The 57,071-nt window shown below is 68.8% G+C and carries 47 protein-coding genes, 4 pseudogenes and 1 riboswitch (1 of these 52 running past the window's edge); of the genes and pseudogenes, 16 read left to right on the top strand and 35 right to left on the bottom strand.

Translation table 11 applies throughout. The features are described 5' to 3' along the window. A protein-coding gene (locus tag ASF60_RS03845) for an MFS transporter (protein WP_056180671.1) crosses the window boundary here: on the top strand, positions 1–1,182 show its 3' portion. 141 nt of this gene lie to the left of the window's left edge; only the last 1,182 of its 1,323 coding nucleotides appear in the window; its start codon lies beyond the left edge, outside the window; its stop codon occupies positions 1,180–1,182. A 99-nt stretch (positions 1,183–1,281) separates the two neighbouring features. Further along, positions 1,282–3,234, top strand: a complete 1,953-nt coding sequence (locus tag ASF60_RS03840; RefSeq protein WP_056180667.1) for an aconitate hydratase — start codon at positions 1,282–1,284, stop codon at positions 3,232–3,234. Positions 3,235–3,580: 346 nt separating this feature from the next. Here the strand turns inward: ASF60_RS03840 and ASF60_RS03835 are convergent, their stop codons facing one another. The 11 genes from ASF60_RS03835 to ASF60_RS03785 all read right to left on the bottom strand — a co-directional run bounded on the left by ASF60_RS03835 (position 3,581) and on the right by ASF60_RS03785 (position 15,294). Continuing rightward, a complete protein-coding gene (locus tag ASF60_RS03835; protein WP_056180927.1) occupies positions 3,581–4,126 on the bottom strand; it encodes a superoxide dismutase in 546 nt (181 codons plus the stop codon). A 244-nt stretch (positions 4,127–4,370) separates the two neighbouring features. Then, positions 4,371–5,018 (bottom strand): hypothetical protein, encoded by a 648-nt coding sequence (locus ASF60_RS03830; RefSeq protein ID WP_056180664.1) that lies wholly within the window; start codon positions 5,016–5,018, stop codon positions 4,371–4,373. Continuing rightward, positions 5,015–6,424, bottom strand: a complete 1,410-nt coding sequence (gene chrA, locus ASF60_RS03825; RefSeq protein WP_056180661.1) for a chromate efflux transporter — start codon at positions 6,422–6,424, stop codon at positions 5,015–5,017. The genes ASF60_RS03830 and chrA overlap by 4 nt, the downstream gene beginning before the upstream one ends. A gap of 1 nt (position 6,425) precedes the next feature. Then, positions 6,426–7,256 (bottom strand): chromate resistance protein ChrB domain-containing protein, encoded by an 831-nt coding sequence (locus ASF60_RS03820; protein WP_056180659.1) that lies wholly within the window; start codon positions 7,254–7,256, stop codon positions 6,426–6,428. A 242-nt stretch (positions 7,257–7,498) separates the two neighbouring features. Next, on the bottom strand, positions 7,499–7,882 hold the full coding sequence (locus ASF60_RS03815; RefSeq protein ID WP_056180657.1) for a hypothetical protein: 384 nt from the start codon (positions 7,880–7,882) through the stop codon (positions 7,499–7,501). A gap of 23 nt (positions 7,883–7,905) precedes the next feature. Next, entirely contained in the window at positions 7,906–11,019 is a 3,114-nt protein-coding gene (locus tag ASF60_RS03810) for an efflux RND transporter permease subunit (RefSeq protein WP_056180654.1), read from the bottom strand. Positions 11,020–11,026: 7 nt separating this feature from the next. Then, on the bottom strand, positions 11,027–12,289 hold the full coding sequence (locus ASF60_RS03805) for an efflux RND transporter periplasmic adaptor subunit (RefSeq protein WP_244478315.1): 1,263 nt from the start codon (positions 12,287–12,289) through the stop codon (positions 11,027–11,029). A 530-nt stretch (positions 12,290–12,819) separates the two neighbouring features. Beyond that, positions 12,820–13,335, bottom strand: a complete 516-nt coding sequence (locus ASF60_RS03800; protein WP_244478314.1) for a DNA polymerase III subunit gamma/tau — start codon at positions 13,333–13,335, stop codon at positions 12,820–12,822. 2 nt (positions 13,336–13,337) lie between these two features. Next, positions 13,338–14,663: an MFS transporter gene (locus ASF60_RS03795; protein WP_056180651.1), complete on the bottom strand. Its 1,326-nt coding sequence runs from the start codon at positions 14,661–14,663 to the stop codon at positions 13,338–13,340. Positions 14,664–14,673: 10 nt separating this feature from the next. Beyond that, positions 14,674–14,940 (bottom strand): metal-sensing transcriptional repressor, encoded by a 267-nt coding sequence (locus tag ASF60_RS03790; protein WP_056180650.1) that lies wholly within the window; start codon positions 14,938–14,940, stop codon positions 14,674–14,676. Positions 14,941–15,030: 90 nt separating this feature from the next. Further along, complete coding sequence (locus ASF60_RS03785) at positions 15,031–15,294, bottom strand: hypothetical protein (RefSeq protein ID WP_056180647.1); 264 nt, start codon at positions 15,292–15,294, stop codon at positions 15,031–15,033. A 446-nt stretch (positions 15,295–15,740) separates the two neighbouring features. On the opposite strand from ASF60_RS03785, the gene ASF60_RS03780 reads away from it, so the two are divergent. Then, positions 15,741–16,124 (top strand): metallophosphoesterase, encoded by a 384-nt coding sequence (locus ASF60_RS03780; RefSeq protein WP_338011491.1) that lies wholly within the window; start codon positions 15,741–15,743, stop codon positions 16,122–16,124. 187 nt (positions 16,125–16,311) lie between these two features. On the opposite strand, the gene ASF60_RS24245 is transcribed toward ASF60_RS03780, so the two are convergent. From ASF60_RS24245 to ASF60_RS03770, 3 genes and pseudogenes are all read right to left on the bottom strand, one after another. Continuing rightward, complete coding sequence (locus ASF60_RS24245) at positions 16,312–16,422, bottom strand: DUF2474 domain-containing protein (protein WP_156633833.1); 111 nt, start codon at positions 16,420–16,422, stop codon at positions 16,312–16,314. A gap of 11 nt (positions 16,423–16,433) precedes the next feature. After that, on the bottom strand, positions 16,434–17,447 hold the full coding sequence (gene cydB, locus ASF60_RS03775) for a cytochrome d ubiquinol oxidase subunit II (RefSeq protein WP_056180644.1): 1,014 nt from the start codon (positions 17,445–17,447) through the stop codon (positions 16,434–16,436). A gap of 5 nt (positions 17,448–17,452) precedes the next feature. Then, positions 17,453–18,754, bottom strand: a pseudogene (locus ASF60_RS03770) (cytochrome ubiquinol oxidase subunit I); the annotation flags it as partial. Between ASF60_RS03770 and ASF60_RS25480 the strand changes: the two are divergent. Then, positions 18,749–18,979: pseudogene (locus ASF60_RS25480) on the top strand (TetR/AcrR family transcriptional regulator); the annotation flags it as partial. The pseudogenes ASF60_RS03770 and ASF60_RS25480 overlap by 6 nt on opposite strands. A gap of 171 nt (positions 18,980–19,150) precedes the next feature. Here the strand turns inward: ASF60_RS25480 and ASF60_RS03765 are convergent. From ASF60_RS03765 to soxC, 6 genes are all read right to left on the bottom strand, one after another. After that, entirely contained in the window at positions 19,151–21,241 is a 2,091-nt protein-coding gene (locus ASF60_RS03765; RefSeq protein ID WP_056180637.1) for a family 2A encapsulin nanocompartment cargo protein cysteine desulfurase, read from the bottom strand. Further along, positions 21,228–22,619: a family 2B encapsulin nanocompartment shell protein gene (locus ASF60_RS25960; RefSeq protein ID WP_056180635.1), complete on the bottom strand. Its 1,392-nt coding sequence runs from the start codon at positions 22,617–22,619 to the stop codon at positions 21,228–21,230. The genes ASF60_RS03765 and ASF60_RS25960 overlap by 14 nt, the downstream gene beginning before the upstream one ends. Positions 22,620–23,078: 459 nt before the next feature. Continuing rightward, positions 23,079–23,942, bottom strand: coding sequence for a serine O-acetyltransferase (gene cysE, locus ASF60_RS03755; RefSeq protein ID WP_056180632.1), 864 nt, complete (start codon positions 23,940–23,942; stop codon positions 23,079–23,081). A 54-nt stretch (positions 23,943–23,996) separates the two neighbouring features. Then, positions 23,997–24,188 carry a hypothetical protein gene (locus ASF60_RS03750; protein WP_056180629.1) on the bottom strand — a complete coding sequence of 64 codons (192 nt, stop codon included), beginning with the start codon at positions 24,186–24,188 and terminating at the stop codon, positions 23,997–23,999. A gap of 245 nt (positions 24,189–24,433) precedes the next feature. Continuing rightward, entirely contained in the window at positions 24,434–25,009 is a 576-nt protein-coding gene (locus ASF60_RS03745) for a c-type cytochrome (protein ID WP_056180626.1), read from the bottom strand. Then, positions 24,999–26,249 (bottom strand): sulfite dehydrogenase, encoded by a 1,251-nt coding sequence (gene soxC, locus ASF60_RS03740; protein ID WP_056180624.1) that lies wholly within the window; start codon positions 26,247–26,249, stop codon positions 24,999–25,001. The genes ASF60_RS03745 and soxC overlap by 11 nt, the downstream gene beginning before the upstream one ends. Before the next feature lie 614 nt (positions 26,250–26,863). Between soxC and ASF60_RS03735 the strand changes: the two genes are divergently transcribed. The 5 genes and pseudogenes from ASF60_RS03735 to ASF60_RS25465 all read left to right on the top strand — a co-directional run. Further along, positions 26,864–27,898: an ABC transporter substrate-binding protein gene (locus ASF60_RS03735; RefSeq protein WP_056180622.1), complete on the top strand. Its 1,035-nt coding sequence runs from the start codon at positions 26,864–26,866 to the stop codon at positions 27,896–27,898. 10 nt (positions 27,899–27,908) lie between these two features. Further along, the gene (locus ASF60_RS03730) at positions 27,909–28,820 is read left to right on the top strand and encodes an ABC transporter ATP-binding protein (protein WP_082507734.1); all 912 of its coding nucleotides are present in this window, start codon (positions 27,909–27,911) and stop codon (positions 28,818–28,820) included. Further along, a complete protein-coding gene (locus ASF60_RS03725) occupies positions 28,817–29,734 on the top strand; it encodes an ABC transporter permease (RefSeq protein WP_056180620.1) in 918 nt (305 codons plus the stop codon). Before ASF60_RS03730 ends, ASF60_RS03725 begins: the two co-directional genes overlap by 4 nt. Positions 29,735–29,790: 56 nt before the next feature. Further along, positions 29,791–30,204 carry a YeeE/YedE family protein gene (locus ASF60_RS03720; RefSeq protein WP_056180616.1) on the top strand — a complete coding sequence of 138 codons (414 nt, stop codon included), beginning with the start codon at positions 29,791–29,793 and terminating at the stop codon, positions 30,202–30,204. Next, positions 30,201–30,632: pseudogene (locus ASF60_RS25465) on the top strand (DUF6691 family protein); the annotation flags it as partial. The gene ASF60_RS03720 and the pseudogene ASF60_RS25465, both read left to right, overlap by 4 nt. A gap of 15 nt (positions 30,633–30,647) precedes the next feature. On the opposite strand, the gene ASF60_RS03710 reads toward ASF60_RS25465, so the two are convergent. Next, positions 30,648–31,691, bottom strand: a complete 1,044-nt coding sequence (locus ASF60_RS03710) for an LLM class flavin-dependent oxidoreductase (protein ID WP_056180611.1) — start codon at positions 31,689–31,691, stop codon at positions 30,648–30,650. A 4-nt stretch (positions 31,692–31,695) separates the two neighbouring features. Beyond that, a complete protein-coding gene (locus tag ASF60_RS03705; protein ID WP_082507733.1) occupies positions 31,696–32,685 on the bottom strand; it encodes an ABC transporter substrate-binding protein in 990 nt (329 codons plus the stop codon). Positions 32,686–33,185: 500 nt separating this feature from the next. Between ASF60_RS03705 and ASF60_RS03700 the strand changes: the two genes are divergently transcribed. Genes ASF60_RS03700 through ASF60_RS03690 form a run of 3 tightly spaced genes read left to right on the top strand, consistent with a single transcriptional unit; the run spans position 33,186 to position 35,783 of the window. Further along, positions 33,186–34,283 carry a methionine ABC transporter ATP-binding protein gene (locus ASF60_RS03700; protein ID WP_056180608.1) on the top strand — a complete coding sequence of 366 codons (1,098 nt, stop codon included), beginning with the start codon at positions 33,186–33,188 and terminating at the stop codon, positions 34,281–34,283. Beyond that, positions 34,273–34,938, top strand: a complete 666-nt coding sequence (locus ASF60_RS03695) for a methionine ABC transporter permease (RefSeq protein WP_056180606.1) — start codon at positions 34,273–34,275, stop codon at positions 34,936–34,938. Before ASF60_RS03700 ends, ASF60_RS03695 begins: the two co-directional genes overlap by 11 nt. A gap of 50 nt (positions 34,939–34,988) precedes the next feature. Further along, a complete protein-coding gene (locus ASF60_RS03690) occupies positions 34,989–35,783 on the top strand; it encodes a MetQ/NlpA family ABC transporter substrate-binding protein (protein WP_056180604.1) in 795 nt (264 codons plus the stop codon). A gap of 44 nt (positions 35,784–35,827) precedes the next feature. Here ASF60_RS03690 and ASF60_RS03685 read toward each other — a convergent pair whose 3' ends face one another. The 5 genes from ASF60_RS03685 to ASF60_RS03665 form a co-directional block, all read right to left on the bottom strand. After that, positions 35,828–36,583: an ABC transporter ATP-binding protein gene (locus tag ASF60_RS03685; protein WP_056180603.1), complete on the bottom strand. Its 756-nt coding sequence runs from the start codon at positions 36,581–36,583 to the stop codon at positions 35,828–35,830. A 38-nt stretch (positions 36,584–36,621) separates the two neighbouring features. Then, on the bottom strand, positions 36,622–37,419 hold the full coding sequence (locus ASF60_RS03680) for an ABC transporter permease (RefSeq protein ID WP_056180910.1): 798 nt from the start codon (positions 37,417–37,419) through the stop codon (positions 36,622–36,624). 65 nt (positions 37,420–37,484) lie between these two features. Continuing rightward, entirely contained in the window at positions 37,485–38,489 is a 1,005-nt protein-coding gene (locus ASF60_RS03675; RefSeq protein WP_056180601.1) for an aliphatic sulfonate ABC transporter substrate-binding protein, read from the bottom strand. A gap of 35 nt (positions 38,490–38,524) precedes the next feature. Continuing rightward, entirely contained in the window at positions 38,525–39,889 is a 1,365-nt protein-coding gene (locus tag ASF60_RS03670; RefSeq protein WP_056180598.1) for an LLM class flavin-dependent oxidoreductase, read from the bottom strand. Between the two features lie 12 nt (positions 39,890–39,901). Further along, positions 39,902–41,119 (bottom strand): acyl-CoA dehydrogenase family protein, encoded by a 1,218-nt coding sequence (locus ASF60_RS03665; RefSeq protein WP_056180595.1) that lies wholly within the window; start codon positions 41,117–41,119, stop codon positions 39,902–39,904. A 353-nt stretch (positions 41,120–41,472) separates the two neighbouring features. On the opposite strand from ASF60_RS03665, the gene ASF60_RS03660 reads away from it, so the two are divergent. The 3 genes from ASF60_RS03660 (at position 41,473) to ASF60_RS03650 (ending at position 46,610) form a co-directional block, all read left to right on the top strand. Then, a complete protein-coding gene (locus ASF60_RS03660) occupies positions 41,473–42,870 on the top strand; it encodes an LLM class flavin-dependent oxidoreductase (RefSeq protein ID WP_056180592.1) in 1,398 nt (465 codons plus the stop codon). A gap of 529 nt (positions 42,871–43,399) precedes the next feature. Beyond that, positions 43,400–45,592, top strand: coding sequence for a TonB-dependent siderophore receptor (locus ASF60_RS03655; protein WP_056180589.1), 2,193 nt, complete (start codon positions 43,400–43,402; stop codon positions 45,590–45,592). A 70-nt stretch (positions 45,593–45,662) separates the two neighbouring features. Continuing rightward, on the top strand, positions 45,663–46,610 hold the full coding sequence (locus tag ASF60_RS03650) for an alpha/beta hydrolase (protein ID WP_056180587.1): 948 nt from the start codon (positions 45,663–45,665) through the stop codon (positions 46,608–46,610). A 366-nt stretch (positions 46,611–46,976) separates the two neighbouring features. On the opposite strand, the gene ASF60_RS03645 is transcribed toward ASF60_RS03650, so the two are convergent. Genes ASF60_RS03645 through ASF60_RS03620 form a run of 6 tightly spaced genes read right to left on the bottom strand, consistent with a single transcriptional unit; the run spans position 46,977 to position 54,252 of the window. Then, complete coding sequence (locus ASF60_RS03645) at positions 46,977–48,140, bottom strand: DUF1624 domain-containing protein (RefSeq protein WP_056180585.1); 1,164 nt, start codon at positions 48,138–48,140, stop codon at positions 46,977–46,979. Beyond that, positions 48,137–48,448 carry a hypothetical protein gene (locus ASF60_RS03640; RefSeq protein WP_244477100.1) on the bottom strand — a complete coding sequence of 104 codons (312 nt, stop codon included), beginning with the start codon at positions 48,446–48,448 and terminating at the stop codon, positions 48,137–48,139. The genes ASF60_RS03645 and ASF60_RS03640 overlap by 4 nt, the downstream gene beginning before the upstream one ends. Continuing rightward, positions 48,445–49,932 carry a DUF3526 domain-containing protein gene (locus tag ASF60_RS03635; protein ID WP_056180582.1) on the bottom strand — a complete coding sequence of 496 codons (1,488 nt, stop codon included), beginning with the start codon at positions 49,930–49,932 and terminating at the stop codon, positions 48,445–48,447. The genes ASF60_RS03640 and ASF60_RS03635 overlap by 4 nt, the downstream gene beginning before the upstream one ends. After that, positions 49,929–51,323 (bottom strand): DUF3526 domain-containing protein, encoded by a 1,395-nt coding sequence (locus ASF60_RS03630; RefSeq protein WP_056180579.1) that lies wholly within the window; start codon positions 51,321–51,323, stop codon positions 49,929–49,931. The genes ASF60_RS03635 and ASF60_RS03630 overlap by 4 nt, the downstream gene beginning before the upstream one ends. Beyond that, on the bottom strand, positions 51,320–52,063 hold the full coding sequence (locus tag ASF60_RS03625) for an ABC transporter ATP-binding protein (RefSeq protein ID WP_056180576.1): 744 nt from the start codon (positions 52,061–52,063) through the stop codon (positions 51,320–51,322). Before ASF60_RS03625 ends, ASF60_RS03630 begins: the two co-directional genes overlap by 4 nt. Beyond that, on the bottom strand, positions 52,063–54,252 hold the full coding sequence (locus ASF60_RS03620) for a TonB-dependent siderophore receptor (RefSeq protein WP_156633850.1): 2,190 nt from the start codon (positions 54,250–54,252) through the stop codon (positions 52,063–52,065). The genes ASF60_RS03625 and ASF60_RS03620 overlap by 1 nt, the downstream gene beginning before the upstream one ends. Before the next feature lie 156 nt (positions 54,253–54,408). Then, positions 54,409–54,618, bottom strand: a riboswitch (cobalamin riboswitch). 559 nt (positions 54,619–55,177) lie between these two features. Between ASF60_RS03620 and ASF60_RS03615 the strand changes: the two genes are divergently transcribed. Beyond that, entirely contained in the window at positions 55,178–56,614 is a 1,437-nt protein-coding gene (locus ASF60_RS03615) for an 8'-apo-carotenoid 13,14-cleaving dioxygenase (RefSeq protein WP_056180572.1), read from the top strand. A gap of 13 nt (positions 56,615–56,627) precedes the next feature. On the opposite strand, the pseudogene ASF60_RS25460 reads toward ASF60_RS03615, so the two are convergent. Beyond that, positions 56,628–56,786, bottom strand: a pseudogene (locus tag ASF60_RS25460) (transposase); the annotation flags it as partial. A gap of 11 nt (positions 56,787–56,797) precedes the next feature. After that, positions 56,798–57,071 (bottom strand): transposase (locus ASF60_RS03605; protein ID WP_156633830.1); only part of this gene is annotated, 274 nt, incomplete at its 5' end.

Below are 57,071 nucleotides of genomic sequence, written 5' to 3'. Positions count from 1 at the left end.
TTCGCCAAGTTCCAGCTCCAGAGCGACCTCGGCTTCAGCAACGTCGCCTACGGGCTCGGCGCGAGCATGTTCGTCATCGGCTACGTGATCTTCGAGGTGCCCTCGAACCTGTTGCTGTACCGGGTCGGCGCGCGGCGCTGGATCGCCCGGATCATGGTCTCGTGGGGCATCGCCACGGCGCTGATGGTCTTCATCACCACCGAGTGGCACTTCTACGTGCTGCGCTTCATCATCGGCGCGATGGAGGCGGGCTTCGCGCCGGGCATCCTGTACTATCTCACCTTGTGGTTCCCGGCATCGTTCCGCGGCCGCGTGACCTCGTTCATGTTCGTGGCCTCCGCCTTCTCCGGCATCTTCGGGGCGCCGGTGGCGGGCCTCATCCTCGGTGGCCTCAACGGCTTCGCGGGCCTGGCCGGCTGGCAGTGGCTGTTCCTCGCCGGCGGCCTGCCCTGCCTCGTCCTCGGAGCGCTGGTGTTCTTCCGTCTGGACGACCGGGTCACCGACGCGCGGTGGCTGACCCCGGCCGAGAAAGAGCTGCTGGCCTCGAAGATCGCGCACCACAACCGGGACATCGGCGATCATTCCCTGTGGGGGGCGATCAAGCAGCCGGGGTTCCTGCTGATCGGGCTCATCTACTTCCTGCTCCAGGTCGGCTCGTACGGGCTGAACTTCTGGGGGCCGGACTTGATCAAGACCGCGACCGGGGGGACGGCGGCCTCCATCGGCTTCCTCACGGCGATCCCCTACATCTGCGGTGCAATCAGCATGATTGTGATCGGGCGCCTGTCCGACGCCTCGGGCGAACGGCCGAAGTTCGTGGCAGGGCTCGCCATCGCCGCGGCCATCGGCTTCTTCGCTGCAGGATTGTTCGACAAGCAGATCGTGCCCCTTATGTTCGCCCTGGCACTCGTCGGCGCCGGCATCGTCGCCTCGATTCCGACCTTCTGGACACTGCCGGCCAAGCTCGTCACCGGGGCGGGCGCCGCCGGCGGCATCGCACTAATCAATACGCTGGGCCAGTTCGGCGGAATCGTCAGCCCCGTCGCGGTCGGTTGGGTCAAGGATCTGACGGGATCGACCACCCCGGCGCTCTACGCCATCGGGGTGGTTTGCCTCATCGCGGCCGGGCTGGCGCTGTTCGCCATGCCAGAAAGCCTGCGTCGCAGCGACCGCCAGGCCTGATTCGGCTGGCCGCGACGCCTCATCACCACCGGCGCACACTCACCCCGTGGCGAGCGCCGGTCGAACCAACCTGCATCGAACGCCGACCGGGAGAGCCACGTGGCCCTGAACCTGACCCAAAAACTCGTCCAATCCCATCTCGCCGAGGGTGACCTCACCCCAGGTGGGGACATCGCTCTCAGGATCGACCAAACCCTGCTTCAGGACGTGCTCGGCGGGCTCGTCATGCTGGAACTTGAGGCGATGGGCGTCGAGCGCGTGAAGGTCGGCCTGGCCGCGCAGTACATCGACCACAACCTCGTCCAGAACGACAACCTCAACGCCGACGAGCACATGTTCCTGCGCTCGGCCTGCCGCCGCTTCGGCGTGTGGTACTCGCGCCCGGGCAACGGCATCAGCCACCCCGTCCACATGCAGAGCTTCGGAAAGCCGGGGCAGACCATGGTCGGCTCCGACAGCCACACCCCGGCCGCAGGCTCGCTCGGCATGCTCGCCTTCGGTGCCGGCGGCGTCGAAGTAGCCCTGGCCATGGCCGGCCAGCCCCTGAACCTGCGCATGCCGCGCGTCTGGGGCGTACGCCTGACGGGCCGCCTGCCGGACTGGGTCAGCGCCAAGGACGTGATCCTGACGATGCTCGGGCGCCATGGCGTCGAGGGTGGTTTCGGCCGGATCATCGAATACCATGGCTCCGGCCTCGACCACCTGACCGCCATGGATCGGCACGTCATCGCCAACATGGGCGCGGAAATGGGCGCGACCACGAGCGTCTTCCCGTCGGATCAAGCCACGAAGGCGTTCCTCGACGGCGTCGGCCGGGGCGACGACTGGGTGCCCCTCGCCGCCGACGACGGCTGTACCTACGACGACCATGAGGAGATCGACCTCTCGACCCTCGTGCCGATGATCGCCAAGCCGTCGAGCCCCGGCAACGTCGTGCCGGTCTCGGAGGTCGCGGGCACCGAGCTCTACCAGAGCTACATCGGCTCTTCGGCCAATCCCGGCTACCGCGATTTCGCGATGGCCGCCGCCATCGTGAGGGGGCGTCAGGCCCACGACCGGGTGTCGTTCGACATCAACCCCTCGACCCGTGTGGTGCTGGAGACCCTGATCCGGGACGGACACCTCTCCGATCTCATCCATGCCGGCGCGCGGGTGCATCAGGCCGGCTGCAACGGCTGCATCGGCATGGGCCAAGCTCCGGCTTCAGGCCGGAACTCCCTCCGGACCGTGCCACGCAACTTCCCCGGCCGCTCCGGCACCCGCGAGGACAGCGTGTTCCTATGCAGCCCGGAGACCGCCGCCGCCTCCGCCCTAACCGGCGTCATCACCGATCCGCGCACCCTTGGGATCCCCTATCCCGAGATCGAGACGCCGGAGATGGTGCGGGGCAACGCGACGATGCTGCTGGCGCCCCTGCCGGAGGCGGAGGCGCGAGAGGTCGCATTGGAGAAGTCAGCGAACATCACGACGCTTCCCGAACTCGGCAAGCTCGGAGCCTCAATCCGAGTGCCCGTGCTGCTGAAGACCGGCGACGACATCTCGACCGACGACATCATGCCGGCGGGCGCGCGGGTGATGCCTTACTGGTCGAACATCCCCAAGACGTCGGAATTCACCTTCGAGCCCATCGACGATACCTACCCGGAGCGCACGAAACAGGGCGGGCGTGAGCGTGCCGGACACGCCATCGTCGGCGGATCCAATTACGGACAAGGGTCGAGTCGCGAGAATGCCGCGCTGGCTCCGCGTTACCTCGGACTGGAAACGGTGCTGGCCAAAAGCTTCGCCCGCATCCACTGGCAGAACCTCATCAATTTCGGCGTCCTGCCGCTCACCTTCGTGGATCCCGCCGACTACGACCGGCTCGAACTCGGCGATGTCATCGAGATCGAGGATGTGTCCGGCGCGCTCTCCAAGGGCGACGAGGTCGAAGCCACCCTACGCGGCGGCAAGGAAAAAATCCGCCTGCGCCACGACCTCTCTCCGCGACAGATAGAGATCCTCCTTGAGGGCGGTGTCATCAACTGGGTCCGCAAACGGATCAAGGCATGATGCCCTACCGAATGCTTTTTTGATCTTCGCCAGTGGTCTCGGAAGACCACTGGGCAAGGGGTTGCCGGACGCTGAGGTCAATGCGCTGCTGAAAGGGCGTACTCTCGACTCTGTGAAGGCAACGTCCGCATTGAGCTAAACATCGAACCAAAGCGGCCAGGCGGTAAACCACCCGTTCCAGTCGAAGAACGGACCGGCGGGTCCCGACCCAACCCGGGCATTGCGTTTAATCGGATCTGATCCAGTAAGCAGACGTACGAACACAGGCCTTAGGTGGAGGGGAAGATTTAAGCGAGCGGATGCGTTGTCGGCTTAAGAGAGTGGGGCGACAGAAGACAAGCCCATCTTAAGTTGCGCAACTGGCCTCGTCGTAGAGCCGGTCGGCGGTCTCCCAGCGGATGACCTTCATGAAGACGTCGACGTAGTTCGCCGCCTTCGCGCCGAAGTCCATCTGGTAGGCGTGCTCGTACATGTCCATCGCCAGGATGGGCGTGCCGCCGGCGAGCGTGGTGGTGTGGTCGGCCGCCCAGGCATTCACGAGGCGCTTGTCGCGCGGGCTGTAGGTCAGGAGCACCCACCCGGAACCGCCGCCCTCGGCGCGGCCCATGGCGGTGAACTGCGAGCGCCACCGCTCGACGCTGCCGAAGTCGCGGATCAGCGCTGCTTCCAGGGCTGCACCTGGCTTGCTCTGGTCGCCGAGGTTGGAGAAGAACAGCTCGTGCAGGATCATCGAGTTGGTGGCGATGAGTTCCTCGCGCTTGAGGCCGTTGACGACGAACCCGGGCGTCTTCTCGTAGTCCAGCGTCGCGAGCTGGTCGGCGATGGGGTTCAGCCGCTTCACCGCCCCAAGATAGTTGTTCTCGTAGTGGCTGATCATGATGCGCTCGCTCATCCCGGCGATCTTCTGGGGATCGAGCGGCAGGGGCTTGGCAGTGTAGGGCGGCAGCTTGATCGCAGGCTGCCCGGCAGCGGGTCCATCCGCCGCTAGGGCCGAGCCCGCTCCCAGTCCCAGGGCCGCAAGGCCCGCGCCGGCCAGGAAGAGGTTGCGGCGGTCGATGTCGTGGGACTGGGACATGATGTTCTCCTTGTGGTGGAGGCGGCCGCTAACGGCGCGCTTGACGCTTCTTGTGAGCTGGTCAGGGCAGCGGACGCACGTCGAGCGCATCGAAACGCGTGACGCTGTCGGCCTTGGTCCAGAACCCGACCTTGCCGGGTGCGGCCATCGCGGCGTCCACCGTCGTGAACAGCTCGCGGCCATCGAAGGACACCGTGAAGCGGTCCCCTCGCGCATCGAGCCTGAGATCGTGCCAGGCGTTGGCGGTGACCGGCAGGTCGGCTCCGCCCAACTGCTCCCGCTTGCCGCCGGTCACCTTGTAGAAGCGCACATTGCCTTCGAGCGCGTTGGCGCGGACCACGTAGTAGTTGCCGTCATCGCGCAGGCGAACGACGAGGCCGCCGGCCTGGTCGACACGGCCCGAGACCGGCTTGATCCGCGTCGACACGGAAACATCCGCCGGCGCAGTCTCGGTCAACGCGAGGATGGGGAACCGGCCGTCGGTGGGGTCCTCGCTACGCTGCACGATGGCCCTGCCGCCGTAAGCCTCGGGATCCTCGATGACGACCCATTGGCCCGGTTGACCGGGGCCGGTCTTCATAGGCCGGAAGTCGTAGGTGCCGCTGCCCACCGGGGTGCATGCGAAGCCGAAGACCTTGGCGACCGCGACGGACCCGCCCATCGCGCTCATCAACGATGCCAGCAGGATGAGCTTCGAAGCCGGTTTCATGGGACCACTCCCGCCACGCGAAGGACGAGGCCGGCGGCCGCGGAGGCCGCCAGCGTCGGGATCACCCCGACCTTGAAGCGGAAGACGGCGAGGATGGCGGCCGCGGACAGGAGCAGGGCCCAAGGGTTCAGACTCGCGAGGACCGGCACGTCGAACCTGAGCGGTCCCGCCACGAACGGTGTCACCTGGGCGAAGATGGTGTGGAGCGCGAACCAGACCGCGAGGTTCAGGATGACCCCGACCACCGCGGCGGTGATGGCTGCCAGAGCACCGGCCAGGGCGTGGTTGCCGCGCAGACGCTCGATGTAGGGGGCACCGACGAAGATCCAGAGGAAGCAGGGCGCGAAGGTCACCCAGGTGGTCAGGAGGCCCCCCAGCGTGCCGGCGAGCAGCGGCGGGAGCGCGCCGGGGTTTCGGAACGCCGCCATGAAGCCCACGAACTGGGTGACCATGATCAGCGGGCCCGGCGTGGTCTCGGCCATCCCAAGCCCGTCCAGCATCTCTCCGGGCTTCAGCCAGCCGTAATGGTCGACCGCTTGCTGGGCGACGTAGGCGAGCACCGCGTAGGCCCCCCCGAAGGTGACCATCGCCATCTGCGAGAAGAAGACCGCGATCTGCCCGAACACGTTGGCGGGCCCGAGCAGAAAGAGCACGGCAAGGACCGGCACGAGCCAAAGCGCGGCCCAGAAAGCCAGTGTCCGTAGGGTATGGCCATGAGCGGCCCGCTCCCGGGGGAGCTCGTCGTCGCCAAGGAGGTAGGGGCCGCCATCCGCTTTTCCGGACGCGCCGTGGCCTCCGCCGGCCTGGAACTGCGGCAGGCCGGCTCGGCCGCCAAGGTAGCCGATGACGCCTGCCGTCAGGACGATGATGGGAAAGGGTACGTCGAGGAAGTAGATGGCGATGAAGGACACCGCCGCCAGCCCGACCATGGTCCGGCTCTTGAGCGCACGACGCCCGATCCGCAGGACCGCCTGAGCGACGATGGCGAGAACGGCCGCCTTGAGCCCGAAGAACAGACCGGCCACGATCCCGACGTTGCCGTAGAGGGCATAGACCCAGCTCAGGACCATGATCGCGATCACGCCGGGCAGGACGAACAGGCCGCCGGCGACGAGGCCGCCCCGGGTGCCATGCATGAGCCAGCCGACATATGTCGCCAGTTGCTGGGCTTCCGGGCCTGGCAGCAGGGTGCAGAAGTTCAGGGCGTGCAGGAAGCGGTTCTCGGAGATCCAGCGCCGCTCCTCGACGAGAATGCGGTGCATGACGGCGATCTGGCCGGCCGGTCCGCCGAAGGAGAGCGAGGCGATGCGCCCCCAGACCGGCACGGCCTCCCGCAGGGTCACGGGCGCCGGGACATCGGTGGGTTCAGCGAGTCTGTCGGCGTGGCCGAAGGCGGCTCCTACCATGTCAGGACCTTTCCTTCGGCTTGTTAGTCGGCCAATTGTGGGTCTCCTCCGAGGCATCCCGGCACCAGCGATAGAAGGCGTCGTACAGGAGCATGCCGGCATCGAGCTGCTCCAGGTCGTCGGCGTAGATCCGCGATAGGCCGAGCGAGGCGGCGAGGAGCCCGGCGGCCTCGGGTGCCAGGTCGGGACGGCCGGTGTCGGCGCCCCTGACCAGCGTGGCAAGGCGTTGGAGCGGATCGGTCGTCAGGCCCAGTTCCTGGACCATGACGTCGAAGGTGCAGAGCTCGCCCCTGTGGCTCCAGAACACCCCGGCATCGTCGATGTTGAACGCCTCGCCGTCGAAGCGTTTGGCGACGTCGGCAACCTCGGAGGGTGGTACGAACAGGAACACCGCGTCCGGGTCGACGAAGCGTCGGATGAGCCAGGGACAGGCGATGCGGTCGACCTTGGGGCGCGACCGGGTCACCCAAATGGTCCGGCCCTGCGCATCGCGGTTTCGAAGCTTCTCCATCGGGACCATGGGGCGCTCGGCGGCAATCCAATCCGCGATCCCGCCTTCGAGGGTCTCGGCCACCACGCCTTGGGTCCGTAGCCAGGCGGCGACCCCTTGGCTACAGCTGTGCCCTTCCTGGCAGAGCACGACGGCAGTGCGTCCGCGAAGCGTGCCGCCCCAGTCGGCGACCTTATCCAAGTCGTAGAGTCTGGAACTCGGGATCAGGCGCGGGTCCGACCGCAAGTCGGCGGCTGAGCGCACATCGACGAGCACCGGGCATGCCGGCGTTCCGATAAGGCGAGCGAGTTTTTCGACGGAAATCGAGTTGGGTAAGGCCACGGCGCGTCCTTGCAGGGATATGCAGGTTGGACGCGATACTTCGGCCTAAGCCTCGTCGGGAGATCGCATCCCGATGGCGCAATACATGGCCCAAGACCGGGGTCTGTCAAGCCGGATCTCGAACGCGATCTGCCTTGTCCGAAGGCCTAGACGCTTGTGGGGCCTACGATGCCTTGGTCAGCGCGGTAGAGCCCAAGTCCCGAGGCGAGGCGGGCCGAGAAGCATCGGCCCACCTCAGGGTCTCACTTCTCGACGTGACGGACCTGGATCGAGCGACCGTCCGCGGTCTTGGCCGACACGACGACCTTGTCGCCCTTGGCCAGAGGTTGCGCGAGGGGAGCCGTGAGCTTTTCGGAATTGGCTGGCGAGAGCACCAGCGTCTCGGTCTTGCCGGCCGACATCACGGTGGCCTTGCCCGAGGCGCCCTTGGCCGATTGCGGCTTTCCGTCCTCGTCGCTGAAGTAGAGCGCGATCTCGGTCTGGGTGTCGACGAGCTCCGCGTGGCCCCCCTTCACATCGATGAGTTCGCCGCCGTTCGGGCCCTTATGGGAATGCCCGCCGCCGGCCGCGAAGGCCGAAGTCGAAAGCGCGAGGGTGACTGCGAGAGCCAGGGTCATGGTCTTCATGGGTCGGTTCCTTTCCGTAGGGGTCAGAAGGCTTCGGCGGGGGTGAGGCCGCCGCTCCGCGCCGCCTGCAATCGCTCCAGGGCCTTGCGGCCGAAGGCGAGGAACAGGACGGGCGTCAGAAGGGTATCGAGCACGGTCGCGCTCACGAGGCCGCCGAGGATGGTGACTGCGACCGGGTGCAGGATCTCGCGGCCGGGCTCCTCGGCGCCGACCACGAGGGGCAGCAGGGCCAATCCGGCGGAGAGTGCGGTCATCAGCACGGGCGTCAGGCGCTCCAGACTCCCGCGAACGACAAGGGCCGGCCCGAACGCCTCGCCCTCGTGGAGCGCGAGGTTGAGGTAGTGCGAGATCTTCAGGATGCCGTTCCGGGCCGTGATGCCGGCCAGGGTGATGAAGCCGACCATCGACGCGACGGACAGTGGCTGTACGGCAAGCCATAGGGCCGCGACACTACCGATCAGGGCGAGCGGGATGCTGGCCATGACGATGAGCGCCAGGGGCACCGAGCGGTACCGCCCGAACAGCACCGTGAAGATCAGGGCGAGGGCCACGAGGGGCAGCATGCCGATCCGCGTGGAAGCCTCCTCCTGGGCCTGGAACGTCCCCTCCAGGCCCACGCGGTAGCCTGCCGGCCACTTGGTCTCGTCCACGACCCTGCGCACGTCCGCGACCACCGCGGCGAGGTCGCGCCGCTTGTCCGTGTTACCGAAGACCGCGATCCGCCTCTGGGTGTTCTCGCGATTGATCTGGTTCGGGCCGTCGGCCTCGGTGACGTCGGCGACCCGGCGCAACGGGATGCGTCCGGCCGGGGTCGAGATGAGGAGGTCGCCTAGGCCGGTAGTCGAGCGGTCCTCGTCCCCGAGCCGGATGACGACGTCGAAGCGCCGGTTGCCCTCGATGATCTGAGAGACCGTGCGCCCGTTGCTCAAGGTGGCGAGGGCGTCGGTGACGGAGGCCGGCGTCAGGCCGTAGAGGGCCGCCCGCTCGTGGTCGACGTCGACCCGGAGTTGGGGGATGCGGACCTGCTTCTCGACCTGGAGGTCCGCCATGCCGTCGATGCCGGCGACCTTGGTCCGCAGGGTCTCAGCGAGGCTCCTGAGGGTGTCGAGGTCGTCGCCGTAGATCTTGATGGCGACTTCGGCCCGGATGCCGGAGAGCATGTGGTCGAGCCGGTGCGAGATCGGCTGTCCCACATTCAGGACGGCCGGCAGCACCGCGAGGCGGGACCGCAGGTCCGCGAGGATGGCCTCCTTCGGCCGGCCCGGCTTCAGGTCGACGTCGAGCTCGCTCGAATGCACGCCTTCGGCATGCTCGTCCATCTCGGCACGGCCGGTCCGGCGACCGACCGAGATCACCTCGGGTACCTCGCCGATAAGGCGCTCGGCGACGAGGCCGAGGCGGTGGCTCTCGCCGAGCGAGATGCCGGGATTGTAGGCGAGCCCCAGAGCGAGCGTGCCCTCGTTGAAGGGCGGCAGGAACGCCCGGGGGAGCCGGGCGGCGGCAACGCCGGCTGCGGCGACCGCGAGCCCGGTCAGCCCGAGCAGGATCGCCCGATGCCCGAACGCCCATGACAGCAGAGCGGCGTTGCCGCGCTTGAGGTGACGCACCAGCCAGGTGTCGAGAGCCTTGTGGCCGGTCCCCCCGGCCAGGAGGTAGGAGGCCAGAACCGGCGTCAGGGTGATGGAGACGACGAGGCTCGCCAGGATCGAGACGATGTAGGCGACGCCGAGAGGCGCGAAGAGACGGCCCTCGATGCCCGACAGGGCGAACAGGGGCACGAACACCAGGATGACGATCAGCGTCGCGTAGACGATGCCGGAGCGCACCTCCTGGCTCGCCGCCGCCACGACCTCAAGTACCGGCCGGGGGGTCGGGCTCTCGCGGTTCTCCCCGAGCCGGCGGATGATGTTCTCGACGTCGACCACCGCGTCGTCGACGAGTTCGCCGATGGCGATGGCGAGGCCGCCCAGGGTCATCGTGTTGATGGTCAGCCCGAGGGCCTGGAACACCGTCACCGTGACCAGCACCGAGATCGGGATGGCGGTCAGCGAGATCACGGTCGCCCGGACGTTCATCAGGAAGGCGATGAGCACGACGGAAACCACGATGCCGGCCTCGACGAGGACCCGCTTCACGTTGCCGACCGACGCCTCGATGAAGGTCGCTTGCCGGAACTGAATGTTCTTGGCGTTCACACCCGCCGGAAGGGTTTTCTGAATGGAATCGAGCGCGGATTCGATTTTTCGGGTGAGTTCGACGGTGTCGGCGCCGGGCTGTTTCTGGATCGAGACGATGACGGCCGAGCGTCCGTTGAACCCGGCGTCGCCGCGCTTCACCGCCGGGGCGAAGTCGACGCCCGCGACCTGGCGCAGGAGCACGGGCTGACCCTGGCGGTAGGTCACGACCGTGTTGCGTAGGTCGTCGAGCCGCTTGGTCAGGCCGACGTTGCGGATGAGATATTCGCGCCCGTGTTGGTCGATGAAGCCGCCGCCGGTGTTGGTGCCGAAGCGCGAGACCGCCGTCTCGACCTGCTCCGGGGTGACGTCGAGGTTCTGCATCGCGGCCGGGTCCGGCGACACCCGGTACTGGCGCACCTCGCCGCCGATGGGGATGACCTGCGAGACCCCGGAGATGCTCAGGATCTGCGGGCGGATGGTGAAGTCGGCGAGCTCGCGCACCTCCATGGCGGGCATGGCGTCCGCCGTGATGGCCACAAGCAGGATCTCGCCCATGATCGAGGTGACCGGCCCCATGTGCGGGCTGACCCCGCGCGGCAGGCCCTCGCGCACGATGGCGAGCTTTTCCGAGACGAGTTGCCGGCTGCGATAGACGTCCGTCGACCAATCGAACTCGACGTAGACGATGGACAGGCCCGGGCTGGAGACCGAGCGGACCCGGGCGACGCCCGGCATGCCGTTCATGGCGGCCTCGACCGGATAGGTGACGACCTGCTCGACCTCCTGGGGAGCCAAGCCCTCGGCCTCGGTCATGATGGTGACCATGGGCCGGTTGAGGTCGGGCAGCACGTCGACGGGGAGCCGGGGCAGCACGAAGCTGCCGTAGGCCACCAGGATGACGGCCGCGGCGAGGACGAAGAGGCGATTGCGCAGGCTGGCGCGGACGATCAATCCGAACATGGCGGCCTCACCGGATCTGGTTGATGAGGTCGGCACCACGCACGACGACGCGGTCACCCTCGGCCACGCCGGCCCGGACGATCAGGCGGGTCGCGTCGAGGGGCTCGGTCCGGACGGGACGCGGCTCGAACCGTTCGGGCTCGACGTGGCGCCAGACCATGGCCTCGCCGTTGCCCGACCGGACCACGGCGTTGCGCGGCAGGACGATGCCGGTGGCGCTGGCGCCGGTCCGGGACAGGACGGTCACCGGCTGGCCCACCCGCAGGTTGGCCGGCGGGTCGATCACGGCGAACTGCACCACCGTTGCCTGCTGCTGCAGGGCGCGGCTTACGCCTTTCGGAGACAGCTTCAGGGTGATGCCCTCCAAGGTCAGGGCGGTGGCATCCTCCGGCAGGGGCGGCAGGGTCTCGAACGCCAGGGCCTCGACCCAAAGGTTCTTCGGGTCCACGACCTGGAATAGGATGTCCTGTCCTTGCACGACCTGGCCGGCGACGACCCGGCTCGACGCGATGACGCCATCGGCCGGCGAGGTCAGGGTCTCCGGGGTGGTGCGAATGTCGCTGACGGCGGCGCGGCGCCGGCGCATGCCTTCCAGCTCGATCTCCAGATCGGACACCGAGATGGTCGTCCCGGAACCGGTCGTCACGAGGCGCTTGGCCCGGGCGAGCTTGGCCTCGGCCAGCCCGATCATCTGCTCGATCTCGCCGACCTTCTCGACGACGATGGCCTGGTCGGCCTGGATGATGGGGCGTTCGACGTGGGCGAGAACGTCGCCCTTGCGGACGGCCTGGCCGAGTTGCGGCATGCCAGCGGGCGGGGCGATCACGCGGCCGCCGCCGATGCTTTGGACGAGACCACCCCGGTTCGGGTCCGGGATGACCTTGCCGATGAGGCGGGTGGCCGCCTCGACGGTCGCCGGCTTGGCGACTGTGGTGCGGACCTCCAGGATGCGCTGCGAGGGTTTGGGCACGAACACCGCCCCGTCAGGCATCCTTTGTGGAGTGTTGGTGCCCGGCACTGCCACGGGCGCGTCATGGTCATGATCCTCGCCACCATGGGCGAACGCGAACCCGGTCGAGACGAGCACGACGACTCCCGCCGCGACCACAGCCACCGGCGCCGCGCGCCGGCTCCGAAGGAGCAGTCCGAGACCGATGCCGGCGACGAAGATCCCGAGGACCCATCCCGGGACCTGCCGGAGCGGAGCCACGGCATTCCGGGCACGGTCGAGGAGGGACCCGTGGTCATGGCCCGATAGGGCTTGGGTCACCGCTTCTCCCTCGATGCCTGGGATGGCAAGCGACCCGATGAGGAGGTCGTCCCCGGCGGGACCGGAGACCGAGACGACGACATCGACGGCGCCGGGCTCGGCCAATCGGGACGACGCGACGACGTAGGTGCCGGCCGGGGTCGGGGTCGCGGTGAGGGTACATCCCCGAGGGTTACGGTGACCTTCGCATTGGTCACCGGCTCGTTATCGTCCATTCGGTCGACGTGGAGGGTGAGCCTGAGGTCCTGGAGCGTCCCTACGATCTCGTAGAGATCGGACTGCAGGGCGATGCGCGGCATGCCTTGGGTCGCGACCGCGACCGGTAGGGCGGCGTGGGAGTGGTCGTCGCCACCGCCGGCATGGGCGGGCACGTCGGTGAGGCACAGACCTGTGGAGGCCAGCATGAACATGGCCCACCCGAGGATACGGCTACGCAGCCGCCTGCGGACGTCGTTGAAATGTCGGGGCACGATGGGAAGTCCTGTCGAGCGAGCGCATGGTGCGGCCGCGCCCGTGGGGCACGTCCGCGTCTAGGCTGCCGACAGGGATCTTGGAGGTCGTCGCAAGCCGTTCGGATCAATGCCGAAGGGCTGGAACAACGGTGGCAGGGCCAGCGCGGCAGGACCGGCGGCGCCGTTCACCGTCGCGTCGATGCCCCCGAGCAGTGCGACCGGTTGCGTCAGGCTGCAGCACGAGGACTTCTGGTGTTCGTGATGCTCGGGGTCCCCAAGCGGATCGCCGTCATCGGCATGATCCGCCACCACGAGGTGGGAGTGGACCGTTCCGTCGCCGTGCATGTGGGCATGCTCGGGACCGGCGTCTTCAAGCGTTTCGGCAGGTGGCGGGAACCCGCTCGCGGAGGCGAGGCCGGTGCTGACCACGAGCGCGAGCATCGCCACCAGCATGAAGCCGGTGCCGAGACGTCGCAGCGCTGTCAGGGCGGCTGTCACCAAAGGTTCTCCTCGTTCGACGGTACCATCGAACGCGTCGGGGTTCCAACAATCAGGGTAGTTCGGGTGGGCTGACCAGCCGATGAACCGGGACATCCTCATCCCGCCCGGGCCGGCCAATGATGGTGCAGGTCGTCGATTACGAACGCATGGGCGTGGCGCCGGTCTCCGCGCAAGTGAGGGTGCCTTGGGTCGAGGTCGGTATGGGCATGCTCGATCACGTCGGGATCGGATGCTGGCCAGAGCCAAGCCGCCATGGCGACGCCCGCGAGCGTCAGGCACCCGAGGAGGGCCAAGGTGGCGGGCATCCCGAGCGAGGCGCCGAGCCAGCCGGCCAGCGGGTAGGTGATGAGCCAGGCGGCGTGGGACAGGGCGAACTGCGCCGCGAACACGGCCGGCCGGTCCTCCGAGGTCGCCGACCTGCGCAGGAGTCTGCCGGTTGGGGTCTGCACGGCGGAGTAGGCGATGCCGAGCACGAGCCAGGTTTCGAGGAGGAGCGGCCAGCCGATGGTGCCACCCCTGATAATGGCGGCGACGCTGAACAGGACCCCGCCGAGCAAGGCGGCCGCTGGGATCATGACGGTCCTGTCGGACAGCCGGTCGAGCAGGCGGGGCAGCGTCAGGGCGGCGATCATGGAGCCGCCCCCGAACAGGCCGAGGGCGAGGGCCACGTCCGTTTGCGGCCGGTGCAGGAGACCCTGCACGATCACGACGGTGTTGACGATGACTATGGCGCCGGCCGCGGCGACCGCGAGGTTGAGGGCGAGCAACCCGCGCAGGCGCGGTGTCGATAGGTAGATCCTGAGGCCCCGCGTGGTTCTGTCGTAAATGCCGCCTTGCCGGTCGGTCCGGGCGGCGATGGGCAGGCTCACGGACACCACCAGGGCCGCCGAGCACAGGAAGCCGACGACGGTGCCGCCGAACAGGGCGTTGTAGGGCACAACCGTCAGGAGAAGGGCTGCTAGGGTCGGGCTGAGCAGGTTCTCCAGGTCGTAGGCGAGACGCGAGAGCGACAAGGCTCGGGTGTAATCCCGCTCGTCCGGCAGGATGTCCGGGATGGTGGCCTGGAAGGTCGGGGTGAACGCGGCCGAGGCCGACTGCAGGACGAAGATCAGGACGTAGATCTGCCAGACCTGATCGACGAAGGGCAGCGTCAGGGCGATGGCGGCCCGGACGAGGTCCGTGGCCACCAGGAAGGCGCGCCGGGGCAGCCGACTCGTGAAGGCCTGGGCCACCGGGGCGACGAGGACGTAGGCCACCATCTTGATGGCGAGGGCGGTCCCGAGGACGGTGCCGGCGCGATCACCCGCGATCCGGAATGCCAGGAGCCCGAGGGCGACCGTGAGCAGGCCCGTTCCGATGAGCGCGATCACCTGTGCGGCGAACAGGTGCCGATAGGTGCGGTTCGAGAGGACGCTCAGCATCGGGTCCGCCTCAAAGGTACTTCGCGAGGGTCTTGAACTCGGCGAGGGCATCCTTCGCGGCCTTGGCGCCGTGCTCGATCCCGTCGCCGAGGCAGTGCTCCATGTGGTCCTGGATCAAGATCTTCTTGGCGTTTGTGATCGCGCTTTCGACGGCATGGAGCTGCTGCGCAAGGTCCACGCAGGGCCGGCCGCCCTCGATCATCGCGATGACGCCGGCGAGATGGCCGTGGGCGCGCTTGAGGCGCTTCACGATGTCCGGATGGGAGGAATGTTCCATCCGCCTATCCTATCCCCCTGGAGGGGATATGACAAAGGATTTGGCGACTTCTACCGGAACGAGAAAGGGGCCCCGAAGGGCCCCTGGCAATCACATCCGGTGGTGGCGGCGGCCGTGGCCATGCCGCATCATGTGACCGCGATGGTGGTGGCGCATCATATGGCCGCGCATGTGGCGGTGGCCCCGCATGCCGTGACGACCACGTTGGGCCTGGGTGTCGTCCATGCGGACGTCCACGATACTGGTCGAGGCTTCGCCAGCGCCGACCAGGCCGGGAGCGGCCAGCGCAGGTGCGGCGATGCCAATGGCACCGAGCGCCGCAAGGGCGGCGATTGCGAAAACGGACTTCCTCATGGGAGCTTCCTCGTTCGTTGTTGGCGGCCCGTTCCGCGCCGACGACGATGCCAAGCATGGTCGCAGCCGGATGGCAGCCCCCAGGAACGGCTGCTTTCCTCAGACGGTTCCGAGGCCGACTTCCCGCCGGATTTGATCAGAACCGTCAGTGGGACGCAGCAAGCGCTTCCCGTTGCTCGCTGTCGCATTCCAAGTATTCCTTAACCATGTCCGGCCGCTCCGACAGGGCTGACAGCAAGGCATCCGGTCTCTCACGTGGAATGGATCGAGAGGCGGCCTTCACCCGTGGATCCGGTCCGGCCAACCCTTGCGGGAGGCGGCAGGCAGTGCGATCGACAGTTCGCACCAGGAGCGCTCGGCAGATGAAATCCAGGGACGTCCATCCTTCCCGCTGACTGCGGAGCGCAACGTCCCGTACGAGGCCTCCCCCTTTCCGGAGGCTGACAATGCCTAGAACGCTTTTCTGTGCGGACACCCATTTCGGCCACCGAGGCCTGCTCAGTCCCCGCATGGCTCGGCCACGCCCGTTCGAGACCATCGAGGCCCATGACGAGGCCCTGGTCGCTGCCTGGAACAAGGCCGTCCGACCCGAAGACATCGTTTGGCACTTCGGGGACTTCGCCTACAGGTGCAGCCTGGACTACGCGGCTATCATCCGGGCGCGCTTGCACGGTCGCATCCACCTGGTCCGGGGCAACCACGATGTCGGGTTGGGCGAGCGGCTCGAATGGTCCGGCCCCGTCGTCGATATCCAATGGGTCTTCGTCGAGGACCCGGGCATGCCCAAGCGGGTCGCCCTGTGGGTCAGTCATTACGCGCACGTGACCTAGCCCCATGCCTGGCACGGCGATCTTCACGTTTACGGCCATTCGTACGGTAGTCTGCCACCCACCCGGACCAGCCTCGATGCTGGGGTCGATTGCTGGAACTGGCGTCCGGTCACGCTGAGCCAGATCCTGGAGAGGATGGCGGGGTCACCGTTTCCAGGCCCGTGGCCTCATGGTGCCGTCGCTTCCCTCACCTGAGAAGCCATCGGAGCGGTACGGCGACCGCCGTGAGGAAGGCGATGCCGCCGGCCCAGAGCAACACGAACCAAGCGAGGCGACGGATCGGGATCGGAATGGTCATGACGCGGTCCCTCAATGATATCCCGGCGCGCCGGCGGTGACCTTACCCCGGAACAGCCAGTAGACGTAGGCCGTGTAACCGAGGACCATCGGCAGCAGCACGACCGTTCCGACGAGGAGGAAGCGCTGGCTGCTCGGGTGGGTGGCCGCGTCCCAGATCATCACCGAGGGCGGCACGATCATGGGGAACAGGCTGATGCCGAGTCCGACATAGGACAGCAAGAACAGGCCGAGACCGCACAGGAACGGCACCACCTCCTCGCGCCGGTCGAGGGCATCGCGCAGGCGCCAGCCGAGAAGGCCGACAAGGAGCGGGACGGGGGCGACGAAGGCCATCGCCGGCCAGGTCAGCCAGCGATCGCGGAAGGCGGGGCTGAGGAATGGCATGGCAACGGACACGACGGCGATGGCGAGGAGGGTCGCCATGCCGAAGCCCTTCGCGAAGCGATAGGCCCGGATCTGGAGCTCGCCCTCGGTCTTCCAGATCAGCCAGCACGTTCCGAGCAACCCGTAGCCGACGACCAGGGCGAGCCCGGTGAATAGGGAGAACGGGGTCAGCCAGTCCCACCAGCCGCCCGCATAGGCACGCCCCTCGACCCGGACGCCCTGAACCAGGGCGCCGAGGCAGATCCCCTGGCAAAAAGCCACGACATAGCTCCCGGCCGAGAAAGAGCCGTCCCAAGCGGCTTGGGAGAGCGGGGTGGCACTTCGGAACCGCATCTCGAACGCGACGCCACGAAAAACCAGGGCGAGCAGCATCAGGGTCAGCGGGATGTAGAGGGCCGGCAGCAGCGTTGCGTAGGCCAGCGGGAACACCGCGAACAGGCCGCCGCCGCCGAGAATGAGCCAGGTCTCGTTGCCGTCCCAGACCGGGGCGACGGTGTTCACCATCACGTCCCGGTCGCCCTTTTCGCGGATGGCCGGGAACAGGATGCCGACCCCGAGGTCGAAGCCGTCCATGACGACGTAGAGAAAGATGGCGGTGGCGATGAGGAGCGCCCAGACGAGGGTGAGGTCGATGGCCATAGGAGCTACTCCGCGGGCTGGAGGGCGGGACTGCTGGCGCCGTGATGCGGCGTGTCGAGCGCCGGCGCCGGGGTGATGCCGGCGGTGCGGATCGGCACGCCGGTCGGTGGTCCCGATTCGTGCACCTTCGGGGTCTGGTTGAAGAGGTGGAGCAGGTACCAGATGCCCGCCCCGAACACGGCGAGGTAGACCACCGCGAACGCGGCGAGGGAGGCGGCGACGGCGGGGGCGGCCACTGGTGAGACGCTGTCGGCGGTGCGCAGCAGGCCGTAGACCGTGAAGGGCTGGCGGCCCGTCTCGGTGACGGTCCAGCCGGCGGTGACGGCAATGAGCCCGGACGGCCCCATGGCGACCGCGAAGCGCTGGAATTAGGCGGTGTCGTAGAGCCGGGCCTTCCACCGCAGCCACAGCGAGACCAGGCCGAGGGCGATCATCAGAATACCGAGGCCGACCATGACCCGGAACGACCAGAACACCAGCGGCAGGTTGGTCGGCCATGTCGCGCGGGGCATGTCCTTGAGACCCTTCACGGTCCCGTCGAGGTCGTGGGTGAGGTAGAGGCTGGCCAGCCCCGGGATGCCGACGGCGCCGCGCGTCTCGCCGGCATCGGCGTCGGGCCATCCGAACATCAGCGCGGGGGCGCGCGTCCGGGACTCGAAGTGCCCTTCCATCGCCGCCACCTTGGCGGGCTGGTGCTCGTAGGTGTTCGCGCCGTGCAGGTCGCCGATGACCAGCAGCGCCGGCGCGACGACGGCGGCCATCCACATGGCCATCGAGAACATGACTCGGGCGCGAGGGTTCGTGCGGTCGCGAAGGAGGTGCCATGCTCCGACCGCGCCCACGATCATCGCCGTGGTCAGGTAGGCGCCGGTCACCGTGTGGGCGAAGCGGTAGGGAAATGACGGATTGAAGACGATGGCCCACCAGTCGGCGGGGGCGAACCGCCCGTCAGCACCCATCGTATGCCCGGTGGGAGTCTGCATCCAGGAATTGGCTGAGAGTATCCAGAAGGCCGAGGTCATGGTCCCGAATGTGACGAGGCATGTCGCCAGGAAATGGAGACGCGGGCCGACGCGCTCCAATCCGAACAGCATGACGCCGAGGAAGCCCGCCTCAAGGAAGAAGGCGGTGAGCACCTCGTAGCCGAGGAGCGGCCCCAGGATCGGTGCCGTACGGTCGGCGAAGACCGACCAGTTGGTGCCGAACTGGTAGGACATCACCAGGCCCGAGACGACACCCATGGCGAAGGCCACGGCGAAGACCTTGAGCCAGTAGCGGTAGGTGTCGAGGTAGACGGCCTTGCCAGTACGCTTGAGAGCCTGCAGGCGTGCCTGGAGAGGGCTATGGGTGCAGGCGAGCTCCCGGCCTCCACCAACGTTCGCGCTCTTTCCCGCTTCGTGCAAACCGTTCAGAACGGCATGTCGATCCTGGCCCGTGATGGCGCGAGCCGGGAAGAGTTAGACGCGGTCGCCGATATCGCGATGGCTGGCTGGGACGCCCGAGTTGCCAAATCCATGGTCGACGACGTCTGATCTACTGGCCTCTTCCCGAAAGAAGACCGGAGACAATTCACCCATCCTAGCCATAGAGCGGTCCGGCCGATGCCGACCCAACCCGGTCGTACATGCGGCCGTGATGGCCGCCTGATTGCGGACCACAACGACCGGTCTTCTCGGAAATAGGACAAGGCGAGACCGCCCTTCCTATCGCCGCGGCAAGCGGTGGAGCGCCGTTAGGAAGGCGTCCACGTCCGCGCGGGTGTTGTAGAAGGCCAGCGAGGCCCGCAGCGACTGGTCGACGCCGAAACGACGCAGGGCGGGCAGGGCGCAATGGTGGCCCGATCGCACCGCGATGCCGCGTGCGTCGAGATGGTGGGCCACAGCCTCGTTGGCGTGCCCGTCGATGACGAAAGACATCACGCTCGCCTTCTGGCGGGCGGTGCCGATCAGGCGCAGACCCTTCACGTCGGCGAGGCCGGCCTGCGCGTAGTCCAGCAGATCGTGCTCGTAGGCGGCGATGCCGGACAGACCGACCCCTTCCAGGTAGTCGAGGGCGGCGCCGAGGCCGACCGCACCGGCGATATCGGGCGTGCCAGCCTCGAACTTCTCCGGCGCGCCCTTGTAGACGGTCTTCGCGAAAGTGACGTCCTCGATCATGTGGCCGCCGCCCTGCCAGGGCGGCATCGCCTCCAGGAGGTGCTTCTTGCCGTAGAGGGCACCGATTCCCGTCGGCCCGAAGACCTTGTGGCCGGAGAATACCAGGAAGTCGGCATCGAGCGCCTGCACGTCGAGGGGGATGTGGGGCGAGGACTGCGCCGCATCCACCAGCACTGGCACGCCGTAGGCGTGGGACAGCGCGATGATCTCCCGGACCGGGTTGATGGTGCCGAGGGCGTTCGCGACGTGGGTTATCGAGACGATCTTGGTGCGGCCCGAGAGCAGGGCGGCGAACTGCTCGAAGATGATCTCGCCACGGTCGTCCACCGGGATCACCCGCAGGGTCGCGCCCGTGGCCTGGGTCAGGAGCTGCCAGGGCACGATGTTGGCGTGGTGCTCGATCTGAGAGACAATGATCTCGTCGCCCGGACCGACGTTGGCGCGGCCATACGCGTTGGCCACGAGGTTGATCGCCTCCGTGGTGCCGCGCAGGAAGACGATGTCGTCCTTGGAGGGCGCGTTGAGGAAGCGCCGGACCTTATCTCGCCCGCCCTCGAACAGGTCGGTGGAACGCGCCGCTAGAGTGTGGGCGGCCCGGTGGATGTTCGAGTTGTGGCGCGCATAGAACTCAGACGTGGCGTCGATGACGCTCTGCGGCTTGTGGGTGGTGGCCGCGTTGTCGAGCCAGACCAGGGGGTGCCCATTGACGCTCTGGTGGAGGGCCGGGAAGTCCTTGCGGACGCGCTCGACATCGAAGGGCGCCGCCACCGGGCTCGACCCGTGGGAGGTCACGCGCGGGGCCGGCCCGCCGTGCCGTGAGGGCTCGGCGCGCGGGAAGGCGTGCGGCTTCGAGGCGCGCCGGGACTGCGTCTGGATGGAATCCGAGAGGAAATAATAGTCGCCCGACGCGGACGCCGCGTCATCGCCCGGCTGCGCCGCGCGGACGGGTTCGCCCGAGAGGTGGCCTGTGCGCTGGAAGTTTGCCTGGGCTACGTCCCCGCCGCTCTTCGATGGATCGGCCGGTACGAGGCTCGGTGCGATCGCATGAGCGAATGCATTCGCGCGCGGATGGTCCTGAGCGATCTTCTGGTGCAGATCACGACTGCCGGGCAGGAAGGCGGCCACTTCCGGCACGGTGGGCACGAAGAATTCCGGCAAGCCGTGCCGGGCGGACAACGGGTCGGCGAGGGGATGGACCGAGGGGATCGTCACCGTGTCGATGAAGCCGGCGCCCGCCGGCGCGGGCGTTGCGCCGAACGGGTTAGCGGCCGACGGCCCGGTCAGGCCCGGCAGCCCGACGCTCGGGCTACCGACGTTGTGCGCCCCAAGGGCCGCGGCGTCGGGCTGGAGGCCCGACGGCAGGGCGCCCGGAGGCACCGAGGGCGTGCCGATGGGGGCACCCGGAAGCGATAGCTGCCCGGGGGCCTGGGGAAGGCTCTCCAGACCCTGGGGGCCCTGCGGCGCGGCCGGCAGCGCGGGGGCCAGCGGCGCGGAAGCCGCGTTCCCCTGGCCGTAGATTTCGCGGGCGAGGCGTCCGATGAGGTCGGCATGCGCCAAGGAACCGGCGGAGTCGCCGGCCGCGCCCGTGGGGAGGCCGAAGCTGGACGTTCCCAAGACGCCGGCCTCAGGCGTAGTCATGGTAGTTACCCAGCAGAACGTTATCGAGGCGTGCGATGGCATCCTCCACCAGCACGGCGGCGGAGAAGTAGCGGGTCACGAGGTGCGAGGCGATGGAATGGTCGTTGGTGCCCATGTAGCGCACCGACAGGCCGGGCTCGATCTCGCCGGTGACGCCGGACTTCTGCAGGCCGACCACGCCCTGCTCGCCCTCGCCGACGCGCAGCAGCAGGATCGAGGTGGTCTGGGCGCCGGTGAGCGGATCGGTGTCGATCGGCAGCTTGTCGCTCGGCACGAGCGGCACGCCGCGCCAGGTGATGAAGGGCGCGCCGAACAGGTGGATCACCACCGGGGGCACGCCGCGGCGGGTGGCTTCCCGTCCAAAGGCCGCGATGGCCCGGGGATGCGCCACGAAGAACGCGGGCTTCTTCCAGACCAGCGTCAGCAGTTCGTCGAGGTCGTCCGGCGTGGGTGGGCCGCCACGGGTGGGGATGCGCTGACGTCCGCCGACCTCGTTCAGCAGGCCGAATTCCGAATTGTTGAGCAGCTCCCACTCCTCCCGCTCCTTCACGGCATCGACCGTGAGGCGAATCTGCTCGCGCAGCTGATCGATCTCGTTTGAGTAGAGGTCGGTGACGCGGGTGTGGGTGTTGAGGATCGTCTGGATCGTGGAGAGGTGGTACTCGCGCGGGTCGATCTCGTAATCCACGAAGGTGGTGGGCAGGCGCGGCGCGCCGGTCTGCACGGCGAGGAGCTCGATGCCCTGCTCGCCGTGGCTGTTGGTGTGACCCTTCAGGCGATCACGCTCCTCGACATACTGCGCGATGCGGTTCTTGACGGTGTCGTCGTCCAGGGCCGCCCGGTCGAGGGTCAGCAGCGTGACGGCCGAGAGCGCCTTGACGGCGGGCGCGGGCTGGCCGTCGCCCGTGAGGGTGTCGTCGCCGAAGAAGTCGCCGCGGGTGGCGAGCCCCGAGCGCAGCCGGTTCTGGTACGGGCCGGACAGGGACAGCTCGACGGTGCCGTCGGCGACGATGGTCAGGCTGCGGTCGCCCGCGCCGCCTTCCGAGATTGTCTCGCCGGCGCTGTGTTTGCTCTCGGTAAACCGGTCGGCGAGGGCCGCGAGTTCGGCATCGCCCAGCCGGCTGAACGGCGGCACGGCGCGTAAGGAAGCGGGGCTGATCGCGCGCCCCTTGTCGGCGGCCGCGAACGCGATGCGGCCGGGCTTGGCCAGCACGACGGCGCGCCGGTTCACACGGTAGACGCCGCCATCCACGTTTACAAAGGGCAGGAGCCGCAGGAGCCAGCGCGGGGTGTTGGCGAGGTTCTGAACCGACGTGACGGTCGCCGTTGATAGATTGCGTGCTGCGGATGCGCCCACGCTTTGCCCCTGTCCGCTCATGGTTGGTCGTCTCCGTTTAAATTGTCGGGTGGTGTCGTGCGCATCCGGCCATGGATCCGCGCGAGCGCAGTCGAGCGACTACGATGCAAGAACAGCACTGCGGCGACCACGGCTAAGTCTTGTCATATTCGGCGCGATTATTTGTACAGCGCCGGCCGTGATGCGGTACTAGCCGTGGCGGCGGACCATCGTCAACGGAATAATTTTCCAAATTTCAGACAATACTAGACGAATGTGCCGCAAAGCGGTTCGTATGCAAGATAAACTGCTTATAAGCCGGACAACTAGTGAATATCGCTCTCCAAAGAGGTCGATCCGGAGAGACGGTTGGGACAATCTGGTCCGATCCACCCGCCCAGCAGGGGCCACCCGTGCACGCGGCAGGTCGCGAGGTTCGCCCGAGGATTGGAAGCCGGCTCCGCCGTAGCCCTCGGGGCCGTCCGTCCGGGCCCCGACCCCTCAGATCCCGTCACCGAAGAACTGGTCCATGGTCTGGGCCGGGTCCTCGGCGGCACTGATTCGCGATACGACGCGGGCCGGTACGCCCGCCACGGTGGTGTGGGCCGGCACGTCGTGCAGGACGACGGCCGCGGCGGCCACCTTCGCGCCCTCGCCGACCCGGATGTTGCCGAGCACCTTGGCGCCGACGCTGAGGAGCACGCCGCGCTCGATCTTCGGGTGCCGGTCGCCGCTCTCCTTGCCGTTGCCCCCAAGCGTCACCGATTGCAGGATCGAGACGTCGTCGGCGATCACCGTGGTCTCGCCGATCACGACGCCGGTGGCGTGGTCGATGAAGACGCCGGACCCGATCTGCGCCGCCGGATGGATGTCGGCTCCGAACACCTCGGAGATCCGGCTTTGGATGTGCAGCGCCAGGGTGGCCCGGCCCTGGTGCCAGAGCCAGTGCGCCACCCGGTAGCCCTCCAGGGCGGCGAGCCCCTTGTAGAAGAGGAAGGGGTCGAGGTAGCGCCGGCAGGTCGGGTCGCGCTCGCGGATGGCCACGAGGTCGCGCACGGCGTGCTCGCCCGCATGCGGGTCGGCCTCGAAGGCCGAGAGGCAGAGGTCGCGGGTGGAGAGCCGCGCGAGGTCGCCGTCGCCGAGGCGATGGGCAAGGCGGTAGGCGAAGGCGTGGATCAGGCTCGGCTGGTCGAGCACCGTCGCCTGGATGATGCCGGCATAAAGTGGCTCCTCGATCAGGGCCGCCTCCGCCTCGGCACGCATCGCCCGCCAGACGTCGGGAGCGGCGGTGGCCTGACTTACGCTGCGCAGGGGCGGGCGCAGGAGGCTGCTGGGGACGCGCGAGGCCTGGCTGCCGGCGGTCATGCGGATCGGCTCATGCGGATCGCGAGGTCCGAGCGGTACGCGGCGGCATCGCCCTCAGCCGACGCGCTGAAAGAGGGCGGCGATGTAGCCCACGAGGAGGCCATGTCCCTCGAACTGTACGTCCACGACCTGCGCCCCGTCCCGGGCCGGCAGGACGTCGACGATGCGCCCGGTGGCATGGCGCCAGATCCCGAGGGCATCGGCCACGTCGAGCCGGGCGAACACAACCTGATCTCCGAGAACCATCGTTTACTCCGATCTGCACGTCTTCGCTCGAGGGGGCGACGGGGGCGTCGGCGGCACGGTCCGAGGCTCTGGGACGGGCCGTCGCGGGGCGCGGACGGGGGCGCCGCGCCTTTGAGAAGTGTGCCGATCCGGGGCCTCCGGGGTCAATGACAGCGGTTTCCAAAGATCGACCGCCTGCGGGCACAGCCTTCCTCTCGGACGAGTCCCGGGAGCAGGCTTGTCCTGTGCGGCCGATTCCGGCGGCCTCAGCGGGCCGTGACCGGGATGTCGGGGCGTGCGTCCCCGGTGAAGCCGTGCCGGTTCGGCATCACCACCGCCGGGAGCGCGCCGGCATCCAACACGGCGTCCTGCGGCAGGAGGCCATTGAGGTGGAGGACGTAGGCGCTCAGGGCGTAAGTCTCGTCTGCGCTGAGGGTTTGCGGCGCGTCGAAGGGCATGGCGCGGCGGATGTAGTCGAACAGGGTGGTGGCGTAGGGCCAGTAGCTGCCCACGGTCCGGACCGGCTTCGGCGTGGCGAGAGAGCCCTGGCCGCCGGCCAGCGCGTCGGCGCTGCCACCTTCGCCCTTCGCCCCGTGGCAGGCCGCACAGCGCGCCTCGAACAGGGCGGCACCGTCGCGGACGCTGCCGTGGCCAGGGGGCAGGCCCTGGCCATCGGCGCGGATGTCGATGTCCCAGGCGGCCAGGAGCTCCGGTGTGGCCGCACGGCCGATCCCGAGGCGGTCTGACGGGCCGCGCAGGCCGGCGGCGGGTCCGCCGGGATCGGCCAGGGCCGCACCGGTCAGGACGAGGCAGGCGAGGGACCCGAGAAGGCTAACCCGCATGGCTGACGCCTCCATCGGCGGCAATCCGCCAGCCGAACGTCGCGTTGTTGTGGTAGAAGGACTGGGTGCCCCGCACCGCCACCAGGGCGGCGCGATCGGGCTGGACGTAGCCGGTCTCGTCGATGGCGCGGCTGAGGAGCTGGGCCGAGCCGCCGTCCCAGCGCCAGGGCAGCCGGAACCGGGTGAGGCAGCGCGGTAGGACCGGGCCTTCGAGGGTCGCCGCCTGCCAGCGGGCGCCCCCGTCCGTGGAGACCTCGACCCGGGCGATCCGGCCCCGCCCGGTCCAGGCGAGGCCCCGGATCTCCCGGAAGCCCGGCTCGCCCAGGCGCTCGCCGCCCGAAGGCGTGGTGATGACGGATTTGGCCTCCATCACGAAGGTGAACTGCCGGGCCGTGCCGTCCGGCATCAGGTCGGTGTACTTCGCAGTCTCCTCGCGGGTCTGGAACGGCTGGTCGCCGACCTTGAGGCGGCGCAGCCACTTGACGCTGAGGTTGCCCTCCACACCGGGCACGAACAGCCGCAGCGGATAGCCCTGCTCCGGGCGCAGGCGCTCGCCGTTCTGGGCATAGGCCAGGATCGCCCCGTCGCGGGCGAGGTCGAGGGGAAGGCTGCGGCTCATTCCCGAGGCGTCGGCACCCTCGGCGAGGATCCAGGCGGCCCCCGGCCTCACGCCGACCTCGTCGAGCAGGGTGGCGAGCTCGACCCCGGTCCACTCGGAGCAGGAGAGCAGGCCGTGGCTCTCCTGCAGGGTCCAGGACGGCTTGGCCCCAAGCCAGGGCGTGTTGCCCGAGCATTCCAAGAAGTGGATGCGTGACACGGCGGGCATCCGCAACAGGTCGTTCAGGGTCAGAACGAGGGGGCGCTCCACCAGGCCGTGGATCGCCAGCCGGTGCCGGTCCGGGTCGATCGCCGGGACGCCGGCATGGTGACGCTCGAAATGGAGGCCGTTCGGGGTGATGATCCCGTGCAGGTGCTGGAGCGGCGTGCCCGTCGAGGCCGCCCCCGGAAAGGGTGGCAGCTTGCGCGGCCGTCGTCCCAGCCGCTCGAAGGGCGAGGGCTGACCATAGGCCGGCGAGGCCACCGGCGCCCCGGGGGTGCGGCTCGACGGGGGAACCTCCAGGGGCTCGACGGCGCCCGCGGCGTGGGCCGTTGCGGTGAGCCCGACCCCACCGGCAGCGGCGCCCGCGAGGCGGAGGAAACTGCGTCGATGCGCGAGCCGGCGCAGGGCGTCAGAGGGCATGGGACGGAATCCGCACGAGGGTGGGGAGGATCAGGGCACGGAGGCCGCCCGCGACGGAGCGCGGGCGGGCCGCATCAACGGCGCCCCGAAGACCGGCATTCAACCGTATTCAGGCGGGGCGATCAACGAAAGCGTCTTTCGTTTTTCTGTCCCGGGCGAGAGGAATAGCCTCCGCCTCGGCCAGAACTGGAAGCATTCCTCGTCTGGACGCACGAGCGGGTTCCGCCCCCGCTGCTGGCGGGGTCACCAGAGCGGCCGTTCGTCCAAGGGGCTGCCGAGCGGGCCGACCGCCAGGCCAGGCCAAGAAGAAGCGGCATTTCCCAGCATCTGAGCCGGAGTTTCGGCGATAAAGTGCGCCTCGCGAGAAATGCTCTCCGGAACCCGAGGCCGGGAACACGAACCATCTCCGCCACCACTCGAATAAAGACTTCGCTTTTATTGACGCGCCTCGGACCCAGGATAACATCTTCGTCATCGATCCGGAGCGCGCTGTCGACCCGGATCGCCGGATATCTCCTCGGATGAGGCAGCTTCTCCGGGCAGGATCGCCTCCTCGGAACAAGATTACTGCCCCGAGCGAGACAGTGTCTCCCAACAAGTCAGCGGCGGGCCAGATGACGACCAGACGACACACCTTCCTCTCGCGGCGGCTCGCCGGAGCCCTGCTCGGTGGACTGGCGCTCTGCGCGACGCTCTCCGGCGCCGCGGCGGCGGCCGAGGGCCAGCTGCGGATCGCCAAGCAGTTCGGCGTCGTCTACCTGCTCCTCGCCGTGGTCGAGGACCAGAAGCTCATCGAGAAGCACGGCAAGGCGGCCGGCCTCGACATCAAGGTCGACTACGTTCAGCTCTCGGGCGGGTCCGCGGTCAACGACGCGCTGCTGTCCGGCAACATCGAGATCGCCGGGGCCGGGGTCGGTCCGCTGTTCACCCTCTGGGACCGCACCCGGGGCCGGCAGAACGTCAAGGGCGTCGCCTCGCTCGGCAACTTTCCCTACTACCTCGTCACCAACAATCCCGCGGTGAAGAGCATCGCCGATTTCGGCGAGAAGGACCGGATCGCGGTGCCGGCGGTGGGCGTCTCGGTGCAGTCGCGCATCCTGCAATGGGCCTCGGCCAAGCTCTGGGGCGACAAGGACTTCGCCAGGCTCGACCGGATCAGCGTCGCGGTCCCACATCCGGAGGCGGCAGCCGCGATCATCAAGGGTGGCACCGAGATCTCCGGGCATTTCGGCAATCCGCCCTTCCAGGACCAGGAACTGGCCGAGAACCCCAAGGCCCGCATCGTCCTGAATTCGTACGACGTCCAGGGCGGCCCGTCCTCCTCGACGGTGCTCTACGGGACGGAGGCGTTCTACAAATCCAGCCCGAAGACCTACAAGGCCTTCCTGGACGCGCTCGACGAGGCGGCGAAGTTCATCACCGAGAATCCAGACAAGGCGGCCGAGATCTACGTCCGGACGACCAACAGCAAGCTCGATCCGGCGCTACTCAAGACAATCATCACCAACCCGGCCGTGACCTTCAAGGTCGCGCCGGAGAATACCCTCGGGCTGGGCCAGTTCATGCATCGGGTCGGGGCGATCAAGTCCGCGCCCCAGGCCATCGGCGACTACTTCTTCGCCGATCCGCGCATCGATACCGGCAGCTGAGCGGCCCGCGATGATCTACGCCGCCACCCTGTCCGACCTGTCCGTTCTCGAACTGGCCGAGCCGCGCCCGCGCGACGGCAGCCGGCGCGACGCCGCGCCCGCCCGGCCGGCACCGGAGCCAGCGCCTCCCCCCGCGCCCGACCCGTCGCCCCTGCTGCAGATCCGGGGCGTCACCCTGGAATACCGCACGCCGCAGCGGGTGGTGCGGGCCACGCACCGGATCGACCTCGACATCCATGCGGGCGACCGCTTCGTCCTGCTCGGGCCGTCGGGCTGCGGCAAGTCCACCCTGCTGAAAGCAGCGGCCGGCTTCATCACGCCGGTGGAGGGCGCGATCACCCTGGCGGGCGCTCCGGTGCGGGCGCCCGGGCCCGACCGCATCGTGGTGTTCCAGGAATTCGATCAGCTGCCGCCCTGGAAGACGGTGGCGCAGAACGTCGCCTTCCCGCTGCGCGCCGCCAAGGCGCTCGGCCGGCGGGAGGCGCAGGAGCGCGCGCGCCACTACATCGACAAGGTCGGGCTCACCCCCTTCGCCGACAGCTACCCGCACCAGCTCTCGGGCGGCATGAAGCAGCGCGTCGCCATCGCCCGCGCCCTGGCGATGCAGCCCCGGGTGCTGATGATGGACGAGCCCTTCGCGGCGCTCGACGCCCTGACCCGGCGGCGGATGCAGGAAGAGCTGCTCGCCCTCTGGGACGAGGCTCGCTTCACCCTGCTCTTCGTCACGCATTCGATCGAGGAGGCGCTCGTGGTCGGCAACCGGGTGGCCCTGCTCTCGCCCCATCCCGGCCGGGTGCGGGCCGAGTTCAACAGCCACGCCTTCGATCTCTCCAGCATCGGCAGCGAGGCCTTCCAGGGAGCGGTGCAGCGGCTGCACGCGCGTCTGTTCGAGACCGACGCCCCTGCGGAGGCGGCCCGATGAGCGCGTCCGCGACTCGCCCCGGTCTCTTCACCCGGAACCGCGTCCCGCGCGATCTGGTGCCGCCGGTCCGCCCGGAATACGACCGGGTGCTCGCGCCCTTCGTGGAGGCACCGGTGGAACGCACGCTGCCGCTCGGGGCGCGGCTGTGGCAGCGGGACTGGCTGCGCAAGGGCCTGATCATCGCCGCCCTGGCGCTGGTCTGGGAGGGGCTGGCGCGCTGGCAGGACAACGACCTGCTGCTGCCCGGATTTCTCGCCACGATGTCGGCCCTCTTCGACGGCCTCGCCAACGGCGAGCTCATCGACCGGGTGCGGATCTCGCTCACCGTGCTGGTGCAGGGCTACCTCGCCGGCATCGTGCTGGCCTTCGGGCTGACGACGCTCGCGGTCTCGACGCAGTTCGGCCGCGACCTGCTCTCGACCCTGACGGCGATGTTCAATCCGCTGCCGGCCATCGCCCTGCTGCCGCTCGCCCTGCTCTGGTTCGGCCTCGGCCCCGGCAGCCTGATCTTCGTACTGATCCACTCGGTGCTGTGGCCGATGGCGCTCAACACCTATGCGGGCTTCCAGGGCGTACCCGAGACCCTGCGGATGGCGGGGCGCAACTACGGCCTGCGCGGGCCGTCCTACGTCCTGCAGATCCTGATCCCGGCCGCCCTGCCGGCGATCCTGTCCGGCCTGAAGATCGGCTGGGCCTTCGCCTGGCGCACCCTGATCGCAGCCGAGCTGGTGTTCGGGGCTTCCTCGGGGCGGGGTGGCCTCGGCTGGTACATCTTCCAGAACCGCAACGAGCTCTACACCGACCGGGTCTTCGCCGGGCTCGTCCTGGTCATCGTCATCGGCCTCGTGGTCGAGAACCTCGTGTTCGCGGCCTTCGAGCGGATCACCGTGCGGCGCTGGGGCATGGCCCGCTAGGATAGGGCCCGGTAGAGTATGAGGCGACACGCAGCGGCGGAGCAGGGCCGGTTCCGATGAACACCTATGCGTCCGGGTTCGCCGGCGGCGTGCTGATCGGCCTGTCGGTGGCGCTGCTGATGCTCCTGAACGGGCGCATCGCCGGAATCAGCGGCCTCGTGGCCGGCCTCGGCCGGGATCGGGGCCTGCGCTGGTGGGTCGATGCCGCCTTCGTCGCCGGCCTGATCGCCGGGCCGCCGGTCTTCGCCCTTGCCACCGGGGCCTGGCCGGCGATGCGGTTCGTCGCCCCGCTGCCGGTGCTCGCCGTCGCCGGCCTCCTCGTCGGTTTCGGCACCCGGCTCGGGTCGGGCTGCACCAGCGGCCACGGTGTCGCCGGCCTCGCCCGACTCTCGGCCCGCTCGCTGGCGGCGGTCCTGACTTTCTTGGGGACCGGCATGCTCACCGTCGCCCTGTTGCGAGCACTGGTGTGAGCGCGGCGCTCAGCCTCCTCGCGGCCCTCACCGCCGGACTGATCTTCGGGCTCGGCCTGTCGCTCTCGGGGATGCTCGACCCGGCCCGTGTCCAGGACTTCCTCGACGTGACCGGCGCCTTCGACGGGCGTCAGGCCTGGGACCCGACCCTGGCCTTCGTGCTCGGCGGCTTGGTGAGCGTCGCCGGCCTCGGATACGCCCTGGCCCGGCGCCTGCCGCGCCCGGCACTGGCTATCGCCTTCGACCTGCCGACGAACCATCGGATCGACTCGTCGCTGATCGGCGGCGCGGCCCTGTTCGGGATCGGCTGGGGCCTATCGGGCCTCTGTCCCGGCCCCGCCGTGGCGGCCCTGTCGACGGGGGCTCTGCCCGTAGCGGTCTTTGTCGCCGCCATGCTCGTGGGCATGACGGCCCACCAGCGCTTCGTCGCCCGCGCCCCAGCCTCAGCGCACCCGGGGCAGGACCTCTACGGCGAAGCGCCGCATCTCGGTCTCGAACGGTTGGAATTGCAGCATGAACAGCTCGATTCCGGCGGCATGGAAGGCGCGGATGCGGGAAGCGACGGTGTCGTAGCTGCCGACGAGGCCGGCGGCGGTGCCGCCGTTGGTCCCGACATGGCGGGAGGCCGCTGCGTCGGTCTTGGCGAACATCACGCTCGCCGTGTCCGTGCGCGCCCGGGTGTCCGCCCGCAGCGCCGCGTCGCGGTCGGCCAGGGCCAGCAGGCGCGCGTGCTCATCCTGAGCCTCCGCATCGGTCTCGCGGGCGATGACGAAGGCTGAGAGCCCATAGCGCAACGGCGCGTTGGCAACGGGCCGACGCGCGACGTCGGCGATCAGCGCCGCGACCTCCGCGAGGGGCTGGCCGTTGATGAACCAAACGTCGGCTTGGCTTGCCGCCAGCGCCCGGGCCGGTTCGGATTCGCCACCGAGATAGATCGTCGGGCGCGGCCGGAAGCTGCCGGCCGGGCGAAGCTGGTAGTCCGATACCTGAAAGTGCGGCCCCGCATGGGTGACGCGCTCGCCCCGCATGAGCCGGTCGACGAGGCCGATCCACTCGGAGCCGTAGGCGTAGCGTGCGTCGTGGGCCGGGAAGGGCAGGCCCGCCCGCTCGAACTCGGCCCGGTTCCAGGCATTCACGAGGTTCAGGGCGAACCGCCCCTGCGCGATGTGCTCGATTTGCAGGGCCATCTTGGCCAGCACCACGGGGTGGTAGAGCCCGGGCTTGATCGCCGCGATGATCTCGATGCGCCGAGTCAGCGCCGCCAGGGCGGCCGAGGCCGTCCAGGCTTCGAGCTGGTCGCGCCCGTCGTCGTAGGGATTGGCGGTGTGCTGGGCAACCAGAACGGCGTCGAAGCCGAGAGCTTCGGCCTCCAGCACCAGGGCGCGGTTGCGGTCCCAGCTGGCGTCGTCCGGCTCGTCCGGATCGTGGTGGGAGGCGCGGGAGCCGTGGACGGCCGCCCAGATTCCGAAGCGGAGCGGATGGGTCATGCGCTCAGCCCCGGTCTGCCGGCGGCTGCCAGGTATTCACCGCGGTCGCGTCGAGGTCGCGCGGAATCAGCCTGGCCTCGCGGAAAGTGTCGGCGATGGCCTGCTGCTCGCCGAGTTCGGACCGCACCACCGGCGTGACCGCGTAGGTCCGGCGCCGGTTCACCGTGGCAACCACCTCGGGGGAGAGGTCGCCCCAGATCGGCGCGAGGAGCGCTACCGCCGCATCCGGCTCGGCCTTGACCCAGCGGCCCGCCTGCCTGAGCGCGTCGTAGACGATCCCGACCACCTGCGGGTTCTCGGCCACGAAGCGGTCGTTGGCGAGGTAGTAGCGGTGATAGCTCGATAGGCCGGTCGCGTCGGCCAACACCCGCACCGGCCGCTTGGCCTGGGCGATGGCGAGGAACGGGTCCCAGATCACCCAGGCGTCGAGGCTGCCCTGGCCGAAGGCCGCCAGCCCCTCCGGCGCCTGGAGATAGGCCGGCTTGATGTCGGAAAAGGCGAGGCCCGCCCGCTTGAGGGCCGCGGCCAGGATGAAGTGGCAGCCCGAGCCGCGCGAGACGCCGACGGTGCGACCCTTCAGGTCGGCGATGGAGCGGATCGGCGAGTCCTCGGGAACGATGATGGCCTCGGCCGCGGGGGAACCGACCTCGCGGGCATAGAAGGTGAGCGGCGCATTGGCCGCCTGGGTGAAGATCGGCACCGCGTCCGCGACGTCCGCGTGGAGGTCGACGGCCCCGGCGTTCATCGGCTCGATCACGCTTGTGAAGAGGTGCCAGGAGGGCGCGAAGCCCAGGGGCTTCAGGCGCTCGTCCAGGGTGGCCTTGGCCTTCAGGATGGTGAGCAGGGTCGAGGAGCGCTGATAGCTCAGGCGCACGGTCCGCTCGGCCGCCCGGACCGCCGGCATCCCGAGGGGCGCCAGCGCGGCGGCCCCGAGGCCGGCGCGCAGCATCGTCCGGCGCGACAGGACGGTCCTGCGCGGCGTGTCTTCAATCATGGATCGTCTCCGGAGAAGTGTCGCCCGCCGTGCACCCGACGGTCCGTGCGGCCCGGATCGCACATCGCCGGCGTCGTCGCCGCACGATCACGATCCCGCGCCCTTGATGTACGAAAAACTCCCAAGATTTCGCAAGGAAAGGGGTTTTCGAATTTCGATGGTTTTTAGGACGATTGTTTTCGTATCTGGCCAAATAGCCAGAATGACCCCACGAAAGATCGTGACCAAGTCTCGAGAGCAAGCCTCGAGAGGATGAACACGCGGGCGTCGCACGCTCGGCGGGCCCATCTACAGCATCGAGGGAGAACCTTCTCGCGCGCCCGGCCGTCACGACGGCCTTCATCCACGTCGACGCCGCAGTTTGGTCTATGCTTTCATTGACTGGGGGCACATCGGGCGCAGATAAATATAGCAGCCACCTCTGCTTCAAGAGATCTGCTCTCGTCTTCCGTATCCTGAGATCGGCAAGCGCGCGACCGGGCCGAGGATCATCCCCGTCCATGCCGTCGACCAGCCACCCCGCCGAAGCGGTGATCCGCTTCGAATCCGTCTCGAAGACCTACGCGCCCCGGCGCAACGGGACGGCGGTCGCTGCCCTGGAGGGCATCGACCTCGCGGTTCCGGCCGGATCGATCCTGGGCATCATCGGGCGCTCCGGCGCCGGCAAGTCGACCTTGATCCGCCTGATCAACGGCCTCGAGCGGCCGAGTGCGGGCCGCGTCTGGGTCGGGGATGCCGAGGTGTCGGCCCTGCGCGCGCGGGAGTTGCGCGCCCTGCGGGCCCGGGTCGGGATGATCTTCCAGCACTTCAACCTGCTCTCGTCGCGGGACGCCGCCGGCAACGTGGCGCTGCCTCTGGAGATCGCCGGCTGGGCGCCGGCGGCGATCCGGGCGCGGGTCGCCGAGTTGCTCGATCTCGTGGGACTCGCGGATCAGGCGGGGCGCTATCCCGCCGAGCTGTCGGGCGGGCAGAAGCAGCGCGTCGGCATCGCCCGGGCCCTGGCGACCCGGCCGGAGGTGCTGCTCTCCGACGAGGCGACCTCGGCCCTGGATCCCGAGACCACCCGGTCGATCCTGGCGCTCCTCGCGCGCATCAACCGGGAGCTCGGCCTCACCATCGTGCTCATCACCCACGAGATGTCGGTGATCCGCGCCGTAGCCGACCGGGTCGCGGTGATCGAGAACGGCGCGATCGTCGAGGAGGGCTTGGCCTTCGACGTCTTCACCCGACCACGGGCCGAGATCACGCGCTCTCTCCTCGCGGGAGAAATGGGCCATGGGCTGCCCCCAGCGCTGGCGGCGCGGATCGGAGCCGGCCCACGCCCGGGCGCGACGGTCGTGCTGCGCATCGCCTTCGAGGACGCCCCGAACGGCACCGCGATCCTGGCGCGGCTCGCCCGCGACACCGGCATCGAGGCCGCGATCCTGGCCGGCACCGTGGACGAGATCGGCGGGCGTCCGTACGGCTCCCTGGCGATCGGGCTGCCGCCGGCACCCGACGTGGCGGCACGGGCGCGGGCCTACCTCGGGCAGCACGGCATCGACAGTCAGGTCCTGGGATACCTGCCGCCGGCCCAGGAGGCGTCCCGTGTCGCCTGAACTGATCCGCCTCCTCGTCCAGGCCACCGGCGACACCCTCACGATGGTGGCGCTCTCCGCCTCCCTCGGAACCCTGTTCGGCCTGCCGCTGGGGATCTTCCTGGCGACGAGCCGGCGGGGCGAACTCTTCGCCGCGCCGATCGCGAACGCGGTGCTGGGCTTCGTCGTCAACGCGACCCGCTCGACGCCCTTCATCATCCTGGTGGTGGCGATCATTCCCTTCACCCGGCTCATCGCCGGCACCTCAATCGGGACCTTCGCCGCCACGGTACCGCTCACGGTGGCGGCGACACCCTTCCTGGCGCGCCTGATCGAGGCGGCGATCCGGGAGGTCGATCCGGGCCTCGTGGAGGCGGCCCGCGCCTTCGGGGCGAGCCCGGGGCAGATCGTCGCCAAGGTGCTGATCCCCGAGGCGCTGCCCGGCATCGTATCGGGCCTGACCCTGGCGGTAGTCTCCCTCCTCGGCTTCTCCGCCATGGTGGGCGCCGTCGGCGGCGGAGGGCTCGGCGATCTCGGCATCCGCTACGGCTATCAGCGCTTCCGGCCCGAGATGATGCTGGCCGTGGTCGTCGTCCTCGTGGTCCTCGTCCAGGCGGTACAGACCGTCGGCGAGGGCCTGGCCCGGCGTCTGAACCGGCGCATCCGGCCGGCCTGACGCGCCGCTCTCCTGTCCCACCCTCCCGCTCCCGAACCGGACGATCCGCCATGCCGCGCGCCCTGACCCTCGCCGCCCTCCTCGCCGTCTCTGCCCTGCTCCTTCCGGGGCCGGCCCGGGCCGAGCCCCTGACGCGGATCCGCATCGGGGCGACGCCGGGGCCGCACGCGCAGATCCTCGAGGCGGTGAAGCCGATCGCGGCGAAGCGGGGGCTCGACCTCCAGATCATCGAGTTCTCCGACTACGTCGTGCCGAACGAGGCCCTCTCGGCCGGCGAGATCGAGGCGAACTCGTTCCAGAACCAGCCCTTCCTCGACAACCAGAAGGCCAACCGGGGCTACCGGATCACCGGCGTCGGCCTGACGGTGAACTTCCCCCTCGGTATCTACTCCAAGCGTCACAAGAGCTTCGACGCGGTGCCGAACGGCGGAACCGTCGCGATCCAGAACGATCCGACCAATGGCGGGCGCTCGCTGCTCCTCCTGCAGGACAAGGGCGTGATCAAGCTGGCCGCCGGCACCGGATTCAAGCCGACGGTGGCCGACATCGTCGAGAATCCGCGCCAGCTCCGCTTCATCGAGGTGGATGCGGCCCAGACGCCGCGCGTCCTCGACGACGTGGACGCGGCGGCGGTCAACACCAACTACGCGGCGCCCGCCGGCCTCAAGCCCTCCGACGCGCTCCTGAAGGAGGAGCCGAAGGGCCCCTACGTGAACATGCTGGCGGTGCGCGAGGCGGACAAGGACAAACCCTGGGTCAAGGCCCTGGTGGAGAGCTACCGCACGCCGGAGACCAAGGCCTTCGTGGAGACGACCTTCGGCGGGGCGGTGCTCACGAGCTGGTAGGACGCGCTAGCCCGGGCGCGCCGCACGGCGTCCGGGCATACCCGTCAGACGGCCAGGGCCGCCCGCCGCGCGGGTGGGGCGAGGGACTCGTCCAGCAGGTCTCGCAGGACCCGCGAGGTCTGGAGATGGGCCACGGCATCCCCCGAGCGGGGCGCATCGACCGCGACCGTCCGGTGGATGCGGCCGGGATGGGGACGCATGACCACGACCCGGTCCGCCAGGGCCGCGGCCTCGGTGACGTCGTGGGTGACGAGGAGGATGGTCGGACGGGTCTCGGCCCAGAGCGCCAGCAGGTGGCGGTGCAGGTCCTCGCGCGTGACGGCGTCGAGGGCCGAGAAGGGCTCGTCCAGCAGGAGGACCCGGGGGTCAGCCACGAAGGCTCGGGCGATGGCGACCCGCTGCTGCTGGCCGCCGGAGAGGTCGCGCGGCCAGCGCCCCGCATGGTCGGCGAGGCCGACGCGGGCAAGGGCTTGGGCGACGCGGGTTCGGCGCTCGGCCGCCGGCCGGTGCGCGAGGCCGAAGCCTACATTCTCGGCGATGCTGAGCCAGGGCAGCAGGCGCGGCTCCTGGAAGACCAGGCCGAGGCCGGGATGCGGACCCTTGAGGGTGGCGCCGTCGAGCCGAATCAGGCCCGCCGTCGCCGCGTCGAGGCCGGCCACGAGGCGCAGGAGGGTGGTCTTGCCGCACCCCGAGCCGCCGACCAGGGCGACGATCTCGCCCGGCGCGAGGGAAAGGGTCAGGCCGGCCAGCGCCTGCGTCCCGTCCGCGTAGGTCTTCGAGAGGTCCTGGATCGTCAGCATCGCCGTGTGTCCGAAGCCATGTCCGTGGGAGGCCAGTCCTAAAGCACGCTGCGGCTGACATCCTGCCAGCGCAGCAGGGGGCGGGTCGCCAGGACGAGGAGGCCGTCGGCGAGCTTGCCCAGCACGGCGAAGGCCAGGATGGCCGCCAGGATCTGGTCGGGCTTCCCGAATTGCTGGCCGTCCACCAAGAGGTAGCCGAGCCCTTCCGAGGCGCCCATCAGCTCGGCCGCGACCACGAACAGGAAGCCGAGCCCGAGGCCCGTGCGGAGCGCCACCAGGGTGCCGGGCAACACCGCCGGCAGGAGGATGCGGCGGGCGAGCGCGAGGCGCGACAGGCGGAAGATGCGCCCGACCTCCACCAGCTTCCGGTCCACCGACGCGATCGCGCCGGAGACCCCGACATAGACCGGGAAGAATACCCCGACGGCGATCAGCACCACCTTCGGCGTCTCCAGGATGCCGAGCCAGAGGATGAAGAGCGGCACCCAGGCGAGCGAGGGCACCGCCCGCAGGGCCTGCAGGCTGGGGTCGAGGAGGTGCCGGGCGAGCGGGAGCGTGCCGGTGAGGGCGCCCACGAGGATGCCCGCTCCGGCGCCGGCCACGAAGCCGAGGGCGACGCGCAGCAGCGTCGCCTGGACGTGCGGGCGGAGGTCCCCGGACTGGGCAAGCGCCAGCAGCGTGCCGAGGACCCGGCTCGGCGGCGGCAGCAGCCGCCCCTGGGCGAGGCCCGACCGGATGGCGAGTTCCCAGCCCAGGGCGAGGACCAGAGGGATCAGCACGCCGAGGACGAGGCGCCCGCCCGTGCGCCGGGCATCCCGTCGCCAGGAAGGGTTCAGCCCCGTCGTCGCCGGAGCGGCGCCGCCCGCGCCGGACGCGAGGAGCGGGGACGCGGTTCCCGCGCTCACCGCTCGGACCCGGCGGTAAAGCGGGGATCGATGAGCCCATCGACGGCCGCGGCCACGTCGGTCTCCGCCGGGATCACGCCGGCCTGCTGCAATGCGAGGCCCGCCGCCCTGATGCTCTCGGCCTGGACCCGGCCGATCTCGGGCCGGCTCAGGTCGGTGCGGGCGAGCTGGCGGGCGATCACGGGTTCGGGCAGCTTGGTCGCGGCGACGAGGGCGCGCGTCACGGCCTCCGGGTTGGCGATCGCGGTGGTGCGCGCCTGCTCGTAGGCGGCGATGACGATGCGGACGAGGTCCGGATGGGCCTTGGCGAAATCCTCGCGCACGTCGAGGACACCCCAGGTGTTGGCCGCCGGGTCCCGGAAGAACAGTCGGGTGTCGCTCTCGATCTCGGAGGCCGCCATCATCGGGTCGAGGCCGGCCCAGGCATCGACGTCGCCGCGCTCCAGGGCGGTGCGGCCGTCGGCGTGCTGGAGCAGGACGAGCTTGGCGTCCTTTTCGGTCAGCCCGGCGCCCTGCAGGGCGCGGATGAGGAAGATGTGCGGATCGGTGCCCCGCGTCACCGCGATCCGCTTGCCCTTGAGGTCGGCCGGCGTCCGGATGCCGCTGTCTCGCGTGGTCACCAGGGCGGTCCATTCCGGCTGCGAGTAGGCGTAGATCGCCTTGATCGGGTTGCCGTTGATGCGCGCCAGCAGGGCGGCCGCCCCGGCCGAGGAGCCGAAGTCGATGGCTCCGCCGTTCAGGAATTCCAGCGCCTTGTTCGAGCCGAGCGACTGGGTCCAGCGCACGGCGATGCCCCGGTCCTTCAGGGCGGCTTCGAGATAGCCCTTGTCCTTCAGGACGAGGCTGACCGGGTTGTAGGTCGCCCAGTCGAGGCGGACTTCCGTCACCTCGGCGGCCTCGCTCCGCCGGACCGCGCCCAGCGGCAGGAGGGCCGCGCAGGCGAGGGCGAGGAGGGTGCGGCGGGTTGAAGAGGTGTAGCTGCGCCGCTGGCGGATCGTCATGGGCTCAGGGTCCTGGTGCTGGGAGGAGGAAGAAATCACGGGGCGGCCGGTACACGCATCGCGGTGGCGGGGTGGCGATGGGACGGCCGCGGCAAGCCGAGGTTTTCGCGCAGGGTGCGGCCCTCGTAGTCCGTGCGGAACAGGCCGCGGCGCTGCAGTTCCGGGATCACCAGTGTGGCGAAGTCGTCGAGGCCGCCGGGCAGGGTCGGCGGCATGATGTTGAAGCCGTCCGCCCCGTGGGCCTCGAAACGCTCATGCAGCGCGTCGGCGATCTGGCCCGGCGTGCCGACCAGGGTCCAGTGCCCGCGGGCGCCGGCGATACGTAAGTAGAGCTCGCGAATGGTTAGCCCGTCGCGCCTTGCCAGCGTCAGCATCAGGGCCTGCCGGCTCTTGCCGCCCTCGGTCTCGGGCAGGTCGGGCACCAGGGCCTCGTCCGGATAGGCCGACAGGTCGGCGCCGGCGAGTTGTTCGAGCAGCGAGCGGCCGACCACGGGGTGGATCAGCTCCTGCAATTCCCCGTAGCGGTCCTGGGCCTCGCCCTCCGTGCGTCCGACGACCGGGAAGGCGCCCGGCATGATCTTGAGATGATCCGGGTCGCGCCCGAAGCCGGCCATGCGGCCCTTCACGTCGGCGTAGAAGGCGGTCGCGTCCGCCAGGGTCGTCTGCGCCGTGAAGATGATCTCGGCGGTGCGGGCTGCCAGCGCCTTGCCGGCCTCGGAGGAGCCGGCCTGCACCACGACCGGGTGGCCCTGCGGCGGGCGCGGCACGTTGAGGGGCCCGCGCACCGAGAAGTGCGCGCCCTCGTGGGCCAGGAGGTGGAGCCGGTCCGGGTCGAAGAACCGGCCCGAGTCCCGGTCGCGCACGAAGGCGTCGTCCGCGTAGGAATCCCAGAGGCCGCGGACCACGTCGACGAACTCCTCCGCCCGGGCGTAGCGGTGGGCATGGGCGAGGTGGCTCTCGCGGCTGAAGTTCCAGGCCTCGCGCGGATCGGCCGAGGTGACGAGGTTCCAGCCGGCCCGGCCCTCGCTGAGGTGGTCGAGGGAGGCGAACTTGCGGGCGACGTGGAACGGCTCGTTGTAGGTGGTGGAGGCGGTGGCCACGAGGCCGATCCGCTCGGTGACCGCCGCGAGGTGGGAGAGCAGGGTCAGGGGCTCGAACTGCCCGACGTAGCGGATCGCCGTCCGGCTGAGGGCGTCGATGTCCTCGCCCCGGACCGCGACGCCGTCGGCGAGGAAGATCAGGTCGAACTTCGCCGCCTCCGCCGTCCTGGCGATCCGCCGGTAATGCGCGGCGTTGACCCCGGCATCGGCTTGGGCGGACGGGTGGCGCCACGCCGCGACGTGGTGCCCGCCGGGATACAGGAAGGCGCCGAGGCGCATGCGGTCGGAGCGGGCCGGCATCGCGAGGCTCCCTCAGGCCGCGCCGACGCGGTACTCGCGCGGCGGCGCGGTGCCGTTGACCGCGAAGGCCCCGACGATGCGGTCGCGGTAGATCCGCGGATTGTGCGAGGCGATGGTGCGGGCGTTGCGCCAGTAGCGGTCGAGGCCCAGGCCCTCCTTCACCGCCGAGGCACCCAGCGCGTCGAACAGGCCGGTGGTGGCCTCCAGCACGAGATTCGTCACCACCGTGACCGCCTGGTTGACCTCGACATCGGCGAGCGCCGCCGGGTTCGTCGTATCGGCCCCGTCGCGGCGGGCCTCGAACACCCGCTGCACTGCCTCGGCCGCCTTCAGCACGATGGCGCCGGCCGCGTAGGCGTTGCCTCGCACCCGGCCGACCACCGCCTGGATCTGCGGGTCGTCGCCGGTGCGTCCGGCATTGCCGTGGCTGTAGACGCGCCGGCGCTCGGCCACCAGCCGGGCGACATCTTCGGCCGCCGCCCGGCCGATGCCGGCGAGAGTCGCGAGGTGCACGAGCTGGAAGAACGCCATGGCGTAGGGGAAGCGCGCCGGGTCCGGCTTGATCCAGTCGGGCTCGACCACGACGCCAGTGAAATGCGCGGTGCCGCTCGCCGTCAGCGCCTGCCCGAACCCGTCCCAGTCGTCGACGATCTCCACGCCCGGGGCCTGGGTGGAAACCGCCGCAACCACGGGCGCGCCGTCCTCGTCCTGGGCCGAGAGGTGGATCCAGTCCGCGAACAACGAGCCGGTGGTGTAGAACTTCCGACCGTCGACGACCCGCTCGGCCCCGCGCCGGCGCAGGATGGTGTCGAACTGGCCGACCTTGGCGTTCCCGGTCTCGGAGACGCCGCTGCCGATGGTCTGGCGCGCGGCGATGCGCTCGGTCCAGCGCGCCCGCCATTCGGGAGAAGCCGAGCACAGCACGTCCTCGGTGAAGCCGAAATGCGCGCGGAGCGCATTAGTGACGTTGGAATCCCCCTGCGACAGCTCGATCAGCAGGTTGAACAGTTCGGGCAGGCTCGCCCCGTGCCCGCCCGCCGCCTCGGCCAGGCGCAGGGTGGTGAAGCCCGCCTCCTTGAGCCAGCCGATCTCGGCATGCGGCAGCCGGCGTTCGCCTTCCCGCGCCACGGCGGTGGCGCGGATCTCAGCAAAGGTTGGACGAAAACGCGCGGCGAGCTCCTCGTAGCGGCCGCTTGGGCCGGCACCCCAGCCCGCATCCGTTTGCGACATGATCCTGCAATCCCGTACTGAGCTGCGTCCGCGCCCCGCCTGATCCGGCTGAGCACCGCAGGCAGCAGCCGTTGAGATCCGGGATTATCGCTCGAAACTCAAGTCTTCATCTCTAAAATGACGTGCATTCACATGCATTTGGAACGCAAATCTCCAGTAACATCTTTACAAGAACAACTGTGCTCTGGACGATGCGATCTAAAAAAGAAGGTTCTGGTTGACCGGACGTCCGGGACCAATACCCTGACCTTCCCGGCCTCTCGCCTGCAACGGCCTCTCGCCTGCCCAGGCGCGACTTCTCGCCTACCCAGGCGCGACATGGCGAGGCCACGCCCCTCCGGACGGATCCTTCGATGACGACGCGCCGAGAACTCCGGCTGAACGCCTTCCAGATGGCCTCGCCGGGCCATACCTGGGCCGGCCTGTGGCGGCATCCGCGCGACACGGGCAGTGCCTATAACAGCCTCGACTATTGGGTGGACCTCGCACGGACCGCGGAGCGCGGCCTCTTCGACGGGGTCTTCCTCGCCGACGTGCTCGGGCAGTACGACGTGTACGGTGGCACCGCCGACGCGGCCCTGGCGCGGGCGGCGCAGGCGCCCAACATCGACCCGTTCCTGGTGGTGCCCGCCATGGCGCAGACGACCCGCCACCTCGGCTTCGGGGTCACCGCCAATCTCACCTACGAGCACCCCTATCCCTTCGCCCGCCGGATCACGACCCTGGATCACCTCACCGGCGGCCGGATCGGCTGGAACATCGTCACCGGCTACCTCGAGAGCGGCGCTCGCGGCATGGGCCAGGACACGGCCCGGGCGCACGACACCCGCTACGAGGCGGGGGACGACTTCCTGGAGGCAGCCTATAAGCTCTGGGAGGGCAGCTGGGAGGACGGGGCGGTGCGGCGCGACAGGGCCGGCGGCGTCTTCACCGATCCGGCCCGGGTCCACCGCATCCGGCACGACGGGCCGTACTACCGCGTCGACGGCCGCCATCTCGCCGAGCCCTCGCCCCAGCGTACGCCGGTGCTCTACCAAGCAGGCACCTCCCGCCGGGGCAAGCTTTTCGCGGGGCGCCACGCCGAGGCTGTGTTCCTCAACGGCCAGACGAAGCCGCTCGCTGCGAAGGCCGTGCGTGACCTGCGCGAGGCGGCCCGCGCCGCCGGGCGCGACCCTTACGACATCCGCACGTTCCTCGGCGCCACGGTGATCGTGGCGCCGACCCGCGCCGAGGCCCTGAGCCTGCGCGACGAGTACGCACGCTACATCGACGTCGAGGGCCAGCTCGCGCTGGTCTCGGGCTGGACCGGCATCGACCTGTCGGCCCTGGGTCCCGACGAGGCCCTGGCCTACGTCAAGACGAACGCCATGCAGTCCCTGGTGGAGAACCTGACTCAGGCCGGCGAGCGGCCCTTTACCCGGGCGGACTTTGCCGAGTTCGGCCCGCGCGGGGCCCGCGCGCCCTTCATCGTCGGCGCGCCCTCCGAGGTCGCCGACGAACTCGTCGCCTGGGCCGAGGCCACCGACGCCGACGGCTTCAACCTGACCCGCGCGGTGGCGCCCGAGACCCTGGAAGCCTTCGTCGACCTCGTCGTCCCGGAACTCCAGACACGCGGCGCCTTCAAGACCCGCTACGCGGAGGGCACGTTGCGCGAGAAGCTGTTCCCGGGCAGCGGGCCGCTCCTCAAGGCGAGCCATCCCGGCGCGGGCTTCCGGCGAGGGATACCGGAGGCCTTCCCGGCCGCGTCGTGAGGAGCGAGGACGCTTCCGCTATGCTGCGCGCCGGCTCCCGATGTCTCCGGAGCAAGCGTCCGCTTTCTCAATCTACCTCCCAAAAGCAGACAGGCAAAAATCCACCCGACCCGGTCGTAGAACGGACGGACGGGTCTCGACCCCTACCTGTCATCCAGACCGTTGTCGGCGTTTCTCCAAAGCGGCCGTCCGTTAGCTGCCCAGCAACTTCGGTTCGGGGTGGGGAGCGGACCTTGCCCCTTCACCCTGAAGCGGACGTTCCGCCATCGACCCAACTTCAGCGCTGCGATCAGTCAGTTCACTATCATAAAGCAGCATCTCAAAATTGATTGAACCGCTTAAAAAGGACAGTGATGATATGTTGATGTAAGACCTTGATAATCGACGCTATACGGGGCTAGGTTAGAACTACTTCAGATTTTAAGTGCTCTAAGTGTGTGATAAATAGCACAATTCCTACTTGCTACGCGGGTCGTATCTCGCAATGAGTACGATACTGCGCCGCTTAGGGCGCCTACTAGCGTGCGCCATGTCCCATCGCTCGTCCCTCCTTGCTCTGCTGCTCGCCACAACGGCTCTCCCCGGAGCCGCGAGTGCGCAGGAACAAAGCGTTCGGCTCGACCAGCTCTCTGTCGAAGGGGCCTTACCCGGGCCGGCGGCAGGTAGCGGAGCAAATCTCAGCGGCGGTGATGGGGGGACGGCGGCGACCAGCGGCGGCGGCGGCGGCCCTTCCGGGATCACCGGCTATACCGCTCGGATCAGCCCCACGGCGACCAAAACCAACACGCCCCTGCTCGAAACCCCGCAATCGGTCACGGTGCTCACCCGCGAGGCCCTCAACGATCGCAACGTCCAGACGCTCAACGAGGCCATCGGCTATGTGGCCGGCGTGTCCTCGAACGTTTTCGGCTTCGATCCGCGTTTCGACTCGTTCTTCGTCCGCGGCTTCAGCCTGACCTACGACGGCATCTACCGGGATGGCCTGCGCCAGATCGCGTCGGGCCTGACGGTGCCGCGCATCGAACCCTACGGCATCGAGGCGGCCACGATCCTGCGCGGACCGGCCTCCGGCCTCTACGGGCTCGGCTCGCCCGGCGGTATCCTCGACGTCACCACGAAGCGCCCGGTCTTCACGCCCTTCGGCGAGGTTCAGCTGCAGGTCGGCAACTTCGACCGCTATCAGGGCAATTTCGACATCGGCGGCCCAGTTGAGGGCACGGGCGGCACGCTCGCGTACCGCGTCACCGGCATCAAGCGGCAGTCAGACACCTTCATCCCCGGGGGCTCGGACGACCGGAGCTACATCGCGCCGTCCTTCACCTGGAAGCCGTCCGCCGACACCAGCTTCACGTTCCTGAGCGAGTATCAGGAGACCAAGCTTCCGGGCAGCACGACGTTCTTCAACCAGAACCTGCGCCCGACCCGGATCTACTCGGGCGATCCGGCCTTTAACGACTTTCGGCAGCAGCAGGGGCGCGTCGGCTACGCGTTCGAGCACCGCTTCGACGGGGATCTGGTCTTCCGGCAGAACTTCCGTTTCTACGACATCAGCAACGACTATCGCTACGCGTCGATCGCCGCGCTCAGCCCCGACGGCGCGAGCGCCAGCCGGTCGACCGGATATTCGCGGCAGTTCCTCAGTCAGATCACCCTCGACAACCAGATCGAGGCGCACATCACCACGGGGCCGGTCGCGCATACACTGGTGGCGGGTCTCGACTACGCGCATTCGGATTTCAATTATCGCTTCGGCTTCGGCGCGGCCCCCGATCTCAACCTCGTTACGCGCAATTACGGCCAGCAGCCGATCCTCGCGCCGCTGTTGGGCCCACGTACCGCGCAGAGCCAGGATCAGGTCGGCCTATACCTGCAGGAGCAAGCCAAGTTCGACCGCTTCGTGCTCACCCTGACCGGGCGCTACGACTGGGTGTCACAGACCACGACCAGCGCCCCCGCTGCCGCGACCCAGCAGAACGACCAAGCCTTCACGGGGAGAGTCGGTCTCAACTATCTCCTGGCCCCCGGGCTGGTCCCCTATGCCAGCTACGCCACCACCTTCGCGCCGCAGCCTGGCGTGGATGCCGCCGGGCGTGCCTTCCGGCCGGCGACGGGGGACCAGATCGAGGCTGGCGTCAAATACCTGATCCCCGGCACAAACATCCAAGCGGGGTTTGCCGGCTTCGACATCGTCCAGAGTAGCGTCCTGCGCACGGATCCCAACAACGTCGCCTTCCAGGTGGCGACCGGCGCGGTCGAGTCCCGCGGCTTCGAGATGGAGGCCATCGCCAACTTCGCACCGGGCACCAACCTCACCCTCGCCTACACGCACCTCAATTTGCGCTATCTCAGCCAGACCTCGTTCGCGGGTCAGTCCCTCGACGGCAATGCTCTCTCGGGCATTCCGGGGGATACGTTCACCGGCTTCCTGAGCTACCTGTTCCCGTCGAGTTCGGCCTTGCGCGGCCTGACGCTCGGTGGCGGCATCCGCTTCAACGCCAACAGCTTCGCCAACGACGAGAACACGGTCCGGAACCCGACGGTGACGCTGTTCGACGCGCTGATCGCCTACGATTTCGCCGCCATCGACCCGACCTACAAGGGCTTCCGCGCTCAGGTGAACGCGAACAACATCTTCGACCGCGACTACTTCACCTGTCAGGCGGGCTTCTGCTATCGGGGCGCCCCCGCCACCGTCATCGGCAGCCTGATCTACCGGTGGTGATCGTGAAGGACGTCATAGTCGAAGACCAACACCCGCGGATGATGGGCGCGGCCAGGGCGGACAGAGCCCAGTGAGCGCCCCCGTTTCACGTCGCACTGCGGTTGGCCTCCTGGCGACCACCTGGATGACGCTGGGTGGGCATTCGGTCCTCGCCGCTGGTCCCGATGAGCCGGCACGGCTCGCCGGCGCGGTCAGCTTCGACCTGGGAGGCGACGCGGACCGTCCGCCCTGGCGGATCACCCTCTACGTCCCGCCCGGGGCGGCGCCGGTGGACGGTTGGCCCGTCCTCTACCTCCTCGACGGCAACGCGGTGACGGGCACCGCCATCGACATCGAGCGGGTTCAGGCACCGTACCCTGACGCTACGGGAATCGCGTCTCGCTTCGCCGTCGTGGGCATCGGCTACCCAGGCGACGAGGCCCATGATGCCTCGCGCCGCTCATGGGACTACACGCCGCCTCCCGGTCGCTCCTACCCGCCCCACAAGCCCGGGGGGCTGACATTGCGGACGGGGGGCGCCGACGCCTTCCTTCACTTCGTCACGACGACGCTTCGGTCCGCGGTCGCGCAGCGGTGCCTGGTCGATCCATCCCGGCAGGCGCTCTTCGGACATTCCTTCGGCGGCCTGTTCGTCCTCTACGCGCTTACTCAGGCGCCAGCCGCCTTCTCACACTGGATCGCCGCCAGCCCATCCATCTACTGGGAAGACGCTGTGGTGCTTGGAAGCATCGCGGGCTTGGAGAGGGGGCCCCCGAACGGCCCGCAAGTGCTTCTGCTGGCAGGTGCCTACGAGGAAGCACTCGCCCCGTTCCAACAGGACGCTCCAGACCGTGAGGCGCGCCGTGCCCGCCTCGCCTCGACCCGCACCGTTGAACTGACCCGTGAAATGACGGAGCGGTTGAGCCGGATCTCGGGCGTAACAAGCACCTTCAGCCTCATTCCAGGTCGAACCCACATGACCGTCCTGCCCGAAGCACTCAACGCGGCGGTCGCCTTCTTCATGCAAAGATCGGGATAGCCTCACGGAGAAGGTCGAAGGCTTCAGCACGGCCCGGATCATTCATTGAGGTACACAACAGAGTTGCTGATAGTCGCTGCTCCTCGCGAACGTCCGACGTCACGAATTTACGTCCTGTGCGCAGGCCATCACCAACCCAGTCGTAAAGCTCTGCCTCATCCAATGCCTGGAAGCGGACTCTCCCAGGATCCGCAAAGGGTCGTGAGCGGGCGCAAGGGCAACGTCCGCTTTGATGCATTGCAGTCCAGAAGCGGACGTTTGCACCCCACCCAACCCAGCCGTGAATTCGCATCGGTCGGTGTCCATTAACGGGACCCATTGCGAGGCTTCTATCGAGCCTCTGGAAGAGGGCATCTCCTGGCGGGCCTACAAGTAGCTCAAGCCCGGCAACGCCGCCCGACGTTTCAGGCCTACCATCCAACGGCAGGCGAGCCAGAGCGGGGGGGCAAGGGCCGCCGCGACCAGCCAGATCTGCACCGGTGCTCCCGCCTCAATCCGGCCGGTGGGGCCGCCGAGGCCGAGCGCCTGGGCGCCGTCATGGAGAAGCCGCAACAGCCAGAGATGCGCAAGGTAGAAGAATAGCGGCGCGCCGCCGAAGGTGCGCAGCCAGCCGAGGCTTCGCGCCGGCACCGCCTCGAACAAGGCGAGGAGCCCGAGCCCGAGGCCGAGGGTCAGCAGCAGGAAGTCGGCCGAGGGCGGGTACTTGGTCAGGTTCACGAAGGAGAGCGCAGTCATTAGGGTCGTCGCTCCCGTCTGCCACGGCACCGGCTCGCCGTAGCCGTTGAGGCCCCGGAGGATCAGGAAGGCGATGAGCGCCGCGCCGCTCATCGCCAGGAGCTCTTTGCGACGAGGGGCCGGCGCGACCGCTCCGGCGAAGAGCGGCCCTAGGGCGTAGCCTGCCGCGATCACGCCGAACCAGGGCAGCACGGGATAGGAGGTCCGCGCCACGCCCCAGGGCAGTTCGATGAAGCCGCGCTGGTGCAGGATCGACCAGAGGACGTAGCCGGTGTCGCCGGGCTGGAGCACGAATCCGTCGAGCAGGTTGTGGCCGAGCATCACCGCAGCGGCGAAGACGATGAGGGCAGCGCGCGGTATCCAGAGCAGGGCGGCCAGCGCCACCATGCTGAGGCCGATGGCCCAGATCACCTGCAGGTAGAGGATCGGTGGAGCGAGACTGCGGGTCCAGGCGAGGCTGACCAGCGTCACCTCCATGAGGATCAGCAGGAGGCCGCGCTTGAGCAGAAAGGCACTAGCCGCCCCCCGGTCGCCATGCTTCTGCGCATAGAGGCTGGCGGAGAGGCCGGTGAGCAGGATGAAGACAGGCGCGCAGAGATGCGAGGTCAGCCGGGTCATGACGAGGTCGGGAGGCGTGAGGCTGAGGTCCATCGGGTCGCGAACCTGGGCGTGCAGGTAGATGAACTCCCGCACGTGGTCGACGAGCATGAGCAGCATGACGAGGCCGCGTAGGGCGTCGATGGAGACGATGCGGGACCGCGGACCGTGCGCTCCTTCGAAAGTTGCAGGTCTCATCGCGCGCGCTCCGTTCCGATCCGATGCAAGAGCCGGCCGACATCGACTGGTGTCCAGACTGCGCCGCCGCGCGGCTTGCAGATCCCTCGCCGCGTGAGCTCCAGGGCGAGGCACTGGGGCGTCCGCCCGACTACCCCACGCATCGCGTCGATAATCGGCATGAGATCGAGAGCGTAGCGGCGGGCGCGCGCGGACGAGGCCCCGCGTCCGGCATCCCCGCGCCGGACGCGGGCGGCGGAAACGTCATGGGGCTGGGTCGCCACCGGGCTGGCATCCTCGGAGGCTTCGTTCCGGTTCGGGCGCATCATGCAGGCCATCTGGAAAGACGACGGTAGGCCAGCGCGGTCAGGAACAAGGCACCCGCCATGAGACAGCCGAGAGCGACCATCGCCTGATGTTCGGCCGCTACGCGCGGGACGGAGGGCTCGAAAGCCGGCACGGCGTCGTAGGCGGTGAAGTCGAGACGCGCGGGGCAGCCCTCACACACCGGGACTGGATCGAGGGCTTGGGCGAGAATGCGAGGCTCGAAGAACGCACGCAGGTCCCGGCGATAAGCGGCGCCCGACGCCAGGAAGGCGGAATGGCGCTCTGCGTCGGTTCCCGCCGCCATCTCCAGTGCGCGTGCGAGGACCGTCGCGGGTGACAGGATCGCCAAGCGCCGGCTCCAGGCCGCCACCGCCCGGGCATGGTCCCGTGCGGCATCACGGTAGCCCGCCAGCGCTTCGTCGTAGAACGCATCGCGGGCGAGGCGCTTGATCTCGGGCGCTTCTGCCAGCCCCGGCCGGCTCACGGCCTTCGGAACCTTGCCGGTCAGCCAGGCCGCGGTGATCCGCGCGCCTTCCTCCCCGGTGTAGAAGCGGACCTGAGCCTGCCGGCTCGCATCAATGGCCGCGATCCGAGAAGGCGTCGGTGCGAGGACATCGACCACGAGGCCGAGCGTGCTTGGGAGGGCCACCGTGACGCAGGCCCATGCCAGTACGAGAATCGCGAGGGCGCCGACGCCCCCACGCCACAGGCTGGCCACCAGGGCGCAGGCCGACACCCACAAGACGACGTAGGCGGCCAAGGCCGCCGCGAGGAGGGCCAGCGTGCCCGCCCAACCGTTGAGCTCTCCGAGACCGCCTGAGACGATGAGCGCCAGCGCCGTTCCGCCGAGCACAGCCGTGATGGCGATCAGCGCCACGGCCCCGAACTTCGCGCTCGCCACGCGACGCGGCCCGACGGGCTGCGACGCGATCATGCGCAGGATGCCGCTGTCGTGCTCGGAGGAAAGCCGCGTGCCGGCGAGCGCGATGACCGCGAGCGGCACAAGGTAGACCAGCACGAAGGCGAGATCGAACGGGCCGAGCCTGAGCCGGGCCGTCGAGCCGGGCTCGTAGGCGGTATCGTCGAAAACCGTGCTGAAGCCGAAGCTGGCCCGCATGATCGCCGGTTGCACGTCGGACTGACCGGCCGCGAACGCAGCGAGCGGCGTCGGCGGCTTCACCGCGTAGGCGGCCATGAAGTAGGTCATGTAGCCGAAGGCGTCGGTGGGGTCCTGCCAGTAGTTCACCTTGATCGGCGAGGGCTTGGCGTAGCGCTCATGGGCGGCCCTAGCGTCCCGCACGACCCGGTCGGTGTCGGCGGCGGCCTGCGCGAGGGCGGCCCGCTCCGTGGCGACGCGCCCGGCGCCCGTCCACGCCGCCAGGCAGAGCGCCACGAGGAGGGCGGCGAGGATCGCCCAGGTCAGGCGCTCGCGCAGGATCAGGCGCAGTTCGGCGCCGAGCAGGATAGGGAACCGGACGGTTCTCACGGCTTCAACCTCCGGACCAGGGGACGGCACAGGGCCGCCATTAGACCGAGCCAGAGGGCAAGGACGAGGGCCGGAACGCGTGCGTTGGCCAGCGTTGTTGCGAACGGCAATGGCCGGGGGACGAAAGACGGGATCTCCCCCCAGAGATCCGATCCGGCGACGAGGGTGGTTCCGCCGCGCTGGGGATGGTCGCGGATCTCGGCGTTCATGCGTTCGGAGATTCCGCGCCGGTAGGCCTCTGCCGCCCAGACGAAGTGGGCGTGCTGGGCGAAATCGGTGCCCGCCAGCGTCTGCGAGAGGGCCTGCAGGGCGACCCGCGGCGACAGGAGGCCGGCCCAGGCCAAGGCTCTGTCCTGGGCCGCGAGGCTATCGAAGAAGGCACCGAGCTCGCGGTCGTAGACCGCGAAGTTGTGGCTCTCGTTCTCGGACATCATCAGGCCGCGAAGGTCCACGGGCAGTTCGTCGGGATCGCTGACGCCGTAGCGGGCCAGCACCTCGCGCGTACGAACATCGTTCGCCTCGGCGGTGCGATGGCCCCGGAATCCAGCCTCGATCCGGGCTCGGACCTCCCGGTAGGACAGGGCGGGCACGACGGCGTCGACGCCGACGACCGCGAGGCGGGGGGCCGCGACGCAGAGGAGGACCCAGGCCGCGAGCGAAGCGGCGAGCGCACCCCGTGCCGTGCGTGCGACCAACGAGACGAGCATTGCGAGCAGCAGGAACACCGCGCCGTAGGCGAGTTGTGCGGCGATCCAGGTCAACAGGCGTGGAACGAGCTGCCAGCCCGTATGGTCCTGGCTCATCACCGCGAGCGCGCCGATCCCAAGGAGCGGGAGGCCAGCCACCAGGGCGAGGGCGGCAAAAAGTGCCGCGAACCGGGCCGCGAAGAGACGTCCCGGCGGGCCGCCGTTGCCGAGCGCGAGACGCAGCGTGCCTCGCTCGCGGTCAGCCGCGAAGGCGGAGAAGCCCAGCAGGATGGCGGCGAGCGGCACCACGAGCTGGACGATGTCGGCGACGCTGCCTAGGCCGGACCTCGCGAGCGGTCCGGCATCCTGGATGGCGCGGTAGACCGCGTCGTTGAAGACATGCGCCTCGACCCGTACCATCCGGCCCGTATAGGGCTCGGTACCGGGATCGAGCACGGCAAGCGGTGCGGAGGGACGGAACACCCACAGCCCGAAATGGTCGGCCGAATGCGGGTTCTTGGCATCCTGGCCGAGCCAGCGCGCGCGCTCGGCAGCGGCCACCTGAGCGACCTCGCCGGCGTAGCGCGTGGAATCCCGCCAAGCCACGAGGCCTGCGACCGTGAGGAGCAGGACGAGGACGGCACTGATCCAGCGAAGGCGCGCATCTTGGGCGGTGCGCGCGAGTTCGGCCGCGAGCTGCCTCACGCCGCGCTCCCCGCCAGCCGCTCGATGTAGAGCCGCTCCAAGCCGACATGGTCGAGGGTTCTGGGGTCGATCTCCTCGACGATCCGACCACGGCTCAGCACGCCGACGCGCCCGGCCATCTCGCGCACGCGGTAGAGGTCGTGGGTCGCCATCAGGATGGCGGTGCCGCGCTCAGCGGCCGCCCGGACCGTGGTCGAGAAGTCCGCGGCCGCGCTCGGATCGAGGCCCGAGGTTGGTTCGTCGAGGAGCAGGAGCCGGGCACGGCGCGCGAGTGCCACCGCGATGCCGACCTTCTGGCGCATGCCCTTGGAATAGGAGCCGGCGGGACGGTGGTGGACATCCTCGGCGAGGCCTGCCTCCGCGAGGAGCGTGCGGGCGGTCCCCTTGCTCAAGTTGAGGCCGGCCAGCGTCGTGAAGTAGCGCAGGTTCGCCACCCCCGAGAGGCCTGGGTAGAGCGCTACCTGTTCGGGGATGTAAGCTACGTGCCGTCGGGCGCCGATCGGGTCGGCGCCGGCGTCCACACTACAGACCTCGACCGTGCCGGCATCCGCCTTCAGGAAGCCGAGGATTAGGTTGACCGTGGTCGTCTTGCCGGCACCGTTCGGCCCGAGCAAGGCGAAGACCTCGCCGGGGCGGAGCGACAGGTCGAGGCCGTCGAGGGCCTGGCGTTCGCCGAAACGCTTGCTCACCCCCCGGATGGCGAGCACGGCGTCGCCCGCATGGGTCGTGACCTCGGCCATCAGAAGCGCACCGAGATTGTGCCTGTGAAGCGCCGGGGCGCGCCGGGATAGACCCGGAAGACGTTGTTCGAACTCTCGTAGTAGGTCGCGTCGAAGATGTTCTCGACGTTAAGGCCGAAGCGCATGTTCTCGTAGCGGTAATAGGCCAGGGCATCGACCGCGATGTAGGCCGGGAGCACGAAGCCGGAGCCTGCCGCGTCCCCGGCGCGTTCGCCGACGCCGCGCACGCCGCCGCCGAGGCCTAGCCCCTTCCAGGGGCCCGCCTGCACCTCGTGCACGGCAAGCAGGCTGCCCGAGTGGCGCGGGATGTTGATGAGCGGTGCGCCCACGGGAAGCACGTTGTCCTTGGTCACCACCGCGTCGGCATAGACGTAACCCGCCAGAACCTTGATCTCGGGGGTGATCTGGCCGGCGGCGGTCAGTTCTAAGCCCTGGCTGCGCACGCGGCCCGCTGCCAACGAGAAGCCGCTGTTGTTGGGGTCGGCCGTGAGCACGTTCTGCCGCTCGATGCGGAAGGCCGCTGCCGTCAGGCCGAGCGCGCCGCCGAACACATCGAGCTTGGCACCGACTTCGTAGCCGATGCCGGTCTCGGGCTCGAACGGCACGGAGCGAGCTACCGCGAAGGCGTCGGGGCCGATATTGGGCCGGAAGCTGGTGCCGACATTGGTGTAGAGCGAGAGCTCCGGCAGGGGCTGGTAGACGAGGCCGGCGCGCGGTGTCGTCGCCACCCGGGATTGTTCCGTCTGCGTCGCCGTTGTGCGCTCGCGGAAGGATTGCTCGAAGAAGTCGAACCGGACCCCGAGCAGGGCTTTCCACTCCGGACTGAGCGCGATCTGGTCCTGGGCGTAGAGGGCGGTATTGGTGACCCGCTCCAGGTTGTTGCGCCGGATGGTCAGCGGCGGCAGGGCCTGGCCGTAGCGCGGATCGTAGATGTCGAGGCTGTAGGGGCTCTGGCGGAAGTTCGAGCGGTCGTAGACCACGCGGCTGTCGGTGCTCTCCCGCTCGAAGCCGAGAAGCACGGTATGGCCCAGATCACCGGTGGTGAAGCGCCCCACCACCTCGGCCTGGCCGATGGCGGTATCCCAGCGGTAATCGCGAAAGTTCCGGTCGCGCAGAACCGTGCGGTTGTCAGCGGCGAGGCCACGGACCTCCGCCGATTCCCCGACCAGCGAGCCGGTGTTGAAGTGGGTGGCCAGCCGCATCTGCCAATCGGCGTTGAAGCGATGCTCGACGCGCACCTGCATCGTGTCCGAACTCTGATCGGTGCTCTGCCCCGGCTCACCGAGGAAGCGGGAGATTGGCAGGAATCCCAGTTGCTTGTTGATCGCGATCACGCCCCGGTCGAAGACGACGCGGTTGCGCAGGAACTCGGTTTCGACGGTGATTTTCGTGTCCGGCGTGATCTGCCAACTTACGACGGGCGCGACGAGGAGCCGGTCGCCATCGACGAAATCGCGAAAGCTGTTCTGGCGTCCGCCCGCGAAGTTGAAGCGGTAGAGGAGCGTGCCGTCCTCGTTCAGGGCGCCGCCGGCATCCACCGTGCCGCGGAACTGCTCGAACGAGCCCCACAGGCCGCCCATCTCGACGAAGCGCTCGGCGGTCGGCTGCTTGGTGACGAAATTGACGAGGCCGCCCGGGTCGCTGCGCCCGAACAGGCCGCCGCCGGGACCCTTCAGGACCTCGATCCGCTCGACGTTCTGGGTGTCAGGCGGCGGCGGCGAGCCCCGGTTGATCGGGAAGCCGTTACGGTAGAGTTCCGAGGTCGTCGTGCCGCGGATGGCGTAGCTGAACACCGTCAGGCCGCCGAAATTGTTCTGCTGGGCGACACCGGGCGTATAGTTGAAGACCCGGTCGACCCGGGTGGCGGCCAGATCCGTGATGACCTCCCGCGGTGCGACGGTGACGACCTGGGGCACGTCGCGCTGGGGCGTGTCGGTCTTCGTGCTGCTCACAGCCCGGTCGTCCCGGTAACCCGGGGTCGGACCGATCAGGCCGATACCTGAGTTGGGACCAGCACCAGCGACGGCCGGGGCACCTCCGCCAGCCCCTTCCACGGAGAGCTCCTCCAGCGTGACGGCCTCCTGCGCCCGGGCCTCCAAGGAAGGCGCAGCTGCCGAGAGGATTGCGGCAAGCGCGTAGTGCGATCCTCGATGCCCCGACGTCCGACGACGCTTCGCCGGAACGGGCAGGTTCAGGATCGGGGCCTTCGAGGTCGGCAGGTTGGGACAAAAAGGCACCAGTGCGCTCAAGGTTGTCGAGCGACGGCCGAGCGGGTGCCCTCACGGGATCGGCCGCGTCAGCAGCCGAGTCCGCTCATGCGCTCCGCCGGGACACCCCGCCCGAGAGACGTATCGTGGTGCAAGGCAGGTCTCCTGGCTCGCGGGTCATTGCCCTCGCCTCGGCCTTCCCGGTGCGACGCACCAGTGACCATGAACGGAAAGGGCTCGCCGCTGACAGTTGCGGGGGCAGCTTCGGAAGCACTCCTGCGAGCACCCCGAATTCCCTCTTAGCCCGCGAGCCGACGACCCGCAGGAACCTTGACGGTCAGACATTCGCCGGGCGCTGCCGCATAGTCAATCGAGGGAACGCCATTTTCCGCAACATTGTAACATTGCATCGATATGGTTCTGGATGGTTGTGCGTCTTCAGATGATTTGGGACTGTCTGCGGTGTTCAGGAGCGGAGGCTTTGGTCCATCTGCGGTGGGAGGTTAGGCAGCCTGCGCCCAGTGGTGCAACTGGCCGATGCCCGATGGCCTCTACGATAGGGCGCTTAAGGACGTCTTCCGATCGAAAGCAGCCGGACCGCATTCCACCCAACCCAGTCGTAGAGCGGACGGACGGGTCCCGACCCAACCAAGCCGTAGAAGCTCGTCGATGGCAAACTCAAAAGCGGCCATTGAGCCGGTTGTAGGAGGCGTCCAAGCGTTTGGCTGACCGAGCCGTCGACGTAACGATTCGATTTCGTCACGTGGCCAGACGCGATTGGATACATTATCGATAAGATCGCCCAGTCTTCTCAGGCGAACAGAAATGTCTCCCTTTCCCGGTGAATCGGGGCGCCTCGATTACGAGGGCCCTCGCTCTCCCTCCGATCGCCCCGAGCCAGCGCCCGATGCCGAACTTGATCGCGTCCAGCCTGCATGCCACCGCCGAGGGCATTGTCGCGCTGGTGGCGGCCTGTAATCGGCTGCGCCTGCCAGGAACGCAGCACCCCTTTGTGGTTGGCGTCCATGCGCCAATGCGCGAGGAGCTGACCCTGCGGGATCTGCGCGTGACTGGAACGATCCCGGTGGGGCTCGACGGCCGCTACCTCAAGATGGGCGCCAACCCTGCCTGCCCGACAACGCGCGGCCACGACTGGTTCCTGGGCGACGGCATGGTGCACGGTCTCTGCATCGAGGACGGAAAAGCCTTGTGGTACCGCAACCGCTGGATCGGTTCGCGTGCGGCGTCCTCAGCGCTCGGCCGGCCCGCTGCCCCTGGGCCGCGCCGCGGCGACGACACTGTTAACACCAACGTCGTCGCGATCGGCGGCCGCACCTTGGCCGTGGTCGAGGCCGGCAGTTTCCCCGTCGCGCTGTCCGAGGATTTGGAGACGCAGCGCTACGACACGTTCGATGACACCCTCGCTGGCTCCTTCACTGGACATCCGCATCGCGACCCGGCGACCGGTGAGACACATGCCATCGCCTATGACGGCCGCGTCTGGGACAGCGTGCGCCACGTCGTCATCTCGCCCACGGGCCGGGTCGTGCGTGATGTAGCGATTCCGGTCGAGCACGGCCCCTGCATCCACGATTGCGCGATCACGATGCGCTTCGTCGTGGTGCTGGACCTGCCCGTCACCTTTTCGATGCGGGCAGTGCTGGCTGGTCACCGCTTCCCGTTCCGCTGGAATCCCGCCCACCGTGCCCGCGTCGGCCTGCTGCCGCGGTACGGCACGGCCGCCGACATAGTCTGGTGCGCCGTCGATCCGTGCTTCGCCTTCCACGTTGCCAACGCCTACGACGACGCTGATGGGCGCGTGGTCCTCGACGTCGTAGCCTACGAGAGTGTGTTCGCCTCGGCCGCTGGCGGTCTCGACACGCCGGGCCAATTGGAGCGCTGGATCGCCGACCCGGCGACGGAACGGGTCGAGCGGCAGGTGATCGATCCCGCGGCACAGGAGTTTCCCCGGATCGACGAGCGACGCTTCGGGCAATTACACCGCTACGTCTACACGGGCTCAGTCCCGGCAGACGGCAACACCCAACTCATTGGTGCGACGCAACTCTACAAGCACGACCTGACGACGGGGGAGCGGCGCGTGCACGAGTTCGGTCCCGACCGCGTCCCGGGAGAGTTCGTGTTTGTCCCCGCGAGGCCGGAGGCTAGCGAAGACGAGGGCTGGCTCGTCGGGCTCGTCATCGACACGGTGAGCGACTCGACCGACTTCATCATCCTCGACGCTCATGCGTTCGAGGCGGCGCCTATCGCCGCGGTCCACCTCGGGCACCGGATCCCGCCTGGCTTTCACGGAAACTGGTTTCCTCAGCAGAGGGCTGGCTAGGGTCTGGACTCAATCAGCACCAGAAGGCGATGACGGCAGCGAGCGCGACGGCCGAGGCGTAGTTTCGGGCCAGCTTGTCGTAGCGGGTGGCGATGCGACGGAAGTCCTTCAGGCGATTGAAGGTCGCCTCGATGCGCCAGCGTTCGCGGTAGCGGCGTTTGTCGTGGCGGATNCTGGACTCGATCAGCACCAGAAGGCGATGACGGCAGCGAGTGCGACGGCCGAGGCGTAGTTTCGGGCCAGCTTGTCGTAGCGGGTGGCGATGCGACGGAAGTCYTTCAGGCGATTGAAGGTYGCYTCRATSCGCCAGCGCTCGCRGTAGCGGCGYTTGTCGTGGCGGATCTTCCGCTTGCGGCCGCGCTTGCCGGGGATGATCGGCGTGATGCCTTTTTCCCGCAGGTCGGCCCGGAGCCAGTCGGCGTCGTAGCCCTTGTCGGCGGCCAAGCGACGGACCCGA

This window comes from Methylobacterium sp. Leaf113 (assembly GCF_001423325.1).
GTDB lineage: Bacteria > Pseudomonadota > Alphaproteobacteria > Rhizobiales > Beijerinckiaceae > Methylobacterium.
Note: the sequence above shows the minus strand (reverse complement) of the source record. Positions and strands in the feature narration are given on the sequence as shown.

Excerpts from the sequence above, each read along its gene's own strand:
- ASF60_RS03835 (WP_056180927.1), bottom strand. The coding sequence starts at position 4,126 with ATGAGCGAGCGCATCATGATCAGCCACTACGAGAACAACTATCTTGGG.
- ASF60_RS03830 (WP_056180664.1), bottom strand. The coding sequence starts at position 5,018 with ATGAAACCGGCTTCGAAGCTCATCCTGCTGGCATCGTTGATGAGCGCG.
- chrA (WP_056180661.1), bottom strand. The coding sequence starts at position 6,424 with ATGGTAGGAGCCGCCTTCGGCCACGCCGACAGACTCGCTGAACCCACC.
- ASF60_RS03815 (WP_056180657.1), bottom strand. The coding sequence starts at position 7,882 with ATGAAGACCATGACCCTGGCTCTCGCAGTCACCCTCGCGCTTTCGACT.
- ASF60_RS03810 (WP_056180654.1), bottom strand. The coding sequence starts at position 11,019 with ATGTTCGGATTGATCGTCCGCGCCAGCCTGCGCAATCGCCTCTTCGTC.
- ASF60_RS03800 (WP_244478314.1), bottom strand. The coding sequence starts at position 13,335 with ATGTCCCGGTTCATCGGCTGGTCAGCCCACCCGAACTACCCTGATTGT.
- ASF60_RS03795 (WP_056180651.1), bottom strand. The coding sequence starts at position 14,663 with ATGCTGAGCGTCCTCTCGAACCGCACCTATCGGCACCTGTTCGCCGCA.
- ASF60_RS03790 (WP_056180650.1), bottom strand. The coding sequence starts at position 14,940 with ATGGAACATTCCTCCCATCCGGACATCGTGAAGCGCCTCAAGCGCGCC.
- ASF60_RS03785 (WP_056180647.1), bottom strand. The coding sequence starts at position 15,294 with ATGAGGAAGTCCGTTTTCGCAATCGCCGCCCTTGCGGCGCTCGGTGCC.
- ASF60_RS03780 (WP_338011491.1), top strand. The coding sequence starts at position 15,741 with ATGCCTAGAACGCTTTTCTGTGCGGACACCCATTTCGGCCACCGAGGC.
- ASF60_RS24245 (WP_156633833.1), bottom strand. The coding sequence starts at position 16,422 with ATGACCATTCCGATCCCGATCCGTCGCCTCGCTTGGTTCGTGTTGCTC.
- cydB (WP_056180644.1), bottom strand. The coding sequence starts at position 17,447 with ATGGCCATCGACCTCACCCTCGTCTGGGCGCTCCTCATCGCCACCGCC.
- ASF60_RS03765 (WP_056180637.1), bottom strand. The coding sequence starts at position 21,241 with ATGACTACGCCTGAGGCCGGCGTCTTGGGAACGTCCAGCTTCGGCCTC.
- ASF60_RS25960 (WP_056180635.1), bottom strand. The coding sequence starts at position 22,619 with ATGAGCGGACAGGGGCAAAGCGTGGGCGCATCCGCAGCACGCAATCTA.
- cysE (WP_056180632.1), bottom strand. The coding sequence starts at position 23,942 with ATGACCGCCGGCAGCCAGGCCTCGCGCGTCCCCAGCAGCCTCCTGCGC.
- ASF60_RS03750 (WP_056180629.1), bottom strand. The coding sequence starts at position 24,188 with ATGGTTCTCGGAGATCAGGTTGTGTTCGCCCGGCTCGACGTGGCCGAT.
- ASF60_RS03745 (WP_056180626.1), bottom strand. The coding sequence starts at position 25,009 with ATGCGGGTTAGCCTTCTCGGGTCCCTCGCCTGCCTCGTCCTGACCGGT.
- soxC (WP_056180624.1), bottom strand. The coding sequence starts at position 26,249 with ATGCCCTCTGACGCCCTGCGCCGGCTCGCGCATCGACGCAGTTTCCTC.
- ASF60_RS03735 (WP_056180622.1), top strand. The coding sequence starts at position 26,864 with ATGACGACCAGACGACACACCTTCCTCTCGCGGCGGCTCGCCGGAGCC.
- ASF60_RS03730 (WP_082507734.1), top strand. The coding sequence starts at position 27,909 with ATGATCTACGCCGCCACCCTGTCCGACCTGTCCGTTCTCGAACTGGCC.
- ASF60_RS03725 (WP_056180620.1), top strand. The coding sequence starts at position 28,817 with ATGAGCGCGTCCGCGACTCGCCCCGGTCTCTTCACCCGGAACCGCGTC.
- ASF60_RS03720 (WP_056180616.1), top strand. The coding sequence starts at position 29,791 with ATGAACACCTATGCGTCCGGGTTCGCCGGCGGCGTGCTGATCGGCCTG.
- ASF60_RS03710 (WP_056180611.1), bottom strand. The coding sequence starts at position 31,691 with ATGACCCATCCGCTCCGCTTCGGAATCTGGGCGGCCGTCCACGGCTCC.
- ASF60_RS03705 (WP_082507733.1), bottom strand. The coding sequence starts at position 32,685 with ATGATTGAAGACACGCCGCGCAGGACCGTCCTGTCGCGCCGGACGATG.
- ASF60_RS03700 (WP_056180608.1), top strand. The coding sequence starts at position 33,186 with ATGCCGTCGACCAGCCACCCCGCCGAAGCGGTGATCCGCTTCGAATCC.
- ASF60_RS03690 (WP_056180604.1), top strand. The coding sequence starts at position 34,989 with ATGCCGCGCGCCCTGACCCTCGCCGCCCTCCTCGCCGTCTCTGCCCTG.
- ASF60_RS03685 (WP_056180603.1), bottom strand. The coding sequence starts at position 36,583 with ATGCTGACGATCCAGGACCTCTCGAAGACCTACGCGGACGGGACGCAG.
- ASF60_RS03675 (WP_056180601.1), bottom strand. The coding sequence starts at position 38,489 with ATGACGATCCGCCAGCGGCGCAGCTACACCTCTTCAACCCGCCGCACC.
- ASF60_RS03670 (WP_056180598.1), bottom strand. The coding sequence starts at position 39,889 with ATGCCGGCCCGCTCCGACCGCATGCGCCTCGGCGCCTTCCTGTATCCC.
- ASF60_RS03665 (WP_056180595.1), bottom strand. The coding sequence starts at position 41,119 with ATGTCGCAAACGGATGCGGGCTGGGGTGCCGGCCCAAGCGGCCGCTAC.
- ASF60_RS03660 (WP_056180592.1), top strand. The coding sequence starts at position 41,473 with ATGACGACGCGCCGAGAACTCCGGCTGAACGCCTTCCAGATGGCCTCG.
- ASF60_RS03655 (WP_056180589.1), top strand. The coding sequence starts at position 43,400 with ATGTCCCATCGCTCGTCCCTCCTTGCTCTGCTGCTCGCCACAACGGCT.
- ASF60_RS03645 (WP_056180585.1), bottom strand. The coding sequence starts at position 48,140 with ATGAGACCTGCAACTTTCGAAGGAGCGCACGGTCCGCGGTCCCGCATC.
- ASF60_RS03640 (WP_244477100.1), bottom strand. The coding sequence starts at position 48,448 with ATGATGCGCCCGAACCGGAACGAAGCCTCCGAGGATGCCAGCCCGGTG.
- ASF60_RS03625 (WP_056180576.1), bottom strand. The coding sequence starts at position 52,063 with ATGGCCGAGGTCACGACCCATGCGGGCGACGCCGTGCTCGCCATCCGG.
- ASF60_RS03615 (WP_056180572.1), top strand. The coding sequence starts at position 55,178 with ATGCCGAACTTGATCGCGTCCAGCCTGCATGCCACCGCCGAGGGCATT.